Origin of the sequence: Vibrio sp. 779(2023) (genome assembly GCF_033344285.1) — a bacterium.
GTDB lineage: Bacteria > Pseudomonadota > Gammaproteobacteria > Enterobacterales > Vibrionaceae > Vibrio > Vibrio alginolyticus.
Genome location: NZ_JAWPOM010000007.1, coordinates 173014 through 230684, shown reverse-complemented (window position 1 = coordinate 230684; position 57671 = coordinate 173014). Strand labels below are relative to the sequence as shown.

General features: G+C 45.1%; 52 protein-coding genes and 1 pseudogene (2 of these 53 only partly in view). 22 read left to right on the top strand and 31 right to left on the bottom strand.

Annotated elements, in window-relative coordinates; all coding sequences use genetic code 11:
* The 3 genes in view from R8O70_RS11660 to R8O70_RS11650 are tightly spaced (each overlapping or abutting the next) and all read left to right on the top strand, a layout consistent with a single transcriptional unit that may run on beyond the window.
* Nucleotides 1-970, top strand: partial view of a F390 synthetase-related protein gene (locus R8O70_RS11660; protein ID WP_025768240.1) — the 3' portion only. Its footprint begins 299 nt before the window's first position; only the last 970 of its 1269 coding nucleotides appear in the window; its start codon lies beyond the left edge, outside the window; the stop codon is at nucleotides 968-970.
* Nucleotides 958-2067 (top strand): ATP-grasp domain-containing protein, encoded by a 1110-nt coding sequence (locus R8O70_RS11655; RefSeq protein WP_213966882.1) that lies wholly within the window; start codon nucleotides 958-960, stop codon nucleotides 2065-2067. The genes R8O70_RS11660 and R8O70_RS11655 overlap by 13 nt, the downstream gene beginning before the upstream one ends.
* Nucleotides 2067-3140: a hypothetical protein gene (locus R8O70_RS11650; protein WP_258624897.1), complete on the top strand. Its 1074-nt coding sequence runs from the start codon at nucleotides 2067-2069 to the stop codon at nucleotides 3138-3140. The genes R8O70_RS11655 and R8O70_RS11650 overlap by 1 nt, the downstream gene beginning before the upstream one ends.
* 106 nt (nucleotides 3141-3246) lie before the next feature.
* Here the strand turns inward: R8O70_RS11650 and R8O70_RS11645 are convergent, their stop codons facing one another.
* The 3 genes from R8O70_RS11645 to R8O70_RS11635 form a co-directional block, all read right to left on the bottom strand.
* A complete protein-coding gene (locus R8O70_RS11645) occupies nucleotides 3247-4833 on the bottom strand; it encodes an AbgT family transporter (protein ID WP_005380301.1) in 1587 nt (528 codons plus the stop codon).
* Between the two features lie 229 nt (nucleotides 4834-5062).
* The gene (gene ykgO, locus R8O70_RS11640) at nucleotides 5063-5188 is read right to left on the bottom strand and encodes a type B 50S ribosomal protein L36 (RefSeq protein WP_005380299.1); all 126 of its coding nucleotides are present in this window, start codon (nucleotides 5186-5188) and stop codon (nucleotides 5063-5065) included.
* A gap of 3 nt (nucleotides 5189-5191) precedes the next feature.
* Nucleotides 5192-5452 carry a type B 50S ribosomal protein L31 gene (locus R8O70_RS11635; protein WP_017636027.1) on the bottom strand — a complete coding sequence of 87 codons (261 nt, stop codon included), beginning with the start codon at nucleotides 5450-5452 and terminating at the stop codon, nucleotides 5192-5194.
* A gap of 123 nt (nucleotides 5453-5575) precedes the next feature.
* Between R8O70_RS11635 and tsaA the strand changes: the two genes are divergently transcribed.
* The 5 genes from tsaA (at nucleotide 5576) to R8O70_RS11610 (ending at nucleotide 9454) form a co-directional block, all read left to right on the top strand.
* Nucleotides 5576-6271: a tRNA (N6-threonylcarbamoyladenosine(37)-N6)-methyltransferase TrmO gene (gene tsaA / locus R8O70_RS11630; RefSeq protein WP_005380294.1), complete on the top strand. Its 696-nt coding sequence runs from the start codon at nucleotides 5576-5578 to the stop codon at nucleotides 6269-6271.
* 111 nt (nucleotides 6272-6382) lie between these two features.
* A complete protein-coding gene (locus R8O70_RS11625) occupies nucleotides 6383-8098 on the top strand; it encodes a proline--tRNA ligase (protein ID WP_005380292.1) in 1716 nt (571 codons plus the stop codon).
* 178 nt (nucleotides 8099-8276) lie between these two features.
* Nucleotides 8277-8945, top strand: a complete 669-nt coding sequence (locus tag R8O70_RS11620) for a tellurite resistance TerB family protein (protein WP_053306724.1) — start codon at nucleotides 8277-8279, stop codon at nucleotides 8943-8945.
* Nucleotides 8946-9056: 111 nt separating this feature from the next.
* Complete coding sequence (locus R8O70_RS11615; protein ID WP_140317317.1) at nucleotides 9057-9263, top strand: YaeP family protein; 207 nt, start codon at nucleotides 9057-9059, stop codon at nucleotides 9261-9263.
* Nucleotides 9263-9454: a DUF4250 domain-containing protein gene (locus tag R8O70_RS11610; RefSeq protein ID WP_005380289.1), complete on the top strand. Its 192-nt coding sequence runs from the start codon at nucleotides 9263-9265 to the stop codon at nucleotides 9452-9454. Before R8O70_RS11615 ends, R8O70_RS11610 begins: the two co-directional genes overlap by 1 nt.
* 104 nt (nucleotides 9455-9558) lie before the next feature.
* Here the strand turns inward: R8O70_RS11610 and R8O70_RS11605 are convergent, their stop codons facing one another.
* The gene (locus tag R8O70_RS11605) at nucleotides 9559-10923 is read right to left on the bottom strand and encodes a sodium-dependent transporter (RefSeq protein ID WP_005391763.1); all 1365 of its coding nucleotides are present in this window, start codon (nucleotides 10921-10923) and stop codon (nucleotides 9559-9561) included.
* Nucleotides 10924-11301: 378 nt separating this feature from the next.
* On the opposite strand from R8O70_RS11605, the gene R8O70_RS11600 reads away from it, so the two are divergent.
* Complete coding sequence (locus R8O70_RS11600) at nucleotides 11302-13848, top strand: Ig-like domain-containing protein (protein ID WP_258644831.1); 2547 nt, start codon at nucleotides 11302-11304, stop codon at nucleotides 13846-13848.
* A gap of 90 nt (nucleotides 13849-13938) precedes the next feature.
* On the opposite strand, the gene R8O70_RS11595 is transcribed toward R8O70_RS11600, so the two are convergent.
* On the bottom strand, nucleotides 13939-14682 hold the full coding sequence (locus R8O70_RS11595; RefSeq protein ID WP_005385316.1) for a YggN family protein: 744 nt from the start codon (nucleotides 14680-14682) through the stop codon (nucleotides 13939-13941).
* 61 nt (nucleotides 14683-14743) lie between these two features.
* Nucleotides 14744-15223 (bottom strand): GreA/GreB family elongation factor, encoded by a 480-nt coding sequence (locus tag R8O70_RS11590; RefSeq protein WP_053306727.1) that lies wholly within the window; start codon nucleotides 15221-15223, stop codon nucleotides 14744-14746.
* A gap of 76 nt (nucleotides 15224-15299) precedes the next feature.
* On the opposite strand from R8O70_RS11590, the gene R8O70_RS11585 reads away from it, so the two are divergent.
* The gene (locus R8O70_RS11585; protein WP_258624902.1) at nucleotides 15300-17225 is read left to right on the top strand and encodes an ATP-dependent DNA helicase RecQ; all 1926 of its coding nucleotides are present in this window, start codon (nucleotides 15300-15302) and stop codon (nucleotides 17223-17225) included.
* Here the strand turns inward: R8O70_RS11585 and dinB are convergent.
* Together dinB and R8O70_RS11575 are read right to left on the bottom strand one after the other, a co-directional pair.
* Nucleotides 17222-18282 (bottom strand): annotated as a pseudogene (gene dinB, locus R8O70_RS11580) (DNA polymerase IV). The gene R8O70_RS11585 and the pseudogene dinB overlap by 4 nt on opposite strands.
* Before the next feature lie 76 nt (nucleotides 18283-18358).
* On the bottom strand, nucleotides 18359-18592 hold the full coding sequence (locus R8O70_RS11575; protein WP_005380277.1) for a DUF2789 domain-containing protein: 234 nt from the start codon (nucleotides 18590-18592) through the stop codon (nucleotides 18359-18361).
* A 187-nt stretch (nucleotides 18593-18779) separates the two neighbouring features.
* On the opposite strand from R8O70_RS11575, the gene R8O70_RS11570 reads away from it, so the two are divergent.
* On the top strand, nucleotides 18780-19997 hold the full coding sequence (locus tag R8O70_RS11570; RefSeq protein ID WP_005380276.1) for a response regulator: 1218 nt from the start codon (nucleotides 18780-18782) through the stop codon (nucleotides 19995-19997).
* A gap of 158 nt (nucleotides 19998-20155) precedes the next feature.
* On the opposite strand, the gene nqrM is transcribed toward R8O70_RS11570, so the two are convergent.
* From nqrM to bolA, 9 genes are all read right to left on the bottom strand, one after another.
* Complete coding sequence (gene nqrM, locus R8O70_RS11565) at nucleotides 20156-20389, bottom strand: (Na+)-NQR maturation NqrM (protein WP_005380273.1); 234 nt, start codon at nucleotides 20387-20389, stop codon at nucleotides 20156-20158.
* A 22-nt stretch (nucleotides 20390-20411) separates the two neighbouring features.
* Nucleotides 20412-21416: an FAD:protein FMN transferase gene (locus R8O70_RS11560; protein WP_005380272.1), complete on the bottom strand. Its 1005-nt coding sequence runs from the start codon at nucleotides 21414-21416 to the stop codon at nucleotides 20412-20414.
* A 157-nt stretch (nucleotides 21417-21573) separates the two neighbouring features.
* Nucleotides 21574-22797: an NADH:ubiquinone reductase (Na(+)-transporting) subunit F gene (gene nqrF / locus R8O70_RS11555; RefSeq protein WP_005380271.1), complete on the bottom strand. Its 1224-nt coding sequence runs from the start codon at nucleotides 22795-22797 to the stop codon at nucleotides 21574-21576.
* Between the two features lie 33 nt (nucleotides 22798-22830).
* Entirely contained in the window at nucleotides 22831-23427 is a 597-nt protein-coding gene (gene nqrE / locus R8O70_RS11550) for an NADH:ubiquinone reductase (Na(+)-transporting) subunit E (RefSeq protein WP_005380270.1), read from the bottom strand.
* A gap of 7 nt (nucleotides 23428-23434) precedes the next feature.
* Entirely contained in the window at nucleotides 23435-24067 is a 633-nt protein-coding gene (locus R8O70_RS11545) for an NADH:ubiquinone reductase (Na(+)-transporting) subunit D (protein WP_005380269.1), read from the bottom strand.
* Nucleotides 24067-24837 (bottom strand): Na(+)-translocating NADH-quinone reductase subunit C, encoded by a 771-nt coding sequence (locus R8O70_RS11540; RefSeq protein ID WP_005380267.1) that lies wholly within the window; start codon nucleotides 24835-24837, stop codon nucleotides 24067-24069. The genes R8O70_RS11545 and R8O70_RS11540 overlap by 1 nt, the downstream gene beginning before the upstream one ends.
* The gene (locus tag R8O70_RS11535; protein ID WP_005380265.1) at nucleotides 24827-26071 is read right to left on the bottom strand and encodes an NADH:ubiquinone reductase (Na(+)-transporting) subunit B; all 1245 of its coding nucleotides are present in this window, start codon (nucleotides 26069-26071) and stop codon (nucleotides 24827-24829) included. The genes R8O70_RS11540 and R8O70_RS11535 overlap by 11 nt, the downstream gene beginning before the upstream one ends.
* A gap of 5 nt (nucleotides 26072-26076) precedes the next feature.
* The gene (locus R8O70_RS11530; protein WP_005380264.1) at nucleotides 26077-27417 is read right to left on the bottom strand and encodes a Na(+)-translocating NADH-quinone reductase subunit A; all 1341 of its coding nucleotides are present in this window, start codon (nucleotides 27415-27417) and stop codon (nucleotides 26077-26079) included.
* A gap of 473 nt (nucleotides 27418-27890) precedes the next feature.
* On the bottom strand, nucleotides 27891-28199 hold the full coding sequence (bolA, locus tag R8O70_RS11525; RefSeq protein ID WP_005380262.1) for a transcriptional regulator BolA: 309 nt from the start codon (nucleotides 28197-28199) through the stop codon (nucleotides 27891-27893).
* A gap of 243 nt (nucleotides 28200-28442) precedes the next feature.
* Between bolA and R8O70_RS11520 the strand changes: the two genes are divergently transcribed.
* The 4 genes from R8O70_RS11520 (at nucleotide 28443) to R8O70_RS11505 (ending at nucleotide 32168) form a co-directional block, all read left to right on the top strand.
* Complete coding sequence (locus R8O70_RS11520; protein WP_005385302.1) at nucleotides 28443-29597, top strand: methyltransferase; 1155 nt, start codon at nucleotides 28443-28445, stop codon at nucleotides 29595-29597.
* A gap of 32 nt (nucleotides 29598-29629) precedes the next feature.
* Complete coding sequence (locus R8O70_RS11515) at nucleotides 29630-30199, top strand: YajG family lipoprotein (RefSeq protein ID WP_005380259.1); 570 nt, start codon at nucleotides 29630-29632, stop codon at nucleotides 30197-30199.
* Nucleotides 30199-30744, top strand: a complete 546-nt coding sequence (locus tag R8O70_RS11510; RefSeq protein ID WP_186584710.1) for a peptidylprolyl isomerase — start codon at nucleotides 30199-30201, stop codon at nucleotides 30742-30744. Before R8O70_RS11515 ends, R8O70_RS11510 begins: the two co-directional genes overlap by 1 nt.
* Before the next feature lie 71 nt (nucleotides 30745-30815).
* The gene (locus R8O70_RS11505) at nucleotides 30816-32168 is read left to right on the top strand and encodes an AmpG family muropeptide MFS transporter (RefSeq protein ID WP_005380257.1); all 1353 of its coding nucleotides are present in this window, start codon (nucleotides 30816-30818) and stop codon (nucleotides 32166-32168) included.
* Nucleotides 32169-32231: 63 nt separating this feature from the next.
* On the opposite strand, the gene R8O70_RS11500 is transcribed toward R8O70_RS11505, so the two are convergent.
* From R8O70_RS11500 to R8O70_RS11485, 4 genes are read right to left on the bottom strand one after another with little or no spacing between them, the layout of a single operon-like run.
* Nucleotides 32232-32891, bottom strand: a complete 660-nt coding sequence (locus R8O70_RS11500; RefSeq protein ID WP_053306733.1) for a ChrR family anti-sigma-E factor — start codon at nucleotides 32889-32891, stop codon at nucleotides 32232-32234.
* Nucleotides 32888-33472 (bottom strand): RNA polymerase sigma factor, encoded by a 585-nt coding sequence (locus R8O70_RS11495; protein ID WP_017636022.1) that lies wholly within the window; start codon nucleotides 33470-33472, stop codon nucleotides 32888-32890. The genes R8O70_RS11500 and R8O70_RS11495 overlap by 4 nt, the downstream gene beginning before the upstream one ends.
* 44 nt (nucleotides 33473-33516) lie before the next feature.
* A complete protein-coding gene (locus R8O70_RS11490) occupies nucleotides 33517-34875 on the bottom strand; it encodes a DUF4397 domain-containing protein (protein ID WP_318184188.1) in 1359 nt (452 codons plus the stop codon).
* On the bottom strand, nucleotides 34872-35468 hold the full coding sequence (locus tag R8O70_RS11485; RefSeq protein ID WP_017636020.1) for an LON peptidase substrate-binding domain-containing protein: 597 nt from the start codon (nucleotides 35466-35468) through the stop codon (nucleotides 34872-34874). Before R8O70_RS11485 ends, R8O70_RS11490 begins: the two co-directional genes overlap by 4 nt.
* A gap of 323 nt (nucleotides 35469-35791) precedes the next feature.
* On the opposite strand from R8O70_RS11485, the gene R8O70_RS11480 reads away from it, so the two are divergent.
* From R8O70_RS11480 to csdA, 4 genes are all read left to right on the top strand, one after another.
* A complete protein-coding gene (locus R8O70_RS11480; RefSeq protein WP_005391741.1) occupies nucleotides 35792-36637 on the top strand; it encodes an outer membrane protein OmpK in 846 nt (281 codons plus the stop codon).
* 108 nt (nucleotides 36638-36745) lie between these two features.
* Complete coding sequence (gene panE / locus R8O70_RS11475; protein ID WP_085569840.1) at nucleotides 36746-37636, top strand: 2-dehydropantoate 2-reductase; 891 nt, start codon at nucleotides 36746-36748, stop codon at nucleotides 37634-37636.
* Nucleotides 37633-38232: a DJ-1 family glyoxalase III gene (locus tag R8O70_RS11470; protein WP_006742560.1), complete on the top strand. Its 600-nt coding sequence runs from the start codon at nucleotides 37633-37635 to the stop codon at nucleotides 38230-38232. Before panE ends, R8O70_RS11470 begins: the two co-directional genes overlap by 4 nt.
* Nucleotides 38232-39443 (top strand): cysteine desulfurase CsdA, encoded by a 1212-nt coding sequence (gene csdA, locus R8O70_RS11465; protein WP_258624909.1) that lies wholly within the window; start codon nucleotides 38232-38234, stop codon nucleotides 39441-39443. The genes R8O70_RS11470 and csdA overlap by 1 nt, the downstream gene beginning before the upstream one ends.
* Before the next feature lie 42 nt (nucleotides 39444-39485).
* On the opposite strand, the gene R8O70_RS11460 is transcribed toward csdA, so the two are convergent.
* From R8O70_RS11460 to R8O70_RS11440, 5 genes are all read right to left on the bottom strand, one after another.
* Nucleotides 39486-40397, bottom strand: coding sequence for a GGDEF domain-containing protein (locus tag R8O70_RS11460; protein WP_154205086.1), 912 nt, complete (start codon nucleotides 40395-40397; stop codon nucleotides 39486-39488).
* A gap of 309 nt (nucleotides 40398-40706) precedes the next feature.
* Entirely contained in the window at nucleotides 40707-41135 is a 429-nt protein-coding gene (gene csdE, locus R8O70_RS11455) for a cysteine desulfurase sulfur acceptor subunit CsdE (RefSeq protein WP_053809816.1), read from the bottom strand.
* Between the two features lie 19 nt (nucleotides 41136-41154).
* Nucleotides 41155-41964, bottom strand: a complete 810-nt coding sequence (gene tcdA / locus R8O70_RS11450) for a tRNA cyclic N6-threonylcarbamoyladenosine(37) synthase TcdA (RefSeq protein WP_005380241.1) — start codon at nucleotides 41962-41964, stop codon at nucleotides 41155-41157.
* A 99-nt stretch (nucleotides 41965-42063) separates the two neighbouring features.
* Nucleotides 42064-43167, bottom strand: a complete 1104-nt coding sequence (gene mltA / locus R8O70_RS11445; RefSeq protein ID WP_258624912.1) for a murein transglycosylase A — start codon at nucleotides 43165-43167, stop codon at nucleotides 42064-42066.
* A gap of 273 nt (nucleotides 43168-43440) precedes the next feature.
* Nucleotides 43441-43896: a DUF2850 domain-containing protein gene (locus tag R8O70_RS11440; protein ID WP_250654377.1), complete on the bottom strand. Its 456-nt coding sequence runs from the start codon at nucleotides 43894-43896 to the stop codon at nucleotides 43441-43443.
* Nucleotides 43897-44058: 162 nt separating this feature from the next.
* Here R8O70_RS11440 and argA point away from each other — a divergent pair, with 162 nt between their 5' ends.
* Both argA and R8O70_RS11430 read left to right on the top strand, forming a co-directional pair.
* A complete protein-coding gene (gene argA, locus R8O70_RS11435) occupies nucleotides 44059-45396 on the top strand; it encodes an amino-acid N-acetyltransferase (protein ID WP_012841478.1) in 1338 nt (445 codons plus the stop codon).
* 417 nt (nucleotides 45397-45813) lie between these two features.
* A complete protein-coding gene (locus R8O70_RS11430) occupies nucleotides 45814-46002 on the top strand; it encodes a hypothetical protein (protein ID WP_005380230.1) in 189 nt (62 codons plus the stop codon).
* Between the two features lie 48 nt (nucleotides 46003-46050).
* On the opposite strand, the gene R8O70_RS11425 is transcribed toward R8O70_RS11430, so the two are convergent.
* The 5 genes from R8O70_RS11425 to recC form a co-directional block, all read right to left on the bottom strand.
* Nucleotides 46051-46422: a hypothetical protein gene (locus R8O70_RS11425; protein ID WP_031780957.1), complete on the bottom strand. Its 372-nt coding sequence runs from the start codon at nucleotides 46420-46422 to the stop codon at nucleotides 46051-46053.
* A 3-nt stretch (nucleotides 46423-46425) separates the two neighbouring features.
* On the bottom strand, nucleotides 46426-46821 hold the full coding sequence (locus R8O70_RS11420) for a hypothetical protein (RefSeq protein WP_238966866.1): 396 nt from the start codon (nucleotides 46819-46821) through the stop codon (nucleotides 46426-46428).
* Nucleotides 46822-46977: 156 nt separating this feature from the next.
* Nucleotides 46978-49125, bottom strand: a complete 2148-nt coding sequence (gene recD, locus R8O70_RS11415) for an exodeoxyribonuclease V subunit alpha (RefSeq protein WP_213912248.1) — start codon at nucleotides 49123-49125, stop codon at nucleotides 46978-46980.
* Nucleotides 49125-52799 (bottom strand): exodeoxyribonuclease V subunit beta, encoded by a 3675-nt coding sequence (gene recB, locus R8O70_RS11410; protein WP_085569852.1) that lies wholly within the window; start codon nucleotides 52797-52799, stop codon nucleotides 49125-49127. The genes recD and recB overlap by 1 nt, the downstream gene beginning before the upstream one ends.
* Before the next feature lie 327 nt (nucleotides 52800-53126).
* A complete protein-coding gene (recC, locus tag R8O70_RS11405; RefSeq protein WP_318184187.1) occupies nucleotides 53127-56618 on the bottom strand; it encodes an exodeoxyribonuclease V subunit gamma in 3492 nt (1163 codons plus the stop codon).
* Nucleotides 56619-56870: 252 nt separating this feature from the next.
* Here recC and R8O70_RS11400 point away from each other — a divergent pair, with 252 nt between their 5' ends.
* Nucleotides 56871-57671, top strand: partial view of a DUF3413 domain-containing protein gene (locus R8O70_RS11400; protein WP_085569833.1) — the 5' end (the start) only. Its footprint extends 1023 nt past the window's final position; 801 of the gene's 1824 nt are visible here — the first part of the coding sequence; the start codon lies at nucleotides 56871-56873; its stop codon lies beyond the right edge, outside the window.

Below are 57671 nucleotides of genomic sequence, written 5' to 3'. Positions count from 1 at the left end.
AGTTGGCGATGTTACTGTTGGGCTTTCTTCGGGCACATCAGGCATGCGCGGGTTGTTTCTTGCTGACAAACAGGAAACGCAACTATGGGCTGGCAATATATTGGCTCGCCTGTTGCCCAACCTATGGCAAAAACACCGAATTGCTCTAGCCTTGCGCGCCAACAGCCCACTGTATAAATCCGTCGCGAAAGGGCCTGTAACATTTTTTTATGCCGATTTAACCAAACCTTACCAAGAATGGATAAAAGAGCTGGATGAGTTCCAACCCACGCTTTTGGTTGGTAGTGCGCAAGCTCTTCAGCTCTGCGCCCAGTTCAGCGGTCAATTTGGTCAACCCGCAATTCAACCACAGCGGATCATTTCTGGTGCAGAAGTCCTAACCGAGAGTGACCGTCACTTTATTTCTCAACGGTTCGACAGCGAACTCCATGAAGTCTATCAATGTACTGAAGGTTTTCTTGCATGTACGGATCAGCATGGACAAATGCGCTGGAATCAAGATGTTGTTTACATCGAAAAACATTGGCTGAATACCGAACGTACTCATTACAGCCCAATCATTACCGATTTTCGTCGTAAAACTCAGCCAATTATTCGTTATCAGCTCGACGATATTATTGAGAATAAACAGGATAATGGCGTATTTGAACCTCTTGGCGCAATTGCCGGACGATGTGGTGATCGCCTCACGCTAAACGCAAACCACGTCCCAGTGACGGTGTTACCAGATCTCATCTACCGCGCTATAACACTATCTGCCAAAGGTCGCGTGGATTACCGAATCACCCAAACAGGGTCACAAGCCATTCAAATTGAAGCGGATGTTCACCACCATCGGGTTATACACCAAGCCTTGATAAAGTTGTTTGACCAATTGCGGCTTGATCCTGTCAGATTTAGTTACCGCCCTGCGCCTATTTGGACGCCAATGAATAAACAACGACGTGTGGTGAACATATGCGGGTCTTAATCACCGGAGCCCGAGCACCAGTTGCACTAGAGTGGGCAACCATGTGTATGCATCATGAGCATGAAGTAATTCTCACCGATTCGCTAAAAAAGCCTCTGGGATCATTTTTGCGAGGTATCGAGTCTTATATACCCACCGCTTCACCTCGATTTACGTTTCCCACCTATCAACAGCAGATCCTAAAAATCATTACTCAGATGCGTATTGATATAGTGATACCCACTTGTGAAGAAGTTTATTACTTGGCTCATGTTGCCAAACAATGCCCAGAAGTAGATTTTTTTCTGCCCAATGTGGGACTACTCAATGCCCTGCACAACAAGTTGACCGTCTTTGAACAGCTTCAAGGTTTGCCAGAAATCACACTTCCAAAAACTCGTTTGGTCGCTGATAAAAGTGAGATTGAAATTAATAAGAGAACCGTTCTAAAGCCCGTTTACTCTCGGTTTGGCGGGCAAGTCATAAGAGATGTGACGACTCAGTCTATTTCTGCCGCCACGATATCGCCCCTTTTCCCTTGGGTTCAGCAACAAAAAATCCATGGGACTCCGGTGTGTAACTATGCCATTTTTGAACATGGTGACCTTAAAGCACACCAAGCTTATGTGCCGAAATACTGTGTAAACGGCTCGGCCGCCAGTGCTTTTCAGCCGATCTCGTGCGAACGACTAGATAGATTTATCGCAGCTTTTGGTAAACGTCATACTTATCATGGGCAAGTGTCGTTTGACTTCATCAAATCACAAGATGAACTCTACGTGATTGAATGTAACCCAAGAGCCACCAGTGGTTTGCACCTACTCTCGTCTCGATGCAACCAACTGCTTCCTAATATGGAGTTTACCAGTCCTTCCAAGCAGCGATTGCATCATTTAGGTCCAATAACACTCATCGCGGAAGGTGGATTATCCCTGTTCAAGGCTCGAACTTGGCAAGATTGGTGGTCTGGAGTGAATGTGATGCAACAGCATAACTTACCGGCCGGGAGCCAAATCCGGAGTATGTTTGAATTACTCCGGTTAGCTAGGCAGAACAAGACGAAGTGGAGCGACGCTTCTACCGTTGATATTGAGTGGAATGGAGAGGCATTGAACTAATGACGCTTTCCTCTCAAGAATGGCATAAAACTTTTTTCACTCTTATGCAGTCGAATCCCATTGATGAATGCACAGCAAGCTTTGGTTGCTACTATATCGATGATGTTGCCATTCCCTACTCCGTAACACCAAAAATACCAAACAACTGTTATGCCGTGTCCCCTATGACACTGCTTAGTGGCTACGCCGAAGAAGAGCTTCACAAAGTCAAAAATGTGGCTGTTCGATGGGTATGTAAGTTACTTATTAATATGACTAAACCAATCTTATCACTGGCTGGATTGGATCAAGTCCAAACGCTCAACAATCAGTGCTTGTCCACCAATATGTATAGCGAACAATGGGCAGCCTTAAATCTCGATGAACTGCGTCGCGTCGCACTCGATCAATACCCCACCTTTCCCTTGGTGCTTCGCTCCCTCAACCAGCGTCAGCATTTACACTTAATTCAGCGATTGAAGCAGCCAAAATGGCAAAGCTTGGTAACACGACAAGTGTATTTACTTGATGATTGGCAAGCGTTCAGCTTCAACCGAGATTTAACGAAAGACTTCAAACTGCTTAATGATAAAGATTGGCAGTTTAGGCCACTGACCACTGATGAAGAATTTCAGCGTGCCAAAGAGTTATATGACATGCTTTACCTTGATAAATACAGCATCAATAACATCCAGTTTTCAAGCCAATATTTAAAACAGGCGAGCCAGAACAAATTAGTACATTTAGTGGGACTGTTTTATCAAGAAGAGATGCTGGCTACGTTAGGCATTGTAGAAATTGATAATGATATGACTTGCCCAATTTTTGGCTACGATACCAATAAGCCACAACGCCTCGCATTGTATCGTCGAATATCGGCCTATACCATCCACCATGCCATGATATACCAGCGTCGCTTTAATATGAGCTCAGGCGCTCCGGCTTTTAAACGCAACAGAAAAGCCCGGCCAGAAATTGAATTTAGCTATGTTTATATTGCGCACTTACCTTGGTACAAACGCATAATTTGGAAAAGCTTGTGCTGGCTCACTCAGCATTTTTATCGCCCTTTGTTGATACGTTTTCAGCTATAAACCGACATCTATAATCAGGTAAGCCTGCGTACACAGTCTCAATCGATAAAAAAGCCTGCGACGTTCGCAGGCTTTTTATAATGGAGCTGTGTGAGGTAACCGTTTTCTACGGTGTGTAGTATGTTGCTGCGCCAGGGCCTACTGGTAAACCAAATACGAATACCCATAGGTAGAAGAGCACACTCCAACCTACAATGAAGCAGATTGAGTAAGGTAGCATGGTCGCGATCAGCGTACCGATACCTAAGTTCTTCATGTAACGAGTCGCTACGGCAAGAATCAAACCAAAGTAGCTCATCATTGGAGTAATGATGTTTGTCGTCGAGTCACCAATTCGGTAAGCAGCCTGAATCGTTTCCGGTGCATAACCAACAAGCATCAACATAGGAACAAAAATCGGAGCCGTTACTGCCCACTGTGCCGATGCCGAACCAATCATTAGGTTGATAAAGCCACACATCAGGATGAAGGCAAAGAACAACATTGGACCAGTTAAGCCAATTTCTTGCAAGAAGCTAGCGCCAGCAACCGCGAATACCTGACCGAAGTTAGTCCATTTAAAGAAAGCAACGAACTGAGCCGCAAAGAAAACTAATACAATGTACATGCCCATAGAAGACATAGATTTCGCCATTGCATCAATTACATCGCGATCCGTCTTCATCGTGCCAACAACTTTACCAAACACAAAGCCTGGAATAGCAAAGAACACAAAGATGAATGCCACGATACTTTTCAGGAATGGTGAACCTGCAATTGTACCTGCATCAGAACGTAGAATGCCGTCTTCTGGAACAACCGTCCAAGCAAGCAGCGCTGAAACAACCAGTACAGCAACACCTGCTAGTTTTAGGCCTTTCTTCTCAATGTCTGTTAAGCCACCCATTTTGTCGTTCGACAAATCTTCTGAGGCTTCTTCTTCACTGTATTTGCCAAGCTTTGGCTCAACAATTTTTTCAGTAACAAACGCACCTGTGATTGCAATGAAGAATGTCGACACAAACATGAAGTACCAGTTAACTTCTGGACCAACAGTGTAAGTTGGGTCAATCATTTGCGCCGCCGTTTCAGTAATGCCTGACAACAGCGGGTCAACCGTACCAATAAGTAGGTTTGCTGAGTAACCACCAGATACACCAGCGAACGCCGCAGCAAGACCGGCAAGTGGATGACGACCTAAAGAATGGAACAGCATTGCAGCCAGTGGAATAAGTACCACATAGCCAAGCTCTGATGCCGTATTTGAAATGATACCCGCGAAAACGACCGTCACTGTTACCATGCGTTGAGATGCACCCATGACTAAGCCACGCATTGCTGCAGATAGCAAGCCTGAGTATTCAGCAATAGCAACACCCAACATCGCAACCAATACCGTACCCAAAGGTGCAAAGCCGACAAAGTTTTTCACTAGATTGGTAACGATTAGTTCAAGGCCATCAGCGTTAAGCAAGCTAACGACATGAATCATGCCATCCGCGGCACGACCTTTTGCACCCTCAGGACGAGGATCAACTACGGAAACTTCGAAGTATCCTGCAATACCCGACATCACCAGAATGGCTAAACAGAAAATGGCAAATAGTGTGATCGGGTGGGGTAATAAGTTCCCCAAATATTCGACAGTATCCAAAAAGCGCGTAAACAGCGGCTTCTTAGGCGAGTTTTGTTTAATTGAATCAGATGAACTCATCTGTTCCCTCCTTGTTTTTATTCCTATGCAAATGTGACAAAAATGTCAAAAAGCGTGCGAAGGGTACTTGAGTAGAAGGTCAAATAAAAGCCCTAAATGTTACAAACTGTGACGAACAGAGGCATTTATAACCAACATTGAATAAAAATGTAGATATTTCATCCATGTAAGATAATTAACTCAACATTATCAATTAAACAAAACCATAAGTTAGATATATGCAGGCTGATTACTTTTGCACAGCTTTGAATCTCGGGTTCGTTTTACAAATGACATAAAGACGCCCTCTCCGTTTTACAATCTGACAATCCGGATGACGACTTTTTGCACTTTTTAATGATTTTACTACCTTCATGATTTATTCCTTTTCGCTCTTAAATTGACCAAAACGACGGTTGAAGTTCGCAATGCGACCTTCGGTTTGTACAACGCGCTGTTTACCGGTGTAGTACGGGTGAGAAGCTGACGACACATCTAACGTAAAGTAAGGGTAAGCTTTGCCATCTTTCCATTCGATGGTTCTCTCCGTTTTCAACGTAGAACCAACGACAAAGTACTTATCTACACTGGTGTCGTGGAACACCACAGGACGATATTCAGGGTGGATTCCTGGTTTCATAATACTTTTCCTTTTAATTAAATTGTTATGTTATAACATTTTAATTAATAATCATTATCAACAAGAAAAGCAAGAGAAATTTGTGATACTTTTCATCTCAATGAATTCTTAAAGATGTCCACCATGTATTCCATCGAACCCATCGGCGTCATTGAGACACCGTACAAAGAAAAGTTTGCAGTTCCGCGCCAACCACGCTTAGTACCAGAGGCTAAAGCACGCGTAAAACTGTTAGGTGCAGCAAATAGCCCTGAAGCAGTGCGTGGGCTAGAACAGTTCTCTCACGTTTGGTTGTTGTTTCTATTTGATCAGAATCTGGAAGCTGGTTGGAAACCAACTGTACGTCCGCCACGATTAGGCGGCAATGAACGAATTGGTGTCTTTGCCTCGCGCTCGACTTTCCGTCCAAACGGAATCGGAATGTCAGCCGTTGAAGTGAAAGGAGTCACTAAGCAAGGCGATCAAATCTATCTTGATTTAGGCAGTGTAGATCTCGTGGATGGGACACCGATTGTGGATATTAAGCCTTATATCCCCTATTCGGATTCTATTTCGGAAGCACAAGGCGGATACGCAGACCAAGAGCCAGAAAAGTCACAAGTCACCTTTTCTGCTCAAGCATTAGCAACGATAGAAAATCGATCCGATACTGACTATGTAAGATCAGTCATTGAACAAGTTCTGGCACAAGATCCTCGCCCTGCATATAAGAAAAACAAACCGGACGACAAAGAATATGCGGTAAATTTGTTCGACTTGAACGTAAAGTTCACAGCAACAAGCAACTTAATAACGGTTACCGCTATTGAAAGCTTTTGACAAACGCAATTGGCTGATATTATAGGCGGCTAACAAATTTCCCTTTCGGGAACTCCCATACTCCTGCTTATTCAAGCTTGAGTATCTAACTTAAATAAACGGATAAATTTAATGCGTACCAGTAATTATCTTCTTTCTACTCTGAAGGAGACTCCAAACGACGCAGAAGTAGTGAGCCACCAGCTCATGCTACGTGCAGGTATGATCCGTAAGCTGGCTTCAGGTTTATACACCTGGCTACCTACTGGTCTACGTGTACTGCGTAAAGTCGAAAACATCGTTCGTCAAGAAATCGACAATGCAGGCGCAGTCGAAACTTTGATGCCCGTTGTTCAGCCGTTTGAACTATGGGAAGAGACAGGCCGCAGCGAAAAGATGGGTCCTGAGCTACTTCGCTTTACTGACCGTCATGTTCGTCCGTTTGTACTTAGCCCAACCGCTGAAGAAGTGATCACTAGCCTTGTTCGCAATGAAGTGAGCTCTTACAAACAGCTTCCGCTAAACCTGTACCAAATCCAAACTAAATTCCGTGACGAACGACGCCCACGTTTTGGCGTAATGCGTTCACGTGAATTCTCAATGATGGATGCGTACAGCTTTGACATTGATAAAGACGGACTACAAAAATCATACGACGCAATGCACGATGCTTACTGTAAAGCATTCGATCGCATGGGTCTGGATTACCGTCCTGTACTTGCAGATAGCGGTGCTATCGGTGGTAGCGGCTCTCAAGAGTTCCACGTACTGGCTGAAAGCGGCGAGGATATCATCGCATTCTCTAGCGAGTCAGATTACGCGGCAAACATTGAAAAAGCAGAAGCACTAGCTCCAGCCTCTGAGGCTGCGGCACCAACACAAGAAATGACGTTGGTTGATACGCCAAACGCGAAAACAATCGCTGAATTGGTTGAGCAGTTCGAACTACCAATTGAAAAAACAGTGAAAACACTGTTTGTGAAAGCATCTGACGAAGTTGATGCGCCAATCATCGCGCTTATTATTCGTGGTGATCATGAACTGAACGAAGTGAAAGCAGAAAACCTTCCTCAGGTTGCAGCTCCACTGGAAATGGCATCTGAAGAAGAAATTCGTGCGCTTATCGGTGCAGGCCCAGGTTCACTTGGCCCTGTTGGCCTTAAACTGCCGTTCATTGTTGACCGCAGCGTTGCGGTAATGAGCGACTTCGGTGCGGGCGCGAACATCGATGGCAAACACTACTTCGGTATTAACTGGGGTCGTGATGTAGAGCTTGGCCAAGTTGAAGACCTACGTAACGTTGTGGAAGGTGACCCAAGCCCATGTGGCAAGGGCATTATCCAGCTTAAGCGTGGTATCGAAGTTGGCCATATCTTCCAACTAGGTAACGCTTACTCCGCAGCGATGAACTGTGGTGTACTGGGTCCTGATGGTAAGAACGTCATCCTAGAAATGGGTTGTTACGGTATCGGTATCACTCGCGTAGTAGCGGCTGCTATTGAACAAAACCACGACAAATACGGCATCATCTGGCCAGATGCAATCGCACCATTCCAGGTAGCGATCGTTCCAATGAACATGCACAAGTCAGAAGAAGTGAAAGAAGCCGCTGAGAAATTGTACGCTGAGCTAACGGCAATGGGCATCGAAGTGCTATTTGACGACCGTAAAGAACGCCCAGGCGTAATGTTCTCTGACATGGAGCTTATTGGTGTACCGCATACCATTATTATCGGTGACCGCTCAATGAAAGAAGGCAACTTCGAATACAAGAACCGTGCTACTGGTGAGAAAACAGCAGTCGCAATGACTGACATTGTTGAGCACGTAAAAGCTCAACTAAAGTAAGCACTCGACGAGTTCGCATTTGAAGTAGTTTCAAATAGTTAAAAAGGGTTGGCTTCGGTCAGCCCTTTTTATTACAGCTCAACATCCTCCCTCCACCTTTTTCGAACTATTCACTTTGTTAATCTTTGGTTCAGCTTCTTGCTATTAAACTGATTTCATCATCTAAAGGAGGTCAGTTATGGATTTAAAAAGTCTTCTAAACCAAGCACTCAAATCAGACTTACTTAAGCAAGGTGCAGATGCATTGGGCAAACAAACCAACAACATCAAATCCTCATCAAATTCAAGTAGTCTAAAAACGCTAGGAGCAGGTGCTGTAGGCGGAGGCCTCATCGGTATGCTGATGGGCTCAAAGAAAAGTAAAAAAATGACTAAAAAAATAGGGTCAAACGCATTAAAAGTCGGTGGCGCAGCTGCGCTTGGAGCCTTGGCCTACAAAGTGTATAACGACTGGCAAGCCAAGCAATCCGGTCAAGGTGTTCAAGAAACCTTTGACCCCGATGACAGTAAACACAGTGTCTTAATTTTAAAAGCAATGATTGGAGCTGCAAAAGCAGATGGTCACGTTGATGAAGAGGAAATGGCGCGCATTGAACAAGCTCTCGCGGATATGGGCGCAGATGAGCACGTTCGTCACCTCGTTCAGCAAGAGTTAAACAAACCGCTTGATCCTGCTGAAATTGCTAATCAGGCGACCTCTCCTCAACAAGCGTCAGAAATTTACCTGGCGTCTTTGATCGTCGCTGATGAACAAAACTTTATGGAAAAAGCGTATCTGCAAGAACTAGCAAAACAACTTCAACTTTCACCAGAAGTCACCCAGCAGTTAGAAGCACAAATGCAGTGATTAAATCTCGCTCAAGCAAACCTTCAACTTGAGCCAAAACAACTCTGTACTTTGAGTTTCAAATCCGCTGTGTGTATATTGAGATAAGTTATCATTTAGTGGAAAGAAAACATGCAAGTATACGGCTGTTGTGAACTGGTTCGTGAGCTTTATGCTCAGATTGGTAGTGGCGATCAAGCTTATATTCCCCAAGCAATTTCATGTGCAGTTAAAGCACTGAACGATGTTGCAGAGGATGAGTCCCTGCCTAAAGAAGTGCGTGAAAAAGCGGCATTTGCTGCGGCAAACCTACTGATTTCAGATTTTGAGGATAAGTAATGAATCTAGCGAACTTTGAATCCATGGATCCTGTCATGCTGATGAGCATTGTGAATATGAAGCTACGCGACGACTTCGGTGGTGACTTAGATAAACTGGTGGCTTTCTTCGATATCGAACGCACAGCACTGGAGACAAAACTGGCTTCTGCTGGTTTTGACTTTCTTCCAGAAGCAGGACAATTCCGTTAATCAACACCATTCTTGGCGGATAACCGAAACGAGAATAACCAATATCAAAAAGGGCTTGATGAGTTACCATCAAGCCCTTTTCTTTTATTCGATAGGCGTCTCGGTTAGCCAAATGAAGCCCAGATGACTGTCGCCACAAGAATTGGACATACAAACTTCACATACGCAGGCCATAACTTACCAAACCAACCTTGCGTAAACTCCGGGCAACCTTGCTCAAGTTCTTTGATTTTTGAGTTGCGATTCCATACCCAACCACCAAATAAGCAGAATAAGAGCGCAGCGGTTGGTTGTAGATACTGAGTAGCAACCGTCGCGACCATACCAAATAGAGCACCAAAATTATAAACAATCACCACACTGAACAAAGCAATGAGACCACCTAAAACCCAGCTCGTTGCGCTGCGCTTAGTATTGAAGCGCTCACTCACTAAAGCCACTGGACACTCTAACATTGAAATGGAAGACGTTAGCGCCGCAATCGTCAGCAATAAGAAGAACACAATAGAGAATAATTGACCAAGCAAACCTAAACTATCAAACATTAGTGGCAATACCGTAAACACTAACGTATCTGAGCTTAAGAGAGAGCCATCTTCTGCATAGATTTGAACGCCCTTTTGCATTGCTACAAACATCGCTGGCATCACCACTAACCCTGCAATGAAAGCAACGGCAGTATCTACCATGGTCACGTTCATCGCCATCTTTGGTAGGTTTTCTTTCTTACTCAAGTAAGATCCGTAAATCAACATTGAGCAGCCACCGATCGTAAGCGAGAAGAAGCCCTGTCCCATTGCAGCAAGAATCAACTTGCGGTCCCATACCTTTTCAAAATCCGGCACTAGGTAATGTTTCAGACCTTCCATCGCACCGTTTTGCGTCATGATGTAAGCAAATAGCAGAGCAAACAGAACAAACAATGCTGGCATCAAACGTGTGGACCACTTCTCAATACCTTGTTTTACGCCACCTTGTACGATGAGAATCGTCAGTACATAAAAAGTAATGGTTCCGAACAAGTTACGTTCAACACTAAAGCCCTTTAGCCATTGAGTTGCAGCTTCTAACCCCATTAGATCTGTGATTGCACCCAGTAAAAAGCAGATCAACCAACCACCAACAATTGAATAAAACGCTAAGACAGCGCTTGGTACGCTTAAACCAATCCAACCCACAATGCCGCCGAGCTTTTTACCGGCAGGGTTATCTGTGATTGCACGCATACTGTCTACAGGGTTGGCTTGACCATGGCGACCAATCGCCATTTCAACCACCAGCATCGGAAATGCGACGATAAGAATCATCACCAAATAAACTAACAGGAAAGCACCGCCACCATTACTGGCTGCTTGAGTTGGGAAGCCCCAAATATTGCCAAGGCCAACTGCGGCACCTGCGGCAGCTAAGATGAACCCGAGACGAGAGCCAAAATGCTCGCGAGGCTGAGAAGAGGTTTGCTGTGTCATACTACTCACACAAAAATATCATTGAACTAGCTAACTAGTACACTATAGCAATATTCACTATTCAACAAGAGCACCTCGGTTAAATCCTCGACAGTTGAAACAATTTGTAGTCATTCAGCTTGTAAATTTTAACGTACATCTCATATTCATCGCTCAAAAGCCTCGCGACTGTTGTTCGTTTTACGTGGCTGAATTTTGCCAATCCTTCTGCCGTGAAGTGAGCCGAAAAATAATGAGCTCTGGTGTAAGGGACGAACTGTTCCTCGTGATACTGTGTCGAAAAGCAGAATATTGTGCTTCGCTTTTTCCCCCTAATGTCTATTTATCAGCTAGTTATTACTCTGTTCTCATTTATACCCATGATTCAAGGAGAGGAAAATGAAGGTCACCCTACTTCACGGAGCGATGGTTGTAGCACTCAGCGCCAGCTACCAAGCTCAAGCCTATAACTGTCAAAGTCTACCCGACTGGGACAGCACTGCGACTTATACATCGGGCGCTTTAGTAAAAACGCAAGGAGCCGCTTATGAGGCTGCATATTGGACGCAAGGCAATGATCCCGTGACCAACTCAGGATCTTGGGAAGCATGGAAAGCGTTAGGGCAATGTGATGGTGGAAGCAACAATTTATCACCAACGGTGTCGTTCTCCTCTCCAATAAACAACGCACAAATTCCCGAAGGCAGTGCGATCACTTTGTTAGCCAACGCAGCTGACGAAGATGGCCAAATCACACAAATTGAGTTTGTTGCAGGCAACCAAACCGTTGCTGTGGTAACTCAAGCACCATTCGAAGCTTCTTGGACAGCTATTGAAGGGATCTCGCAATTGACCGCAATTGCGACAGATAATGAGGGAGCTGTTAGCACCACGACGATTTCTATCCAAGTTCAACCACAAGTCGAATTACCGCCACCAAGCATTTCATTGACAAGCCCAGTAGGCACAGAAGTGCTTAATGTAGGCGATAACCTAACCGTAGCCGCTCAAGCTGACGATATTGATGGTGTGGTCACACAAGTTGAGTTCTTCGTAAACAATCAATCTGTCGCCATTGATACTAGCGCACCTTACGAATATCAATGGATCGCTAGTCCAGGTACATACTCGTTCAAAGCACAAGCGACTGATGATACAAACCTCGCAACGATGAGCCAAGAAGTAGCGCTGGTTATTAGTAATTCAGAAACCGGAACGGGCGGATGTGCAGATGCAGTACCTTATGTGGCAGGCACAAGTTATCAAGCTGGCGACCTGGTTTCTCACTTCAACCAAAAATATCGTTGTGATGTTGCTGGTTGGTGCTCCTCGGATGCGACATGGGCTTACGAGCCTGGTGAAGGGCTATACTGGCAAGATGCTTGGAGTGGCCTAGGTGCTTGTTCGACACCACCGCAAGTTACCATTACGGCACCAACGGATGGACAAGTCGTGCTCGCTGGCAGCAATAACGAAATCACGGCAAACGCAAGCGATGCTGATGGCACAGTCACGCAAGTTGAGTTTTTTGCGAACAACACCAGCTTAGGGGTCACCACTCAAGCGCCATATTCCGTTACTTGGAACGCCACACTTATTGGCGCTAACCAGCTTAAAGCCGTCGCAACCGATAATGATAACAACACGTCAGAGTCCCTGGTTGGTGTGGAAGTCAGCGATAAAGATTTGGTCGTCTCTCTGACTTCACCAAGCAGCGGTCAGACCACCGGATTAGGCAAAAGCCTCTCATTAAGCGCCGATGCAACGTCTTTAACTTCAGGCATTAAACACGTTGATTTCATGATCAACGGCTCTATTGTTGCAACCGATACCACCGCACCTTACACAGCCAACTGGACACCAACTGCAATTGGTAACTTTACAGTTAGCGCCCAAGCTGTGGATTTGTCAGGAAGCAATGCATTGTCTGACGCCGCAGCAATAACGGTGGTTGAGCAAGTAGATAAACGCCATAAACTCATCGGTTACTGGCACAATTTTGTAAATGGAGCGGGCTGTCCAATTCGTCTAGCAGATATGGCAGATGCTTGGGATGTGATTGATATTGCCTTTGCTGAAAATGATCGCAACAGTGATGGCACCGTGCACTTTAATCTATATTCAGGCGATATTTACAGCGATTGTCCAGCACTCGATCCAACACAATTCAAGCAGGACATGGCAGCGCTTCAAGCTAAAGGTAAGAAGTTTGTTCTCTCTCTTGGCGGCGCAGAAGGCACGATTACGCTGAATACCGACCAAGATGAAGCCAACTTTGTCTCTAGCCTAACAGGTCTTATCGCTGAGTGGGGCTTTGATGGTCTAGATGTGGATTTAGAGAGTGGTTCTAACTTAGTTCATGGCTCGCAAATTCAAGCTCGCCTTGGTCGTGCTTTGCTTCAAATAGAGCAAAACATGGGTGGCGATATGTACCTAACCATGGCGCCTGAGCACCCTTATGTTCAAGGTGGTTATGTGGCTTACAGCGGTATTTGGGGGGCGTACATCCCTGTGATTAACGAGACACGCAGCACGCTCGACTTGCTTCACGTCCAGTTATATAACAACGGTGGTTTGCCAAACCCATACTTGCCAAGCAGTGCACCAGAAGGCTCTGTGGATATGATGGTAGCGCAATCTAAAATGCTTATCGAAGGCTTTGAATTGGCCGACGGCACTCAGTTTGCACCACTACGTGATGATCAAGTCGCAATCGGCTTACCTTCAGGTCCTAGCTCGGCAAATTCAGGGCAGGCTCCGACACAGAATATTATCAGCGCACTAGATTGTTTAACCAAAGGCACTTCATGTGGCACCGTCAAGCCAGCGTTCAATTACCCGAATTATGCAGGAGTAATGACATGGTCTATCAACTGGGATCAGCATGATGGTTTTAACTTCTCAAAACCTGTCGGCGATAAGCTCACCGAGATGAACGCGCAATAAGCAACCAAAGAACAAGCGAGTAAAACGCAAAGAGAGCACAATAGTGCTCTCTTTCTTTATCTCATCGAGTTTTTACTTTTTAATGAGTAATTAAATCGTAAATACTCGGTAATCTTTTAGCTCAGGGATTTTCTTCAACAAATCGTCTTCTTGCCCTGCCATGTCATCCAACGAGTCACACAAGTCTTCTGCTTGTTGCTCTACCTCTTTCGAATGCTCAGCTAAACGCTCTTCTACTTTCGCGCTGAGTTCAGCCATACTCTCCGATAATGCAGTGAGGTTTATTCCCCCCTCTTCCTTCATTTTTTTCGATAAAGCATCCAACGAACTCGCTAAAAACTCTTTATTGAAGATCTCTTGTGCTTTTGCAAAGTCTTCAGTCCACCCTTGTGTCATGGACTCAAAACTTTCCGCTGGTAGAATGAAATCGCCATCTTTGTAGTAACGTGATTCAACATCAGCGAAAAAGTCCTGTACTGCGACTTTGACGTTATCAAACGCGCCAGGTGCGTCTAGGCTTTCCGCGACATCATCGATGATGTCATTTGCAAGCGCTAAACCATCACTCGCCAACTGCTTTGCTTGTGGAATATACGCGTTCATTTTTTCGCGATAGTCTTCAATTGCCGCTTTTTGGTCGGCATTGAGTTCAATTAACTCACCTTTGATGAATAGATTGTTATCTTCATCCACGACAGCTTTATCACCTGTCGTTTGGCGAATTTCCAAGCTTTGCCCATCCATACGGACTTCATTATTGATGTCCACACGACACTGCGCTGCATAACCAGTAGCACTGACCATCAGCAATGAGAGTGTAAAAAGCTTTTTCATGTCATTCTCTTTTATTTAACATTACTCGTGTTAAACATAACACTGAGTGATACATGAGATGTCAGCAAATCGTCACGACTTCGTAACAAGTTGTTTTATCTCCTATTTTCACGTCAACCTCATCACCTTCTTCTTTTCCGAACAACGCTCGACCCAGAGGAGATTTAGCTGTTAAGACAAAGACTTCCTGAGCCTGATATTGAACAGTCAAACCACCAGAGCAAGGGCCTACAAAGAAGTGCTTTTCGATCAAATTCTCATCTGCGAGAACAACGTAAGCACCAACACCAACAGGCGCATTCTTAAAGTCGCGAGTCACTAAAGAACGATATTGACGCAATTCCTCTTCACTATCTTGGATTCGCATGGCTTGTCCATGAGCAAGATACGCGGCTTCAAGTGCCAATGTATCGTACTTGTGCTCGGGAACAGTTTCTTCATCTGTCGCGGCATCGATAGCTCGCTGAGCCGATGCATGGGCAACTTGAAGTTTTTCTTCCAGATGTTGGATGATAATTTGGACTAAGTCGGCTTTGTTCATACTTTTAGGACGCGCGTTTAGTATTCGGGGTGTGTTAATGTAGCCAAGTTTACCATCAAAGAAAGGTTTCCCTATTATGCAAAGTGACTCGCTGCATCAAACACTTCAATCTGTATTTGGTTTTGACTCATTACGCCCAGGTCAGCAACCCGTTATTGAAGCCGTTATGAATGGTTACTCTGCTGCGGCAATCTTTCCTACAGGCTCGGGGAAGTCACTCTGTTATCAACTACCTGCAACCATATTACCCAACCTTACGTTGGTGATCTCTCCGTTGTTGGCGTTAATGAAGGATCAACTGAGCTTTTTACAAAGTAAAGGAATCGCTGCCGCTTCTATCGATAGCAGTCAAAGTAGAGAAGAAGCACAACAGGTCATGGCTGGCGTGAAGAATGGACAAATCAAAATCTTGATGATTTCTGTTGAGCGACTAAAAAACGAGCGTTTTCGTGAATTCATTCGCCAAGTACCGATTTCTTTGATGGTCATTGATGAAGCGCACTGTATTTCCGAATGGGGGCATAACTTTCGTCCAGATTATCTCAAACTACCGCAATATCAACGTGAACTGAACATCCCACAGTCTTTACTTCTCACCGCAACGGCAACGCCTGCAGTTATTGAAGACATGCAAAAAAAGTTCGATATTGCCAGTGAACATATTACCGTTACAGGCTTCTACCGCTCTAATCTGGATATTTCGGTGATCCCGTGTGAGGAAACAAAGAAACAAGAACAGCTCAGTGAGATCATCGCCTCTTCACCTAAGCTTCCGACCATCGTATACGTGACGCAGCAGCAAACAGCAGAACAAGTAGCAAAGTCATTAATCCATATTGGCATTAACGCTCACGCATACCACGCTGGCATGAAAAGCGACGTTCGTGAACAAATCCAACAGCAGTTCATGGATGGCCAAATTGACAGTATTGTTGCAACGATTGCATTTGGTATGGGAGTCGATAAATCTGATATTCGCCGCGTCATTCACTTCGACTTACCCAAATCAATCGAGAACTACGCACAAGAGATTGGACGTGCAGGCAGGGACGGGCAACGCTCTGAGTGTATTCTGCTAGGCAATACGTCCGGCTTAACGGTGTTGGAGAATTTTGTCTATGGTGACACACCAGAATTTACGTCAATTAACTATGTAGTCGAGCAAGCGAAAGAACATGCTCCACAATGGGAGGTAGTGCCACTGCGTTTGTCGCGTGAAAGTAATATCCGCCAATTGCCACTCAAAACCTTGTTGGTTTATTTGGAGCTACATAACGTCATTGAAGCAAAGTACAGTTACTTTGCGGAATATCGGTTTAAGTTTTTGCACGATCAGCAATTTATTGTGAATCAATTTCAAGGCGAGCGACGTCAATTTGTGGAGGCTATTTTTTCCTGCTCACAAAAAGCCAAAGTGTGGTGCCAAGTTGATCTAGAAGCGCTATGGATGAACTATCAATCGGAACGCAGCCGAGTTGTCGCAGCGCTCGACTATTTTCACCAGAACGGCTGGATAGAACTAGAGAGCAAACAACTGACGGACGTGTACTCAGTTATGCCAACCAAACAGAGCTCGGATGTTTTAATCCAACAACTGTATGAACTGTTCCAATCCAAAGAAAGCAAAGATATCGAAAGAATCCACACCATGCTGCACTTGTTCCAGTCCGAGCACTGTTTGAGCTCACAATTGGCGAACTACTTTGCGGATCACGATGCACCAAAGCAATGTGGTCACTGCTCCGTGTGTCGTGGTCACGTCGCCACATTCACAGCACCAGAACCTGAAGATATTGAACAATCTCAAGTATCGATATGGGCGCGGGAGTTTATTCAGCTTTCCCCATCGGCCATCAGTAATGATGCCGTTGCTCGCTTCTTGTGCGGAATCAGCACTCCTTTGATTAGCCAGCTAAAAGCCTCAAAGCTAGCAGGTTATGGTGCAATGGCAAATGTAAGTTTTGAGCAGGTATTAACGCAGGTAGAAACGGTAAGGGCCTAAAAAAAGCTCAATTGACGCGTTTGGTCTTCGGGCTTGAGCATCACGTTCAAGCCTAAAAGGCGAATTTCCCGTCCATTTTGGCGTTTAAGAATATCTCTTAGCAAGATCTTGAAGTCCTCAAGCTCTAATTGCGGATGGATGTGCTCAATTGTTGTCAGTTGAAAGTCGGCAAATTTGACTTTAATACCTTGTTTAATAATCGACTTATCTGGGCTTGCACGCTCTAAACGTTTCTCGAGTTCAGGATAAAGTTTCTCCTCAATCACTTGCCAACATTCATCATAGGTTGCGATGTTCTGGCTGAATGTCCTTTCCACACCGACGGACTTTCTCTCGCGCTCAACAACGACTTCTCGATTATCAATTCCATGGCTTCGCTGCCATAAGGAGGCACCCTGACGACCAAACTGCCTCAACAACTCTCGATAGTCACTGTTTTTAATGTCCTCACATCGATAAAAACCGGCTTGGTGGAGCTTCTCAAGACTCACCTTCCCCACACCAGGAATGTTCTCTAGCGGAAGACTATCGATAACCTCTTGGACTTTCTCTGGCGGAATCACAAACTGACCGTTGGGCTTGTTCATGTCTGACGCGACCTTGGCAAGAAACTTTATCGGAGCAATGCCCGCCGATGCCGTCAACCCAAGTTCACTCCAGATATCGCGGCGAATTGACTCTGCGATCAACGTAGCGGAGCCACGGCAAGCTGTCGAGTCCGTGACATCGAGGTATGCTTCATCCAATGAGAGAGGTTCAATGATAGGCGTATAACGCTCAAAAATAGCACGAATCTGCTGAGAGACTTGCTTATATACATGCATTCTACCGGGCACAACCAACAAATGAGGACAGAGTTGCAGCGCGCGCGCCGTTGACATTGCACTGCGAACACCATATTTACGCGCATCATAATTACAGGTGCTAATCACTCCACGCTGCTTTTCATGTCCGCCAACAGCGAGTGCAATGCCACGGTAACTGGGGTTATCTCTCATCTCTACGGCAGCATACGTAAACTATCGACATGAATAATTTTTCTAATTCGATCTGACATAGCCATCAAAGCACTGTTCAAAAAAACAGTATAAATCAAATCTACCTGAAGAGAAATGGGCGTGTTTAAGCGAACGTCAATCTCGAAGCATTACGTCCAATTGATCGACTAATTCGGCCCAATCTGCATCTTCTTCGATGGCTTGTTTTAGAAAGTTCGCCTGTGACATCGTCCAAAAGCTAGCTTCATGTAAAGGCGCAGAATCTCTTTTGTGTCGATGTTGATTAATAAAATCTTTCATTTCTTGAGGAGAGCTACCGAGGCCCAGTTGTTGAAATAGCTCAGCCATACCATGTTGATGCATTTCCATACTACTTTCTCCCTACGTTAGCTAAACATAATTATATAACTAAGACAGGAATAATGATGTGATGTTAACGGATGCGTGTCAAACATTTGAGTAGTTGTTCTACTTTTGGTTGACATGTGTTTTTTGATGGCGATAAGTTTAATTTTAGTTATCATTGATTTTAAACAATTAATTTTGGGGACTGCGCTTGAGTAATAAGATTCTGGTTGTTGAAGATAGTCGTGCATTTAAAAACTTTCTTTGCCAAACAATAAGCCAAGCTGGTTATGAGGTCATCGCAGCGGAAAGCTACGCGGAGGCAAAGAACTTGTTATCTTCAGCACAGGACCTCTTCTGTGCGGTTTTAGACTATTGTTTACCGGATGCTCAAGATGGCGAGATTATTGACCTCGTTTTGGAACATGGTCATCGTGTCATTGTTTTAACGGCTCGATTTCAAGAAGACACTCGCGAAAAGATGCTTGCAAAAGGTGTCCTCGACTATATTTTGAAAGACAGCATGGCGTCCGTTTCCTATCTATTACCACTCCTCAAGCGACTAACCAACAATCAACAACACAAATGTTTAGTCGTTGATGATTCACACACCGTAAGAAGACACATTGCCCAACTTTTGGAGCATCAATATATTCAGACGTTGGAAGCTGACAATGGGCAAAAAGCCCTAGAGCTTGTCGAGCAAAATCCAGATATCACTCTCGTTTTAACCGACCATGATATGCCCGTTAAAGATGGCATTACTATGGTGCGTGAATTACGTCGGAAGTGGGATAAAAATCAATTAGCCATTCTCGGCTTGTCGGGTAGTAACTCTAAGACCATGACGGCTAGGTTTCTAAAAGCAGGGGCCAATGACTTTTTATACAAGCCATTTAATCAAGAAGAATTTTTTTGCCGTATTCACCAACTGTTAGATATCAAAGACGCAACATCTGAACTGTTTAAAATGGCAAATCAAGATGCGCTAACGGGCTTATGGAACCGCCGCTTTCTGTTTGAGCAACCCCATGTAGAAAACGCTCAAAGAAACATCGCGATGCTTGATATCGATTTCTTTAAGCAAGTAAATGATACACACGGACATGAGGGCGGCGATGCAGTGTTAGTCATGATAGCGAATATTCTAAAAATCTATTTTCCAAATGATATTGTCGCTAGGCTTGGTGGCGAGGAGTTTTGTATTCAAGCCAGTGGCGACTATGACGGCTTTCTAACACGCTTAGAACAAATGAGACAGCGCATAGAAAAAACGCCAATAACTTATTTGGACAAAAACATTCTTGTGACCGCGAGTATTGGTGTAAGCAACATCGAGGGGGAGCTGGAACAACAAATAAAAGTGGCGGATGAGCGACTTTACATGGCCAAAGAGAACGGACGTAACCAAATCATTTCTTCGTCCTAATGACTATCAGTGTGGTCTTGCTCTGTAACATGAGAGAAAGAAACAACAAAACACGGTATTGGGCTCTTTCTCGGACATCTGAGCTTTGGTTAGCTGCCTAAAAATAAAGCTCAGCAGAACGCTGAGCTTTATCACTTTCTTAGTACGATTAACCAATACTAAGCAATTCTATCTTTTTCCCACGCCGCCAATTTCTCAGCACGCGCAGCCTCGCGCGCTTCACGTTTTTTACGCGCATCGCAGGGTTCTGGACAATTACACACTTTTTCGATGCCAACTGCCCCTAAGCCACCACAGCTACCTTTCACGACTTTCTTTTGGAAAATGTATCCGACAGCCATTGCAGTGATTACCGCGACAAACACAGCAAAGGTAATTAGAAATGTATTCATAAAAACATGCTCACTTCTGTTGTTATTTCTTCATGAATGGCTTGTATGCTTCCGAAGCCAACTCTTTAAAACCATCTTCCGTTTTCACAATCATGAAAACAGGAATATTATTTTCGTTCGCAATTGCCATGCCTTTGTCTTCACCTAGCACCATAAGACCAGTTGCAAGACCATCAGCAGTCATCGACGATTTATCTAATACCGTTACAGACACCACTTTATGATGAATTGGTTTGCCTGTTCGTGGATTAATAATATGAGAGTATCTCACACCATTACTCTCAAAGTAATTACGATAGTCACCACTTGTTGCAATTGCCATGTCGCCTGGTTCAATAATTTCTTGAATTGAACGTTCATCAACGGTCGGTTTTTCAATTGCGATACGCCAAGGCACACCTTCACGATTGACACCTTTGAGACGCATTTCACCGCCAACTTCGACCATAAAGTTCTGTACCCCTTCAGATTGAAGGTAGTCAGCAACCACGTCAACCCCCCAACCTTTCGCAATCGTCGATAGGTCGACGTACAAGTTAGGAAGATCTTTGGACAGTGTATTACCATCAACAGATAGGTGGTGAATACCGGTATTTGCTTTGCGAGCAGCGAGTTCTTCATCGGTTGGAACTACATCTGGACGAGCTTCTGGACCAAACCCCCACAGGTTAACTAGAGGGCCGACCGTCACATCCAATGCACCTAAAGTAAGACCGTTAAGGCGAATTGCTTCTTTCACTACCGTCGCAGTTTGTGTCGAAACTGTAAATGGCTCGCTCGTTTGATGCTGATTAAAACGACTTAACTCTGAGTCGTCACGATAGGTCGACATTTGGTCATTAACCTCTTCCAATAAGCGATCAATTTCTGTCTGCATCGCTTTTGGCGTTGGAATACCATCTTGCTCGATATACTTGATGTTGTAAGAAGTCCCCATGGTAGGGCCACTTAAATGAATTTGATCTGCAGGCTGCTCACAGCCAGCCAAAATCAATAGAGAAGCGAATGCAACAAGCCACTTTTTCACTTGTTAACTCCCAATGTTGTTGAATTGATATGGGAAATAGGACCAATCCTTTCAATCCGATTACCTATATCAACTGTTGAGTATCAGTTTTATGTCTATAAAAAATAATGGCTAGCTCTCTTGGAGAGCTAGCCATAGATTCAATCACTTGGAGGAATTAACCACCGAAGTCATCTAGTAGGATGTTTTCATCCTCTACACCTAGATCTTTTAGCATGCCGATTACAGCAGCGTTCATCATAGGTGGACCACACATGTAGTATTCACAGTCTTCTGGCGCTTCGTGATCACGTAGGTAGTTCTCGTAAAGAACGTTGTGAATAAAGCCAGTGTAACCATCCCAGTTATCTTCTGGAAGTGGATCAGACAGTGCACAGTGCCATACGAAGTTGTCATTCTCAGCTTGTAGCATATCGAAGTCTTCTACGTAGAACATTTCACGCTTAGAACGTGCGCCGTACCAGAAAGACATCTTACGCTTAGAGTGCAGACGCTTAAGTTGGTCGAAGATGTGTGAGCGCATTGGAGCCATACCAGCACCACCACCAACGAATACCATTTCTGCATCTGTATCTTTCGCAAAGAACTCACCAAATGGACCAGAAATAGTACACTTGTCGCCTTCTTTTAGAGACCAGATGTACGAAGACATGATGCCTGGTGGTACGTCTGGGTTGTTCGGCGGCGGAGTTGCGATACGAACGTTAAGCATGATGATACCGTGCTCTTCTGGGTAGTTAGCCATAGAGTATGCACGAATGGTCTCTTCATTAACTTTAGACTCGTAACGGAAAAGGTTGAACTTCTCCCAGTCTTCACGGTATTCCTCAGGAATATCGTAGTCTGCGTATTTCACGTGGTGAGCAGGAGCTTCAATCTGGATGTAACCACCAGCACGGAAAGGTACTGATTCGCCATCTGGAATTTGTAGCTTAAGCTCTTTGATGAATGTCGCTTTGTTATCGTTAGAGATAACAGTACATTCCCACTTCTTAACGCCGAAGATTTCTTCAGGAAGCTCGATATCCATGTCAGTTTTCATTGCAACCTGACACGCTAGACGCTCACCTTCACGCGCTTCACCTTTAGTAATATGGTCAAGCTCGGTTGGTAGGATGTCGCCACCACCTGATTTAACTTTTACGCGACACTGACCACATGAGCCACCGCCACCACAAGCAGAAGATACGAATACGCCAGCACCTGCTAGAGCACTCAGTAGCTTACCACCTGGTTGTGTAACGATCGCCAGAGAAGGGTCATCGTTCACAGAAATTGTAATGTCACCTGTTGGTACAAGCTTAGACTTAGCGAAAAGAATCACTAGTACTAGTGCAAGTACGATCAGAGTAAACATCACTACACCAAGAATAATGTCCATTGACTATTCCTTAATTGTTGCGGTTTACCCGACTTACAGTTGAACACCAGAGAAAGACATAAAGCCTAACGCCATAAGACCTACAGTGATAAATGTGATACCAAGACCACGTAGACCTGGAGGTACGTCAGAGTACTTCATCTTCTCACGGATACCTGCAAGAGCAACGATTGCTAGCATCCAGCCCACACCAGAGCCGAAACCGTAAACGATCGATTCAGCAAAGTTGTAGTCACGTTGTACCATGAAAGATACACCACCGAAGATTGCACAGTTTACTGTGATCAGCGGTAGGAAGATGCCTAGCGCGTTGTACAAAGGTGGGAAGAAACGGTCTAGGACCATCTCTAGAATCTGTACAAGTGCTGCAATTACACCGATAAAGGTGATGAAGTTTAGGAAGCTAAGGTCCACGCCCTCAACTAACGCGTTCTCTCTCAGAACTAGGTTGTATACCAGGTTATTCACAGGAACAGCGATAGTCAGTACTACCACAACTGCAACACCTAGGCCGAAAGAGGTCTTAACCTTCTTAGATACGGCAAGGAAAGTACACATACCTAGGAAGAAAGACAGAGCCATGTTTTCGATGAAAATCGATTTAACTAACAGACTAATGTAATGTTCCATGACGTCCTTACTCCTTCGCTTCTACTTGTTCTGGTTTCAGAATACGGATTACCCAGATAAGGAAGCCGATTAGGAAGAATGCTGATGGTGCTAGTAGCATTAGGCCGTTAGGCTGGTACCAACCACCGTTGCTCACTAGAGGTAGAACTTCTAGACCAAATAGTTTGCCTGAGCCAAATAGCTCACGGAAGAAACCTACAGTGATAAGAACGAAGCCGTAACCTAGACCATTACCAATACCGTCAATAAGAGATGGTACTGGCGCAGACTTCATTGCGAATGCTTCAGCACGACCCATTACGATACAGTTAGTGATAATCAGACCAACGAATACAGATAGCTGTTTAGAGATATCGTATAGGTAAGCTTTTAGCACTTGGTCTACCACGATTACTAACGATGCGATGATTGCCATCTGAACGATGATACGCACACTGTTAGGAATGTGGTTACGGATCAATGAAACAGAGAAGTTAGACAACGCAGTTACAAATGTTACCGCTAGTGTCATTACAAAAGCTGTTTCTAGTTTAGTTGTTACTGCAAGAGCAGAACATACACCAAGAACTTGTAGCGCGATTGGGTTGTTATCCAATACTGGCGCTAGAATGCTCTTTTTAACGTTTTGTGCACTAGACATTAGTTAAGTTCTCCGTCACGAACTTTTGCTAGGAAAGGACCAAAGCCCATATCACCTAACCAGAAGTCAAATGTGTGTTGAACACCATTACTAGTGAGCGTCGCTCCTGATAAGCCATCAACACCGTGCTCAGAACCTTGCGGTGCGCCGCCTTTCACGACCTTAATCGCTGGCTGGTGATCTTCATTGTACAATTTCTTGCCAATGAATTGATCGCGCCATGAAGGGTTCTCTACTTCACCACCAAGTCCAGGAGTTTCACCTTGCTCGTAGTAAGTAATAGCAGACACAGTGTTACCATCAGTTTCAACGGCTACAAAGGCATACATCATCGACCATAGTCCTTTACCGTGCATAGGCAGGATAACTTTTTGGACTTCATCTTGATCTTTTACAAGGTACACCACTGCTGTATTCGCGCGACGACGGATATCAGCTACGTCTTCTTCTGGTGTCAATGCGATTGAACGTTCTGCATCTTTTGATGCTTCACGTTGATCGTACGTAGATGCATTACCCTCAGTAAAGTTACCTGTTTCAAGGTCTACTAGACGAGGTTCGATGTACTCAGCAAATAGCTCTGGTACTTTCTTACCGTTTGCGTCAATGCCTGCAACTTCAACGATCTTTGATTGCTTATCTAGGACAGCGTTAGCTTTTTGCTTATCACGCAGACCTACTGCTGCTGTTGATACGATGATTGAACAAACAAGGCTCAACCCGATAACAACACCCAGCGTCTTTTTAATGCTGTCGTTATTACTTGCCATAGCGTGCTAGTCTCCGCTTGATGTTCTTCTCAATCACTACATGGTCGAACAGAGGTGCGAATAGGTTCGCGAATAGAATCGCCAGCATCATACCTTCTGGGTACGCTGGGTTAACTACACGGATCATCACACACATTGCACCAATCAGGATGCCGTACCACCATTTACCTTTGCTAGTAAATGACGCTGATACTGGGTCCGTTGCCATGAAGAACATACCGAATGCAAAACCACCTAGAACTAGGTGCCAGTGCCATGGCATATTAAACATTGGATTAGTGTCAGAACCGATCACGTTAAACAGAGTCGATACTGCGATCATACCGATCATCACACCCGCAATGATGCGCCATGAAGCGATTCGCATGTAAACGATCATCGCTGCACCGATCATTAGAGCTAGAGTCGATACTTCACCAATAGAGCCAGGGATGTTACCGATGAACGCGTCCATCCAAGTGATAGGAGCGCCAGTTACTGTGTTAACTAGAGCACCGTTACCACCTTGAGCCCATTGGCTAAGAGCAGTTGCACCAGAGAAGCCGTCAGCTGCAGTCCATACTACGTCACCCGAAATTTGTGCTGGGTAAGCGAAGAATAGAAATGCACGACCTGCAAGTGCAGGGTTAAGGAAGTTACGACCTGTACCACCGAAGATCTCTTTTGCTACAACAACACCAAATGTGATACCTAGTGCCGCTTGCCATAGAGGTAGCGTTGGTGGAACGATAAGTGCGAATAAGATAGAAGTTACAAAGAAACCTTCGTTAACTTCGTGTTTACGCACCATACAGAACAACACTTCCCAGAAGCCACCAACAATAAATACTGTTGCGTAGATTGGCAGGAAGTAAGTCGCACCTAGTAGCATCTTACTGCCAACACCCGCTTCCGCACCGATAGTGCCGCCAAGCATTTCTGTTAGCCAGTAGTGCCAGTTACCTGCGATAACTGTCGCTAGTTGGTCACCAGCGTACATGTGGTTAAGTGCTGCAATAGCTTGGCCACCTGCGTTGTACATACCCCAGAACATTGCTGGGAATACCGCAAACCAAACCATGATCATGATACGTTTTAGGTCAACGCTATCACGAACGTGCGAGCTTTTATTTGTTACGATACCTGGGGTGTAAAAAACTGTTGCTACAGCTTCGTACAGGGCAAACCATTTTTCGTGTTTGCCACCAGGCTCAAAATGATGCTCGATGTCTTCAAGAAACTTTTTAAGAGCCATGAAAATTACCCTTCCTTCTCGATAGTATCTAGGCATTCACGAAGTAACGTACCGTACTCGTACTTACCTGGACATACAAAGGTACACAATGCTAGATCTTCTTCATCCAGTTCAAGCGCACCCAGTGCTTGAGCACTGTCTGTGTCGCCGGCACATAGATCACGAAGCAGCAAAGTAGGCTCCATATCTAGAGGCATTACGCGTTCGTAGTTGCCAATTGGAACCATTGAACGATCACTACCATTGGTCGTCGTTGTCATATTGAACAACTGACCTTTGAATACGTGACCAAGGAAAGAGCGAGTTACCGAGAACTTATTCTTACCAGGCATTGCCCAGCCAAATAGTTCTTTTTCACGGCCTTCACGTAATACAGAAACCTGTTGATGGTAACGGCCAAGGTATGCGTGTGGACCAGTTGCATGTGTACCTGTTAGTACTGAACCAGAGATCACACGAACTTCGCCAGGCATCAGCTCGTTATCTGTTAGGTCATCTAAGCTTGCACCCATTACGGTACGAACTAGACGAGGGTTATTCACAACTGGGCCAGCTAGAGACACAACACGATCTGTGCATAGCTCACCAGTTAGGAACAGCTTACCGAACGCGATAACGTCTTGGTAGTTGATGCTCCATGCCACATTCTCTGCATTTACTGGGTATAGGAAATGCATGTGGGTGCCAGCAAGACCTGCTGGGTGAGGGCCATCGAAGACGTGTTCTTCTACGTTAGACTGTGAAGAGCGTGGCAAGCTAGTGCCAGATTTACATACGTAAACCTTGCCTTCTGTCAGGGCTGAAAGAATGTCTAGACCAGCAATGAATGCTTCTTGTTGCTCATTAATGATCAACTCAGGCTTAGCTGCTAGTGGATTAGTATCCATTGCAGTTACGAAAATAGCCTTAGTAGAAGACTCGATTGCAGGAACCTTGCTAAACGGACGAGTACGTAAAGCGGTCCATAAGCCAGAGTCAACCAACTGAGTCTTGATCACTTCACGATCTAGACCTGAAAGTTGAGCGGCTTCGAACTTATCAAATGTCACCTGCTCTTCACCTGCCACTTCAATCACTACAGATTGAAGGACACGTTTAGCGCCACGGTTAACTTCGATCACTTTACCGGCTGCTGGTGCAGTAAATTTCACGCCTGGGTTCTTTTTATCTTCAAAAAGAACTTGCGCTTTTTTCACTTCATCACCAACGCGGACATGCATGGTAGGTCGCATGCCAACGTACTCTTCGCCAAGCAAGGCGACTTTTTTGATGGTCTTACCATCATTAATCACCTGGGATGGAGTTCCTGCGATAGGAAGATCCAAGCCCTTCTTTATTGTAATCATACGCACTTGCACTACTTTTATCGGGAAAAAGATTCTTTTGATTGCGTAACTTTTAGACACGACATCAGTGTCCGGTTTTGATGTTGTTTTAAACATCAAAATCGCAACATCCTATTAAAAATCTCGTCACAAGGAATACGCGAGATTTATCAGGTGCCGTAGTCTAGCATTTTTTAGGAACTTGATGCCATGATCAATCATTAGAATAGAGGGGTTATTTCGGTAGAATCAGGTCTAAAAGGTCAAAGAATAGTCATAACTTTGACCCATCGCACAAATGCCATATTCCATACATATCTTATGGAAAAGTGATATTCATCGCCTGAAATATTCTGCAATTTCCATTCATTTGTTGAAACACTGTTAACACATTTTTTAACCAGAATTTGTGCCACGTTAACGTCCCTAAAGAATGTAAAACGAAAAAAGATGGCCTTAAGCCACCTTTCTCTGCACCTTTATATCTTGCGTTTTTAGTGACCGCCACCCATACACATCGGGCTATCAGGGGCGCCATCTTGTTCACGCTTCCACTCTTCATCAGTGTATGTATGAATAGCTAATGCATGAATGTGGTTATCCAGTTCATCTGCCAAAATTTGATGAACTTGACGATGGCGCCCAATCAAACGCTGTCCCGCGAACGAATCACTCACAACAATCACTTTGAAATGACTCTCTGAGCCTGGTGGCACATTATGCATGTAGCTCTCATTAATGACTTTGAGATAGCTGGGTTGCAGCTCACTGTGTAGTTTCTTCTCTATGATTTCTTGGATCATATTCGTTCCTCATTGATGCGAATTCCATAAGTATATACCTAAGTAAAGCAGACATGCATCACTCAAACGTCACTCTCATTATTGACGCACTTTGTAGACATATTGTCTCAAGGCGCTCGACTCCATGAACATGCCTAGAGAGCAGCCATCACTGAACTCGTAAAATTTGACAGCTTTTTGTATCTCGACACGTCATCATTTGCGACAATAACACTTAATTTCTAAATCAACTTACATTTAGCTATGAAAACCGAACTGAACCTTCACGAGCGAAGCTTAACACTTCATCGTTTCCCAAAACGTAGTAACGAAACGCTACAAGCGTGGGATGCCGGTGATGAGTATCTTATTAATCATGTTGAAGAGCTTGCTTTGCCAGACAATCAAAACATCCTCGTGATTAATGACAGCTTTGGTGCCCTCTCCTGCTGGTTTTCGGAAAAGCACCATGTAACGCTAATGAGTGATTCATTCATCTCACATAAAGGTGCACAGCAAAATCTCGAGCAAAACCAGTGCAATAAAGTAGCGTTTGCCACCACGATGGACCTCGTTCCTGCCAATATTGATCTCGTCTTGCTGCAACTGCCCAAAAGTAACCGCCATCTAGTGTGGATACTAAGCCAATTAAGAAAGGCGCTACCGGCTTCCTGCCCCGTCATTGCAGTCAATAAAGCGAAAGACATTCATACTTCGACGCTAAAACTGTTTGAAAAATACTTAGGCGAAACAAAAACATCTTTGGCCTGGAAAAAGCACAGATTGGTGTTTTCTCAAGCAACAGTTGAGCCTCCGATTGAAGTAATGCCTTTCACGACTTGGCGCGTTGATGGCGAAGATATCGAACTCAAGAACATGCCAAATGTCTATTCAGGAGAAAGTTTAGATTTAGGTGCACGCTTTATGCTGCAGCACCTGCCTCAAGACCCTTCGATAGACAATGTCATCGATCTTGGCTGCGGCAATGGTGTTCTGTCTGTTAAATTTGGTCAGTTGAATCCAAATGCTCGGCTAACATGTGTTGATGAAAGTTTTATGGCGCTTGAATCAGCAAAACAGAACCTACGCGACAACCTTGGTGAAAATAGAGACATACAGTGCATAGCGAACAATTGCTTGGACGGTTTTAAACACAGCAGCAGCTCTATGGTTATGTGTAATCCACCGTTTCATCAACAACAGGCAATCACCGATCATATTGCTTGGCAAATGTTCTGCGATGCTAAACAAGTATTAAGTGAAAATGGCCGTTTACTGGTTATCGGAAATCGTCACCTCGGGTACGACGCAAAACTCAAACGTCTGTTTGGCGATAAAAATGTGAAACTTATCGCTTCCAACAATAAGTTTGTGATTTTACAGGCTACAAAAAATCCTGCTAAATTAAGCGCAAAATAAGCTTTAGCAAAATAGTTAAAAGGAATAATAAAATGAGAAAATTGGTACTTGCGGCTTCGGTTGCGTTGCTTGCTGCGTGTTCAGCCCCTCAACAACCTCAGCTGAACCTGATGCCAGAAAGCACATTGAGCACCAATCCAATTGTTCAAGGCAAGACTTACAGTTTGACCAGCAAAGATGTACGTGCAGCGCAGTACGTGGCGTTGGTGGATAACGGCCGTTCGAACATTCTTCCTCTTCATGCTAAACAGAATTTACGTATTGCGTTAGAAGAAGCATTAGAGAAGCAATTCTCATCTCAAGGTTTCCATGCGGATCTAAACAGCAACAACGCGATTGAATTGAGCGTTCAAGAAGCGTTGGTCAACGTGAAGCATTCGGTGATGGAAAATGAGATGGATGCTAAAGTTGTGCTGGAAATCACAGCAGAGACACCTGAGGGCAAGCTAGTCAAAACTTATACAGGTACAGCAAAGCGATCTGGCACATTGAGTGCTTCTGATGCCGATATTGAAGAGACATTGAATGATGTGGTGACATTGACGCTTAAAGAGATTGCCAATGACCCTGAGCTTCGTCAATACATGCAGGAGCGTTTCTAATGTTACGCAAAGCGATTCTGTCTTTAGCATTACTCAGCTGCAGCGTTTGGGCTGGACCAAAAGTAGCGTTTGAAACGACACTTGGCTCATTTACGGTTGAGTTAAACGAAGAGAAAGCACCTATCACTGTCGCTAATTTTCTGAAATATGTAGAAGATGGGAGCTACGAAGGTACTATTTTTCATCGTATTATCCCAGGCTTCATGGCACAAGGTGGCGGCTTTAACCAAGATATGCAGATGGTGAAAACATACGCGCCAATCAAAAACGAAGGAAATAATGGTCTAAACAATAACCGTGCTACCATCGCCATGGCACGAACCAATGCACCAAACTCTGCAACTCGTCAGTTTTTCGTCAACTTAGTCGACAATGACTTTCTCAACTATGGCGCTCGACCACCAGGTTATGCTGTATTTGGTGAGGTTACTGAGGGGTTCGACGTTATCCAGAAAATGGCTCAGCAGCCGACCACGACGGTAGGCCGAATGCGTGATGTACCAGAGACGCAAATCGTCATCACCAAAGCTACACTACTTAAATAGCCAAAACGATAAGCCCTTTGAATAATCGAAGGGCTTTCTCTTTCAACGGCTTCATTTTATTGGATTGATTTATGTCTTCATTACCTTCCATCACTTGGTTGGAAACGGTAAAAAGTTACCTCGATAAACGACTCATGTGGGTTTTCATGCTGGGCTGCTCTAGCGGCTTTCCGTGGGTTCTTATCGGCTCAAACATGTCAGGTTGGCTAAAAGATGCCGGCTTGACCCTCTCCGCAATTGGCTATTTTGGTAGCGTTTTTGCGGTCTATGCGATCAACTTTCTGTGGGCACCTCTGGTTGACCGCGTGAAGCTGCCAGTCCTCTTTAGACTGCTGGGGCAAAGACGTAGCTGGATTTTCTTTTGTCAAAGTATCGTACTCGTCGCTACCCTATTTATTGCCGGCGTAAATCCAGCGGAAAACTTGGTGTTTGCGTCACTACTCGCCTTGTGTATTGCAACGGCTTCAGCGACACAAGACATCGCAATTGATGCTTTTCGTATTGATACTTTCCCAAAATCAGAAGAATCTAAGCTGCCACAAGCTTCTGCAATGGCGGTCATTGGCTGGTGGACAGGTTATTCACTACCGGGTTATTTAGCGTTTGTTAATGCTGATAGCGTCGGTTGGAATGGCGTGTATTACGGGATGGCGGTGATAGTCGGCATTCTAATGGTCTTTACGATTTTAGTCGGAGAACCGAAGACTCAACGCGAACAACTTCAGTCTGCCGCTGAACAACGCCACAAAGAAGTGGTTGGTTCAAAAGTCGTAGCTTGGTTTACCGTGACTGTTGTAGAACCTTTCCTTGATTTCTTTAATCGCAATGGCGTCCGTGTCGCGATTACTCTGTTGCTGTTCGTTTTCCTATTTAAAATTGGCGAAGCGTTTTTGGGCAGGATGTCGATCGCGTTCTATAAAGATATTGGTTTTAGCAATGAACAGATTGGCTATTACTCCAAACTAATCGGTTGGGGAGCCACCATCTTCTTTACTTTTGTCGGAAGCATGTTCAACGTTAGGTTTGGTATTGTACGTGGATTAATGATCGGCGGTATTGCTATGTCTGCCAGTAACTTGATGTTTGCTTGGATTGCTTCGGTAGGCCCAAACGAGCACTTGTACTTAGCCACGATTATTGTCGATAACTTTACGACTGCTTTCTCAACTGTCGCTTTTGTTTCATTTTTGACGATTCTAACCGGGCAAGCATTTTCGGCAACTCAGTATGCGTTGCTTGCCTCTCTAGGAAACTTCGGACGGACGACTCTTGCTTCTTTCAGTGGCGAGCTAGTGGATTATCTTAATGATTGGAGCACATTCTTCGTGCTTACCGCTGTCATGGTCGTGCCAAGCTTGATTATGTTGTACTCGCTACGACATTACTTTGATGCTCTATTGGAAAAAGCACGTCACAAACATTAACGAAACATATAAAAAACCACCGAATTCGGTGGTTTTTGTTTTGCGAGATATAAGATAAGAGGTCTATGGGTATAACCCTTTACCAAACATATTAAATATACGTGCCACGCCTTGAGTAAAGATCATCGGCTCAGTCAATACGGTTAAACACAAGCAGTCTTCTCCGGTCTTAGTGTAAGGGCTGTGCTTCACTGATGCGTCTCTAATCATCAAATCGCCTTCTTCATATTGGCCATCCTCGTCACTAAATCCACCATGTAGGATCAATGTAGACTCCAGGCCTTTGTGCGTATGTTGAGGAATTTGCACATCTTCCCCGATGTACATTAAGCTGACACGAGCGTCTTCCCCTAGGTCAATCTGAGCACTGAAAACCTTGCCTCCGTAACTTCTCCATGACCCTACGAGGTCAGAGAAACGCGCTAGAGTTTTAGGAAGAGCGAAACTTTTTCCTGCCACATTAACAGCAGCAGAGTCACGGATCACGATGTTATCAGTCGCTGGCTCCGCATTGATGATGTCATTAAACATGTCGTCAAATTCAGAAACATACTCAGAAGGTATGTCACTTACGATGTTCGCTTGACTTGCTTCGACTTGGTTCACATAAGCTCGGCACTTGGTGCATGTTTCTAAATGGGTTGCGACCACAAGACCAGAAACTGCATCAATGCTTCCCGAAGCGTATGCTTCTAACAAGCTGTTATCTGGGTGTTTGTTCATAGTTGCTCCGTATGCATTGAATGCCTTAGCTTTTCTACTGCAAGCCTCAGCCTGGATTTTACGGTACCGAGGGGTATATCAAATAATTCCGCGACCTGTTGATGAGGTAACTCTTCAAGATATACCGCTTGTAAAACATCTCTCTGGTTTTTCGGTAATATATCTAAAAACTTAACCACCTGTTCTTTCAACATATCTTGTTCTGGTGAATAGTGATCAACAAGATCAGGTGGATAATACTCTGACGGCCAAATGTCATCAGAATGAATGTGTAATTCCTTACCTTTCTGTTTTCTCAGCAGATCAAAACAAAGGTTTCGGATTATGGTATATATCCAAGTCGATAACGCGCTCTTTTCACCATCATAGAGGTGCGCTTTCTGCCAAACTGTCGCCATGGTCTCTTGCACCATCTCCATAGCAACTTGCTCATTACCAACATGTTTGTAAGCGAATTGCTTCAGCTTGGGTGCGTAAAAACGGAATACAAAAGCGAACGCATCTTTGTCTCGATCCTTCACTTTATCCATGTAATCGTTCCAATCACTGCGCCCCAGTTTTTTCGGGCTATCACTCATCATAATCGGCCTTAATTTGTGGGAGGAGTCTCCTCCTCCCATTCGTCCTAATCGGTCACGTCATCGACCAACAAGTTGAAACCACCGTTGTTCCCATCATCAATGGCAACGACTTGGTACACAACACCGTTCATTACATTGACTGGTGCTGAGTCAACCGCAACAATACTTGGGTTACCAGCCACTGTTACCGTTACATAATATGTACCTTCAGCGACATATAATCCTTGTACGCTATTTTTATACGCAAAATTAGCAATAGTTGGATCACTTCCATCTATTCCTGCACTCGTAGTGAGGTAGATATCCACCATTTCCGCTATAGGATTAGCCGCCGCGTGTGTCACATTCAATGTCGCGCTAGTCGCCACAGCGCGTCTCATATCTTCAACAACCAGAGCTTCGATATCAATCGCTGGGCTGACAACACCGACTGCATAAACACTGTAATCCATTCCACCTGCAACCATTAACCCGTCAACATCTATTATCGGATTGGTTGTTGTGCCATCCACGTAAACGTCAATATCGTAATCGCCAGCAGCAAGATCCAAATAACCACGAATCTCTTTGAACGCTAAGTCGGCAAGAGGAGCGAAGGCCGCCCCGTTAACGTTGACATCGACGACTGGCGCTCCATCGACAAGGTGTCCGACTCTTACTTCAGCTTGTCTGCCCATATCTTCAATTATAGAAGAGCCCGAACCGTCCAACACCAAGAGTTTGACAGGTGACGTGCTATTCGAATCTCCTGTGCCGATAGCGGCAATCGTCAAGTTGGAGTTAGCCGCAAGAGATACTTTGCCCGAGTCAAAAGCAACGCTGTCTCCTACGGCAAGTCGAACTTGATACTCACCAGCTGGGATGTTCAATACGTCGGTAGAAGCTTTGTAAGCAAGGTTAGTTATTGGAGTCGCGCTAGCAAGAGCAACACCTGGCTCAGTGACATAAAGATCAACAGCAGGAACGCCTGAAGCTGCATGAACAACTTGAACATCTAGACTATTGGCATCAGCCATTGAATCGGCGCTGCGAGTCACAACTAAAGGCTCAACTGGGTTTGGCGAACCATCGGCATCGCCAACAACGAACACGTTATAATTGAGGTCGGAATCAAGATCTAGTTCTGTTTTAGGTACTACGGTCGCGGTTTCATTACCTGGGAGCTGTACATCGACCTGAATCGAATTCATCCCCTCTCGCAATTTAACGTAGCCAGATCCCACACCATAATCAACATTCGTTAATGATGGTTTATCGTTGATCCACACATTTGCAAGCGGCGCATCAGAAGAAGCGTGCACTGCTTGTAAATTGGAATACTCGATAGTGTCACTGTCGGAGCCACACGCCGCCAGTCCTAATGTCGCAACAATAGTTAGCGCAGCTTTATTAAATCCTTTCATATCCTTGCCTCTTTGTTAGTCGGGGCTTCTATGGCTTCTGTCAGAAATTGCAACGCAGGAATACAGTCCTCTGCGCCGACTAGCTGTTCGAACAGATTGCAGTCTAGGGGTAGTAACTCAAGCCAACGCTGAGTAACCCAAGCAGAGTCATCGTAAAAACGATGCTGGTAGAGGCTTCCAAGTTGAGGAAACTCTTCATAAACATGGGATAACTGCTGGCTTAAAAAGAAGAAATCTGGTGAGTTGTCTAGATGTTGCCAATTGTCTAACCATTCAACCTCTGCATGACGTAAGCCATCCGCATCTGCACGGACGCGTTTGACAACAAAGCGTTGCTCACCAGCAACTGTAATACCAAGAAGGCCATCACTGAGTGTTTCAAAATCAACGATCCTGACCAAAGTTCCGATAGATGAAACGTTACCCACGTCTTTAGGGTCACCTTCACTTCCTACTAGGCAAACTCCAAAGCCCACATTTTGTAGGCTGCATTCCTTTACCATTCGCTTATATCGTGGCTCAAAAATGCGCAGATTCATTTTACCTTCAGGGAGTACAACTGAAGTGAGTGGGAATAACATGACTTCTTTCATTCAAACGTCCTCTTTGATTCACGGATACATACGAATCCCTTATCACTCCGATCACTAACGATTTATGTTGGTTAATCGACTGGCTTAAAAAGTCATAAAATCGCTTACGCAAACGATCCAAATCACATATTTATTGCAATCAAATGCAACAAACAAAAAGTTCCGTAAATAAAGATAATTTCGTGACACAACTCACCAAAAACGTTCAATTTTGCACCCTTTATCACTTTCATTTGGGATTTTTATCGCTATTATTCCCGCCAATTGGAAAGCGCAGCATAGATTGCGTGTTCTGAATCATTACAAACATAGAGAGTCCCCTTATGCGTAAATCACTTTTAGCTCTTAGCCTTCTAGCGGCTACTTCAGCTCCAGTTATGGCGGCAGATTACTCTGACGGCGATATCCACAAAAACGATTACAAGTGGATGCAGTTCAACTACATGTACTCAATTGATGAAATGCCACGAGTTAAAGGCGCTGACGACAACGCTCACGATTACCTAGAAATGGAATTTGGCGGTCGCTCTGGTATTTTCGACCTATACGGTTACGTAGACGTATTTAACCTAGCGACTAAAGATAACCAAGATAAGTCAATTGAGAATGGCGCTCCTGACAAGATGTTCATGAAATTTGCACCACGTATGTCTCTAGATGCCGTAACTGGTAAAGACCTATCTTTCGGTCCAGTTCAAGAGCTATACATTGCATCTCTAATGGAATGGGGCGGTAACAACGGTGGTGTAAACAACCAGAAAATCGGTTTAGGTTCTGATGTAATGGTTCCTTGGTTAGGTAAAATCGGCCTAAACCTGTACAGCACTTACGATGGCAACAACAAAGGTTGGAACGGTTTCCAAATCTCGACTAACTGGTTCAAACCATTCTACTTCTTCGACAATGGTTCATTCATTTCTTACCAAGGTTACATTGATTACCAATTCGGTATGGATGATGATGCTGGTAACAAATTTGGTACTACCGCGTCAAACGGTGGTGCAATGTTCAACGGCATTTACTGGCACTCAGATCGCTTCGCGGTTGGTTACGGCCTGAAAGCATACAAAGAAGTATATGGCGTAAAAGACGGTCTACAAGTCGCTCCAGGTGTTGAGCTAGAATCGACTGGTGTAAGCCACTACCTAGCTGTAACTTACAAGTTCTAATTGAACCACTAAGTTTGCTCAAAAATGGCGCCTTTCGGCGCCATTTTTATTTGCTTTCCTTTTTTCCCTCATTATCCTTGCAGCAAACCTTTTTAATGAGAGCGTTTGGTGAATATCCTTATCCTCGGTCCAGGTGCGGTGGGCTCACTCTGGGCAACAAAATTTAAGCTTGCCGGGCACAATGTTTCATTGTGGGGAAGAAGTTCTGAAAGCCAACAATCACTTCAGTTGGATGACACACCCGCAATCGTATTCAGTAATCAAGATATTTCCTCCGTAAATAAAGCAGATCTCATTTTGATCACGGTAAAAGCTTGGCAAATGGAAGACGCCATTCAGCCTTTACTGCCTCATATCAACGCAGACACGATTATCATGCTGATGCACAATGGTATGGGTACCGCCTCTGGCGTGGAGAAGGCTCTGCCAAACAATCCTATCGTGCTCGCCACAACGACGCACGGCGCATACAAACCAGATAACCAACACGTACTGCATACCGGTCACGGAACAACGCAAGTGGGTGGTTATAATGACAAAGGAATGCAGTGCGCTTTTCTGCAAGATGTTATGCATCATGCTCTTCCAGAGGCCATTTGGAATCCACACATCCAATCTGCGTTATGGACTAAGTTAGCAATTAACTGCGCGATTAACCCGCTGACTGCGATTCAGCAGTGTAAGAATGGTGAGCTTGCGCAGCCCGAGTTTAAGATACAACTCGAAAGCATCACTCAAGAACTGGTTGAAGTAATGAGTAAAGAAGGTATTGCTATCGAGTTTCGCTCTCTTTTCGATACGGTAATGCAAGTGGTGAACGCCACAGCTGAGAACTATTCTTCAATGAGACAAGACGTATTCCATCAGCGTCGAACGGAAATTGATTTTATAACCGGATACTTGTTAAAGGCTGCCGAGAAACATCGCATCAATACGCCTGAGAATTTAAAACTTTACCAACGCATCAAACAAATAGAACAAAGCTGGACAGAACAATGAGTAAGAAAATCTTAGTGCCAATCGCTCCAGGCACCGAAGAAATGGAAGCCGTCACCGTTATCGACATGATGGTTCGCGCGGGTTATGACGTTACGGTAGCGAGTGCTGCTTTTGATGGCTCATTGACGATGAAAGCTTCTCGCGGAGTCACACTAACAGCCGATTGTAAACTGGTCGATATCGCTGATGATGAGTTTGACGCCATAGCGCTTTCTGGTGGTGTTGGTGGTGCAGAAATTTTTCGTGATAGTACGGTGATGATAGAAATCCTTAAGCAGCACATCTATGAGGGAAAATTGGTCGCAGCTATCTGCGCAGCACCGGCGTTGGTATTGCAACACCATGATCTTTTCCCACAATCACTGATGACCTGTCACCCGAGCTTTCAGTCACATATCCCGGAAGAGAAGTGGCGCAGCAAACGCGTGACCTTTGATATCAACCACAACCTGATCACTAGTCAAGGTCCGGGTACAGCTTTAGAGTTCGCGATGGAAGTAATCATTCAACTCTCAGGTAAAAAACACGCATGGTCAGTTGCTGAACCAATGATCCCTCTGCCTACTCTGCACTACCACAAGCTTGGTGAAGAATAATGTTTGACGTAAATGCTGTACGCGAGCAATTTCCTGCTCTAAACCAATCCGTCAACGATACGCCCTTAGTGTATTTAGATAGCGCAGCGACAACGCAAAAACCGCAATGTGTGATTGATGTCATCAGTCATTACTACAGTGCGCAAAATGCCAATGTTCACCGTGGCAGCCATAGTTTAACGGCTAATGCCACCAGCCAATTTGAAGCGGCACGAGAACGAGTGGCAAGCTTTATTGGTGCAAACAGCTCTAAGGAAATCATTTGGACACGGGGCGCAACCGAAGCACTGAACTTAATTTCTCAAACCTACGCCCGTAGCACGTTACAACCAGGTGATGAGATCTTAATTAGCGAGATGGAGCACCACGCCAACATCGTGCCCTGGCAAATCGTGGCAGAGCAAACGGGTGCTAAAGTCATTAAAGTTCCGATGACATCAGATTGTCAGTTCGACATCAGTGCATTTGAGGCGCTTCTGTCTGACCGCTGTAAAATTGTTGCTTGCGCACAAATAACCAACGTAACAGGCACACGCCAACCTATCGAAAAAATCACTGAACTGGCGCACAACGTTGGCGCGGTTGTTGTAGTTGATGGCGCGCAAGGCATCGTACATGAGCAACTTGATTTATCGACATCAGATATCGATTTCTACGTTTTCTCAGGTCACAAACTTTATGCACCAGCAGGCATTGGGGTTTTATACGGCAAGCTTGAACTTTTGGAAGCCATGCCACCATGGCACGGCGGCGGTAAAATGGTTGAACGCGTTTCTTTCGAAAAAACGACGTTTTCTGCACTTCCTGGAAAATTTGAAGCGGGCACACCAAACGTTGCGGGCGCGATTGCTCTAGCGAAAGCCATTGAGTGGTACCAAGGTTTTGACCATCATGAAGTAGAGACTCATCTCCATGCGCTTCAGGATAAGGCCTACCAAGCACTAAGCGCTTTGGATGACATTCATATTCTAGGCTATCAGCTGAATGCCTCTGTACTGACGTTCGTCATGGACGGCGTTCATCACCAAGACATGGCGACACTGCTCGATCAACAAGGCATTGCGGTACGAGCAGGACACCACTGCGCTCACCCATTGATGGATGCGCTAAACGTTAAAGGCACGGTACGCGTTTCTTTTGGTATTTATAACACGGCTGAAGATGTGGATAGACTCATCGCCGCCGTAGAAAAAGCCGTCGACATGCTATAACGCCAACGGTTTGATTTGGAGTAACCAACAAGGTTACTCCATCTACCTATCCAGAGTCGCCACGCTATTTCTGCCATTTCTTTTCGCAGCATAAAGCGCTTTATCTGCATGCGCATACAAACGTTTGGTGGTTTCATTTCTGCCTATTTCCACCACGCCTACACTCACCGTGACCGGAATTTCAATCTTTTCAAATTCGAACTGACAATTTTGAATGTGGGAACGTACTTCCTCTCCTACCTCTTTCGCCGCCGACAGAGAAGTTTCTGGCAAAATAATCGCAAACTCCTCCCCTCCGACTCTTGCAAAAATTTCGTCTTTGACGAGTAAGTGAGAAACCAAATCAGCTAAGGTCTCTAAGACATAATCCCCCGCATCATGACCACGTTTATCATTGATGACTTTAAAAAAGTCCAAATCAAACAATAACAACGCGGAGTGATAGTTCGGCTCTTGAGCTTTAATGACCTCTTCTGTGAGCTTTTCGAAAAAGACACGTCGATTGTAGATGTTGGTAAGAGCATCAATTTGGCTTTGATGGCGAAGAAGGGTTTCAACTCGGTGGCGATTGGAGATGTTGCGTGTAAGAATAAGGACAACGCGACGACCTCGGTATTTTATAGCGAGTGGGCAGATCTTGCCTTCGTAGTATAGGTCGCCTCTTGGCCCACTGTTAGCATCTATTCCCTGAATGCTGTCGGCGCACATCTTGTACTCGATCGTCACAATACTGTCTTGTTTCAGTGACCGATTTATCTGTTCGATAAACCAGTCGGCTTTATCTTTTTCAAGTACGCCGTGAAGTGTCTTACCTATCAAATTGCTTCCATCGTGATAGGCTTTTTTATCTGTTCCTCCAAAAACATCAATATAGATACCATCTTCACTCAGAATAAAAGTGGGGTCTGGCATTCCGGATAACACGTCTTGCGCATGTTCCAAGGTGAATTGCATATAGGGAGGTTCCTAGCGTTTGTACCTAAATATCCCAATCGCCTCCAAATGCGTGTCAGCATTGGGGAACAGGAGCGAATGAGGCATATGTCTACTATCTAATATAGACAAATTTTAAATACAATTGAGTTTATAAAAACCAAGTGGGCAATATAATGAACCAGGATCAATAGAATGGTTAATTAACGCTAAAATAGTCGACCATTTGCATATTTTTTATCCATATGCAAAAAATATCTCAACTCAGATACAAAAAACGCCAAACAGCTAGGCTATTCAGCGTTTTTTAAGAATTGGGAAAATGACTCGTTACACGGCGGTTTGCTTAATCTGCTCTACAATAGCTTTCAAGCCATTACCACGTGACGGGCTTAAATGGGAGACAAGCCCCAGCTGATCAAAATAAGCATCAATATCAAATGCTTGAATTTGATCGGCCGTTTTTCCGTCATAAGCCGCCATCACCAAGGCAATCAATCCACGGACGATACGCGCATCGGAGTCCGCACAAAAATGCCAAACGCCATCTTGCTCTTGGCTCACTAACCACACCAAGCTTTCACAACCCGAAACGGTAACTTGTTCTGATTTCAGCTCTTCTGGCATTTGTGGCAGCTTTTTACCCCACTGAATAACCTGACGGTAACGATCTTCCCAGCCTTTAAATTGCTGCATAGTCGCTACAATGTCTTCGCTGGTGATATCTGTACCAAATGGAGAAACGGGAAAATCTGTCATGATGCGCTCTTCTTCTAGTTTACTTCTTATATTTTGAAATCAACTTCTCAACGATTCGCGATACCGCGACAAAGCCAAACGTTGCAGTTACAACAGTCGCCGCACCAAAACCGCTAGCACAATCCATACGTTTTGGGCCTTCCGCTGTCGACTTCACACCACACACTGAACCGTCTGCTTGAGGATACTTCAGCTGCTCGGTTGAAAACACGCAATCAATACCAAACTTACGAGCCGGATTCTTAGGGAAGTTATGATGACGACGCAAAGTGTCTTTGATTTTCTTCGCTAGAGGATCTTGGATCGTTTTCGTTAAATCAGCGACCATGATCTGCGTTGGGTCAACCTGACCACCAGCGCCCCCCGTAGTGATCACTTTGATCTTGTTGCTGCGGCAATACGCCAACAAAGACGCCTTCGCTTTTACGCTGTCAATCGCATCTAGCACGTAATCAAACTCTTTGCTTAAGTACTCATGTTGATTGTCTGGCGTGATGAAATCATCAATCAGATTGACTTTACACTCTGGGTTGATCAATTTGACACGCTCGGCCATCACTTCAATTTTGCTTTGGCCAACGGTGCCCGTCATCGCATGAATTTGGCGGTTAATATTCGTGACACAAACATCATCCATATCAATCAGAGTCAACTCACCGATCCCCGTACGAGCCAGCGCTTCCACCGCCCATGAACCTACGCCACCAATACCAATCACACAAACGTGTGCAGCGCGAAGAATGTCTACTTCGCTGTTGCCATAAAGACGACGAGTGCCGCCAAAGCGTTGATTGTAGCTGTCAGATGCTGGGGTATCGAGTTCACGCATATTGAAGTCCAGATGATCGATAGAAAAACAAAGAGTGCGATTTATACGCACTCTTTGATGAAATGTCTAGATAAGAGGGGGTTCCTCTTTCTTGGATGGCTATTGTAGCTTTTCTGGCGGTAAAGCCCAAGGCGCTTGAGTTGGTGAGTTTTCCAGCCCAAGTTTCCACACTCGACCAAAATGCTTGTAATGCCCAGCTTCTGTCCCTGCTCTAGCACCAATGCCATGATACAGATCCAAATGGTTTTGTTTTACCGCACCACCTGTGTCCAACACGATCAGCATGCGCAGTTGGTGAGCACCGCTCCAAGTACCATCGGCATTCAACAACGGCACTTCCGCCAAGATTGGCGTGCCCATTGGTAAGATTGAACGATCGCCCGCGACAGCGGCCATTGGCAACAACGGAATACCAGCCGAGCCTGTTACAGGCGCTTCCGCTTTTGGTGCAAAGAAAACGTAAGAAGGATTTTGCTCCAACAACTCGCGCACTGTCGCATCGTCGTTGTCCATCACCCACTCTTTAATAGCTTTGAGGGACATTTTTTCACGCGGCACTTCACCACGTTCAATCAAAATGCGGCCAATGCTGACGTAAGCTTTGTTGTTTTTCCCTGCGTACGCAAAGTACTCCAACGTATCATCATCTTCAAAATGCACATAGCCACTGCCCTGCACTTCCATCATAAACGGGTCAATACGATTTGGCGCATAACCAAGCACTAAACCTTGACCATCTAATGCCCCGTTGTAGATCTCCGCGCGAGTCGGACAATCTGATGTGCAGTTCGGCTTACCGTAAACTGGGTACTTAAAAATGTCGTTTGGTGTATGACGAAGCTCCATCACGGGAGAAAAGTATCCGGTAAACAACACATTACCTTTTTTATCACCACCACCCAATTGCGCAGCTTGAATGCCAAACGCACTCAACGCGCTGGTGTCTCCGCTTTGCTGCGCCCACTCACTCAGTCTTTGGTAAAGTGGTTGGTAAATCTTCGCCATGGATGGTGACTTTATCACCACTTGCTCAGCTTGCTTGTTAAATTCAGTAAAATCGCGTGGTTTGTTAGACTCAACCACATCCACTTGATTGAGGATCTGAGGAAACTCACCATCAAGATATTGCTGAGCACGATCATTTTGTTGAGCACAGCCAAAGAGTAGGCTCAAAGAGATAATAGGAAGGAGTTTTTTTAACACGTGTCTTTTCCGTAAAAGAGAATAGCAAAAGGATGGCAAACAAATGCATACGGTGCAATTGAAAAGCAACGACAAAATGTTTCAACGCTAAGCCAATCCGTTTACTCGTTGTGAATTCATTCAGTTAATGCAACATGATAGCAGCGGAAGAATTACGGAATTGTCCGGATTATGTTTGAAAGTAAGATTTACTGATTGAGAGATGAAATTGTGATCATCCATGTGACTCACAGACGCAAGAGATCTCTGCTTAACAGACAAAGATAAAAACGACTATCTTACCGCAATCCTTGCACGCCCCTCTAAACGGAATACAGGTAGATAATGTGCATTGGCATTCAGCTTCATTTCTGCATGCTGCTTACCAACAAAATTGAAGTGCCGCTCATTTGAACCCACTCGATACGAAAACGAATCCCCATCGAATTCAAAACTGGTCGCCACTGTAGAACCATTTACGGTAACACCGCGCTCACTCAACACAAATTCTTCACGAGCATAAGGCGCAACATCTTGCTCAACCCAGCGACCATAAATTGTCGATTTGGGAATGGGCGGATTAATGGTTCGAGTAATCAAATCACTATACAGCATGCACACGACAACGGTTCCAACTATCGCTATAAGCATGAGAGAACGCTCTAGCCACTTACGAAGCATTGATTTAGATGACGTTTTTGACAGATTGGAAGCAGTGATCGCAGCATTCTTATTAACAGCAGAAGACATGAGGTTCACGTATTGAGGAAAGACGCACCCATTGTAACCTTCCCTTTTAACGGGACCAAGAACCTACCTCAATATGTTTGTGCTTTATTCCAAAATTTCGCCTTGCCACTCAATGAATAAAAAGGCATTATTTTAACATAATTAGACAAAAGGATGACTGTAGTGAAAATTCGTAGTACTGCTCTCGTAAAAGGATTCCGTCAATCAACACCTTATGTCAATGCTCACCGCGGAAAAACCATGGTGATCATGCTGGGCGGAGAAGCCGTCGCACACAAAAATTTTGGCAATATTATTAATGATATCGCACTCATGCACAGCCTCGGAATCAAAGTCGTGGTGGTGTATGGTGCACGTCCTCAAATTAATCAGCTGCTAGAAAAACAAGACCTCACTACGCCTTACCACAAAAATATCCGCATTACGGATGAATCGGCTTTATCTGTTGTTATGCAAGCTGCCGGACAACTTCAGCTTGCGATTACTGCGCGCCTATCAATGAGCCTCAACAATACTCCGATGGCAGGTACCCAGCTCAATGTCGTTAGCGGAAACTACATCATTGCCCAACCACTCGGCGTTGATGATGGTGTGGACTATTGCCATAGTGGACGTATTCGCCGCATTGACACCGACGCGATTAATCGCACTCTTGATCAAGGTTCAATTGTTCTGCTAGGTCCCATTGCTAGCTCTGTGACTGGCGAGTGCTTCAATTTATTATCGGAAGAAGTCGCCACCCAACTAGCGATAAAGCTGGGTGCGGATAAGCTGATTGGTTTTTGCTCCGAACAAGGTGTCATTGATGACAACGGCAATGCTGTCGCCGAGTTACTACCAATTGAGGCGGAGCATGTCATCAAAACGCTTTCTGAAAATACGTCTCCTGACCTAGATTACAACACTGGGACACTGCGCTTTCTTAAAGGCTCTATTGCCGCTTGCCGTGCCGGAGTACCTCGTAGCCACTTGATCAGTTATAAAGTAGATGGCGCCTTAATTCAGGAGTTGTTCTCTTTCGACGGTATCGGTACCCAAGTTGTTATGGCGAGTGCTGAACAAGTGAGGCAAGCTAATATTGACGATATTGGCGGTATCTTAGACCTCATTCGCCCTTTAGAAGAACAAGGTGTACTCGTTAGGCGCTCTCGAGAGCAGCTAGAGCAAGAGATAGGAAAATTTACCATCATCGAAAAAGACGGCTTGATTATTGGCTGTGCTGCCCTTTATCCATACCCAGAGGAACGTAAAGCTGAGATGGCTTGCGTAGCGATTCACCCTGACTATCGTGATGGAAACCGAGGTTTGTTACTGCTCAACTACATGAAACATCGTTCTAAATCCGAAACCATTGATCAGATTTTTGTCCTCACGACACACAGTTTGCATTGGTTTAGAGAGCAAGGTTTTTACGAAGTCAGTGTCGACTATTTGCCTGGAGCCAAACAAGGGTTATATAACTTCCAGCGTAAGTCCAAAATCTTAGCGTTAGATTTATAGCTTAACCTTAAATCAGGGAGCGAAACTTAACGTTCCACTATACCAACTAACCTCAAAGGGCAGGATTTAGTTCATTAACGCTCAACCCTGCACATCGAGCTTGTTTAGGAACGAGTTTGTTTAGGAGTAAGGCCACACATAACCCCTACTCCGGACTAGCGGGTCATCATGTAAACCCAACTTAGATATGCGCAAACCATTGCTTGATTTTTGTTCCAATTTTATCTTTTAAATATACATTTGGTTGGCTATACTCTGCTCGCTAGTGATTGGTTTTTAACCAATACGAATGGATCTAGGTGATGTAATGTAGCCTTCACCCTAAAATACTGGGCAATTGAAAAACTAGTTAGCTCCGTATTGCACACCAAGGACAGTTGTTAATCTGACTTTAAATAAGCCGAGACGAGCACTGTTATGAGAACAATCATTTGTAATTCGCTTCAAAGCTTCTGGGATATGGCTGACAATCAGTTTTTAGAAGGCCTAGACGTCCACTGTGTTTTCCCCGTAAATGACGCTATCCGAGATTTTATTCTTGCTTATCAACAGCAATACAAAATACGCAGCGTGTCTTTTACCAATGCGTTTGCAAAACATGCATAAAAGAAGACCGAGCCATAAGCTCGGTCTTCTTTTACGTACGTAATCAATTCAAAACAAAATCATAGCTAACAAAGATGCAAAAATAGTGACTACGATAAAGATTAAAATAGTCCAGTACACTAGCCCAATACTTATGAACCACTTTGGGCAAACTCTACGAATATCTGTTAGCTTTCTTTTTTTGGCCAACTTAGGAAATGCAACTGCGGCAACAAGAGCTAATCCATGTATTAAGGCCCCAAAGTGAAATCCAGAAACTAAAGCAAGCTCAATATCTGTATAGTGCTCACTAGTATACGCATAGTGCTTTACTTTTTGCGGCGTGATAACAATAAGCAAAATACCTACTATCAGGTACCAAAAAACTAACAAAGCACCTGCAACAAAAAATGTAATAAAAGAAACTTCTAATAACTGCAAACTTCACCGACCTTCTATTCCAGCTCTCAAGTAATAGACATCCAAACCACCATTGAGCCTAAAGTGATCATAGCTAGAAGCAATAAAACGCTTATAAATACGGCAAATTCCGATGAATAGACCGGAGCAAACTTGATGAATATCAGCAAAGCCCCTTCTCCTCGCTAAAGTTGGTAAAGCGACCGCCGCAACTAAGCCTACACCATGTACTAAAGCACCAAAGTGAAAACCCGAGACTAAAGCTAACTCTACTTCTGAATAATGTTTCGGATTAAAAGCAAACCGCTTCACCTTTAGTGGTATAAAAAATATAAAAATTGCTCCGATAATAACGAACCATAAAAACGTGCCTCCTCCGGCGATAAAGAAGGTTAGAAAAGACGAGTCGAGCAATCCCATATTCAGCTGCCTTTGATATGTGAATGAGAAAGGAGAAATATATCGCTAAGAAAGAGCCTTACTCAATAACAATCCATTTTGCATGAAAACGAAATGGCAAATATAAGACCCGCCACAAAGAACCATCTTCGAAAATGTCACAATCACAAGTAAAAATTAATTAGTAAGCCGCTTTACTAACCCACTCGCACGAGTCGTTTTCACCTTAATGCCTCGCTTCAGGACATTGAGTTCGGCATAAAGAGCTAAACGCTTTTTCGCGCGGGTAATGCCTGTGTAAATCAACTCACGGGTTAATATCGGGCTAAAGTCTGGTGGCAAAATCATCAGAGTGTAATCAAATTCACTGCCTTGCGATTTATGGATGGTCATAGCGTAAGCCGTTTCATGTTCAGGTACTCGGCTTGGCAAGACCGATTTCACACTGCCGTCAGGTAACTCAAAAAAGACTTTCAAACGCGGTTCTTCTTCACTGTCATCTCGCATGCAAATACCAATATCACCGTTATACAAACCTAAACCATGATCATTACGCGTAACCATGACGGGTCTGCCGTGATACCAAATTTCATCCTGAACTTGAATGAACTTGCGCGCCGCGAGCGCTTTCTCGATGCGTTGGTTTAGCCCAGCCACACCGAAGTCACCTTCACGGATCGCGCACAGCAATCGGCATTGGTTGAAGGTATCTAACACCGCTTTGGCTTTGTGCGTTAGCGACTCTAGCTCTCCGGTTTTAGGATCAGTTTCCTGTTGTCCAATGCGTTTGAGGTAACGACCGTATTCCTGCACCAACGTCTGCATCATTTGGTTGTAATGTTGACTACTTAGTGCGAAATGTTCGATATCGGAAAAGTCACGCGCCCAGACGTTATCTACGCTCGCAGCAGAACCTGAGTTAACCGCTTTTGCCAACTGACCAATGCCTGAGCGAGCGTCAAATCGGTAGCTCTTTTGCAGCATACATAAGCTATCGGCAATGCTGGAGGCACTGTTACCCGTATGGGCTAAAGTATCGAAGCCCGTCAGTTTTGCGATGGCTGACGCCTGCTCTTTGCCATAACCCAACGCATGGAACGAACAGATATCACCCAACACTGCCCCTGCTTCAACTGAGGCAAGTTGATCTTTATCACCTAGCAAAATCAGCCGCGCATGTTTCGGTAAGGCATCGACCACTTTGTACATCATTGGTAAATCAACCATCGACGCTTCGTCGATAACCAAAATATCCAAATGCAGTGGATTTTGCTTGTTGTGACGAAATTCTGCGCTATTAGGAATCGCGCCCAGCAACCTATGTAAGGTACTCGATTCAGTCGGAATTTTGGCTTTTAGCTCCGGAGAAACTGGCAGTTCTTGCACTGCTTTACCAATGGACTCGGTTAATCGCGCCGCCGCTTTCCCCGTTGGGGCCACCAGCTTGATGGTTAGATTTTTCTCGTGCGTCGCCTGTTCAATTAAAGCAGCAAGCAATTTGGTTACTGTCGTCGTTTTACCCGTACCTGGGCCACCAGAAATCACAGCAAATCGACGGGTTAACGCAACTGCCGCCGCGACTTTTTGCCAGTTCACGCAAGCCGAGAGTGGCACGAGTTCATCCAGTGTTTGTAAATCCTGAACCTTGCGCGCATTGCTAAGTACGGAATCAATGGCGTGCCAATCCAACGATTCGCTTGCGACCACATCAAGGTGGTCACACACCAGTTGCTGACGCAACACTTGGTTACTGTTTCCCGCTTCTACTGCTTTACCTAACGCGTTAAACAGAAAATGGTATTGGCGTGCAAACAAATGGTTGAGCAACTCGGATAATCGCGCAAACTCTTGTGGTTGCAAGTTAACTGCGGCGCCCAACTGATTGAGCTTTTCCGCCAGTGTCACTTCATAATGCCAATAGCGATGCAGATACAGACGCTCACCATCGAACATTAAAGGCAAGGCTTCTCCTTGCGCGCCGACCACGCTGGAATTTTGTAATACTTGAATCCAGTCTATGCCTTGCAACTGTGTGTTGAGCGCCAATGCCGACTCACCAAACAGCCCTAACTTACTGGCTAAATCCGCAGATTGCCCTTGTGCATCGAACAGAGACAGACAGATATGTCCTTTGCCGAGCTCACTACTGACAACACCAGCGATAAACGCCAATGCTTGGCTGTCCGACGATTCATCATGCGCTTGAGAATCAATAAAGCAGGCGAATTGGTAGTCGAGCTGACGAATAGCACCTTTGTGCGCCAAGCGTTCCAGCACTACCAATAGACTATCTTGGCCAGAATGAAGATTGCGATTTGTCGTCATTAAAGTAGCTCCATCTGCCCGGCTTGAGTTGAGCGCGTTTCAAGTGCTTGACCATCAATCAAACGATCCATCTCTTGTAAGAAGTCTAAGGTTGGTTTCGCGGCAAAAATGCCGTGGTCACTCTGCCCATCCATGCCGCGCAAGAACAAGTAATACACGCCACCGAAGTGCTGCTCATATTGATAATTCGCCAATCGGCTGCGTAGGAAACGATGCAGTGCTAACGCATAAATCTGGTACTGCAAATCGTAGCGGTGATCCGCCATCGCCGATTTCAGAGCCTCACCATGGTAGCTCGTCACATCGTCGCCAAGATGATTCGATTTCCAGTCAAGCACGTAGTATTTACCTTGATGTTCAAACACCAAGTCGATAAAACCTTTGAGCATGCCTTGCACGGTTTGGAAACCTAAATCCCCCGCTTTCGCCGACAACGGATCGTGACGTTGAATGACTCGGTTTAACGCCGGTGCAGACAAAACTTCAATCGGCAGCAAAAACTCCATCTCCACCAAACGTTGCGACGGTGCTTTTTGATTCAGCAGCAAAGATTTACCATCCAACGGCGTTGCGAGTACGGTATCAATCAATTGCTGTAAAATGGGCAACCACTCTTCATCGAGCTGTTCGCTTTCCATCAAGCCAAGGATGATTTGTGTATTCTCTTCCGTCGTGGCTGGCTGAGTAAATTCAATTTCCTCAAACAGGCTGTGCAGGAACGTACCCGGACGCGCACCACGAGGGAAGGTAAAAATCGAACGCTCTGGCTCCACCAAATCCGCTTCGTCTTGTTCTTCAGATGAGTCGATATCGAAACCTGTAATCTCAATCGTGGCATCATGCTCGGCGTGATGAGAGCCTTGCTTGACCAAGCCAGAGTAACTGGTGATGCGCCAGTTTCTGTCGATAGGGTTTTGCAGTTCTTTCGCACTAAGATCGTGTACTTCTTCTTGTGGCGCTACGTACTTCTCTTCGAGTTTCTGCGGCGGATCGGCCACGACGACACAATCAAGCTCGTCTTGTTGCTTTGTTAAACCTTGGTGCAAATCGTTAATGCCACCTTCTTGACCATTCTGAATCAAATAGCCAATCGCACTGCGGTGTACGCCAGTTGGCTCTTTGGTCGAACGACCATTGCGCAAAGGCGAGGCTCCAATAAAACACGCATACACAGCACGCGTTAGTGCCACGTATATCAAGCGTAAGTCTTCCGCCAAACGCTCTTTATCCGCTTGCTTCATGGACGCATCGTTGCCAGTGATATCCAGTACCGTGCGGTCATTGGCTGCATCGTAATATTTGGCTTCGCTGGCTTCTCGATAGCTGAACACAAACGGCAGAAATACGAGGTCATACTCCAAGCCTTTTGATTTGTGAATAGTTACGATCTGCACTAAGTTACGTTCCGATTCTAAACGTTGGATTTGGTCATCACTGCCACCCAAACCGTTTTCCGCATCACTGATAGACTGAGCGAGCCAACGCAGCAGACCGTGGTCGCTATCCAGTTCATTACTGGCTTGTTGAAGCAGTTCACCGATGTGCATTAAATCGGTAAGTACTCGCTCACCATTCTCACCCTGTGAACTCGCACCTTCTTCTAGTAATCGCTCGGCAATATGGCGTTTGCTGATCACCGCGCGCAACATCGGCAGCACACCACGCTGAACCCAAAATTTGCGATATTCTTTGAATTCGTTTACGACATTTTCCCACACTACTTCATCGTTATTAAGCGCATCCAAACTTGCTGCATCGAGGGCAAATAGCTCAGAGGCAAGACTTGCACGCAGCGCACGATCATTTTCTGGAGTCAGCACCGCTTGCAGCAAACGCTGTAAATCCTGCGCCACTGAACTGGTAAACACACTGTCTCGGTTAGACAGGTACACGCTGGCAATGCCTTGATCAGCCAACGCTTGTTTGATCATGCGACCTTCGCTACCTGTTCGAACCAACACCGCAATATCGCCCGCTTGAACCGCTTTCTGTTTTTCGCCATTCACCAGACACGCTTGCCCCTGTTGAGCCTGCGTCAAAATAGTTTGGATTTGGCTTGCGGTCGCCTCTGCCATTCGAGTCAAATACTCGCCTTTTGGTAGCGGTTTATCGTCCGCTTCTTGCAACCAATAAGTCAGCGCCGGTTGCTTTTGGCCACCCATAGTCCAAATGCGTTTTTCGGCATTGGGACTGTACCTAACGGGTAAGAACGGAATATCCGAATCATAGATAAATGGACTGTCTGGCAAAGCAAATACTTGGTTTACCGCCTGCACCATATCTGCGCTAGAACGCCAGTTGGTTCCTAACGTGTAGTGGGCACTTACTTGGTTACGCGCTTTGATATAAGTGAAAATGTCTGCGCCACGAAAGCCATAAATCGCCTGCTTGGGGTCCCCGATCATAAACAAACCACATTCCGGGTTGTTCAGATAAATACGGCTGAAAATACTGTATTGAAGCGGGTCGGTATCTTGGAATTCGTCAATCATTGCGACGGGATACAAAGTACGAATACGCGCCGCTAAAAGCTCGCTTTCGTCCGTATCGATAGAAGCAGAAAGTTGCGTTAGCAAATCATCGAAAGAGAGCCACTGTTTTTGATTTTTCGCGTTAGCCAGCATCACTCGACAATGTTCAATTGCATGAGCAAGCAGTGGCGCTTTTAAGCTGATTGGGTTGGCAAGAAATGTTTCAATGACTTCAAATACTGCATGCTGCGGCGCACTGCCTTTCGGTGTTTTTTCCAACAAGACGTTTTGCGCGAATTTCTCCAGCTTGTCTGGATAATCGTAACCTGTAGTTTCCGTTGCCGCCCAAGCGTTTACCGCCTCCAACCACGTCGGCAGAGACTTTTTGGTATAGCTACGTTTGTTAATATCTGAATCTGAAATTAGCGTTAAGAAGTCATCTTGGCTTTCTCGCCACTGTGCTTTTAATCCATCAATTTTTTTCAGATTTTCAGTATGAAGATCAGCCAAACTGCCTTTCATTGCTGGAACAGAAAGGCTTAACGGCGCACCGGTTAAGTAATTGCTGATGTCAGACAACAACGCAGATGGAGAGCCCCATAGCTGGCGGATTTCTCCCGCCAAAGTAAATGGCAATGGGTAGAAATTGCGGCGCCAGTAATCGGCTACAACTTGCGCTTTTAGGTGACTTTCATCGGTCACAAACTCGTTATTAAATCGGCTGCCAGATTCAAACGCATTTTGCGTTAGCATACGTTGGCAAAAACCGTGAATGGTGTAGACTGCCGCCTCGTCCATCTGACGCTCTGCCTGCAATAAAATTTCTGCGGCTTGCTTGTGATCGTCAAACTCATTAAGCAAAGGTTGGATCACCGGATCGGAACTCTGTCCACGCGCAAACGCGATTCGCGCATCATGGATTCTTGCCCTGATACGATCGCGTAATTCCGCAGTTGCCGCTTCGGTAAAGGTTACGACCAGAATTTGGTCGACCGTAAGCGGTACGCGATGTCGAGTTTCCGCGCTGCCGTGACCAAGCAAAAGACGCAGATATAAACCTGCAATAGTGAAGGTTTTGCCTGTACCTGCTGATGCCTCGATTAACCTCGCACCGTGCAGAGGAAATGTCATCGGTTCTAGTGGCGTTGGTTGAGGCTGCTCTGTGCGGTCTAACGTATGTAGAGGGCACTCTGCACCTGACATTTGATCCATAACGCTGAATCTCTCCGGATTATTTACTAGGACGTATCACCTAATAAATGTGATCTATAGTTAAAAATTCTATTAATAAGTTTAACAAGTTGGATAATTTAGAGCTTTGTGAGATCTTTCTCACGGTTATCCATAAGACGTACCGTTAGTATGCGCCCCACGAGATAAGCCAAACCCTTTTGGCGGCACAACTCAAATGAATTAAACAAAAGTATCATGGTCCCTCTGACCTTGTGGCCGTACAGCGAACGCCCTACAAAAAATAATGATTTTCTGGCGGCCACCCTACTCTTCCTTCTCTTTATCCAGCTGTCTTTATTACGCTTTTACATCATCAGCGTCTTGAACCGCTAAGCGCGCACCTTGCAGTACTAATGCTGTCAGCAAACGAACTTCTGAGGCCAACTCATCATTCCAAGCAGGCCAAATTCGAGAGATGTACGCATTACTGCCTTCGCCCGGGCTCATGAAGCCATCATTGAATGCGTCAGCCATTTTCTTCAAAGATTTCTCTTCGTCATCTACCCACTGACCGCGGCTAAAGCCCGCTTCAACACAAGCCAACGCCGTTTTCGGGAAATAAGGCAAAGGCTTAGTCATGCCTTCGAAAAATAAGCGAACTAATTCAGTCAGTAGCTGTTTGGCATACTGCGCATCGGCAATTTCTGGGTAGATCAAATGCAGTGCGCCTTCTTTACGATCGTAACCAATGATGTGGGTTTTCTTAGCATGACCCGACGCCGACATGGCAAGGTGATCGACCCACGCTGCAAGGTAATCCTGCGATCGAATCTTACCGCTTCGGTAGCGAATCAAACCGGATTGGTAGCATTGAGTCAGCCAACCTGTTAGGCGAACGTTTTTCTCTTCACCTTCATTTCGCTCAAACAAGGAATCAAACGTCAGGTCGATTTCCAAATCGTCTTGAGGCGCACCAGATAAAAACGCCAGTTTATCCACCAGCTCTTCCGCCTGAACTCGGTTAGTTTCAAATTCGATATCACCAAACGCCCCCACCGGCAGTTTGCCTTGCGCGCGCTGTTGACTCATAAAGTGTTTAAGTACCTCTGTTTTTTTCTCTGGCTGCATCAATGTCGTTTCAAGCAAGGTTTCTAACAGCTCATCACGCATTTGATAGCTCTCCAAACCACCTAAAACAAAGGGTTCGTCGTCTTCCATCACCGGTAGCGGCGGTTCAAAGATTACTTTTAAACGACGATTGAAAAAATACTGCACAGGTAAGCGCCAGAAACGTTGCAACTCGACTAAGTCGAGCTCAAGTGGGAACGTCGCTCCTAACAGATAGTCGTCTAATGCCCGATTAAAATCACGACGAACATAGCCTTGCGATTGACTACTTTGAGTCAATGCCGCTGGAATCCACTCTTTCGCGTAGCTGGCGTGCATGCCTTGGAACGCCCTTGGGCTAAACGGCACTATGGCGTGGGTATTCACCAACGCATTTAATAAGTTGTCGCCAGACTCATCAACGGGCAACGCTTCATCACCACTTAAACAATAGTTTTGGTGACAGTATTCCATCAGCTCAGAAACCAGAACCGAAGGCACTCGCTCGGTGTTGTCTTGGATTGAACGGCCAACATAACTGATGTAGAGCGTTTGCTGTGCAGACAACATCGCTTCGAGGAATAGGTAACGGTCATCATCTCGGCGCGAACGGTCGCCCGGCTTGGTTCTTCCCGTCATCAAGTCAAAGCCTTCTGGTGGCATGGAGCGTGGGTACACGCCGTCATTCATCCCCAGTAGACAAACGGTTCTAAACGGAATAGAGCGCATCGGCATCAGGGTACAAAAGTTCACTTGACCAGCAAGGAAGCGCTGGCTGACTCGTGTGCCAGATAATTTGTTTTGAAGGTATTGGCTGATGATCGACGGCGATAACGCATCATCAAATGCGGCATCAGCTAATTGCTCTTTGAGTTGGCTGAGCGTATCGCGAATGGATTTGAGCGCCATTTCGCCTTCTAACTCAACCGAGAAGAAGTCATCCAGCAGTGAAACCAAAGTCTCTCGCCAACCATCGATAGTTTGAACATGAGAAAGTTTGCTTCGATAAGTGCTAATTTGTTGGATAAAGTGTGCCAACTTGCCCGCCAGCTCTGCGCCCATGCCTTGCACTTCGTTGTACGGAGACAAACTGCCTTGCTCGGTTTCAAACAAGCCTGCGGATTCTGGCATCGCGTAGCCAAGCAACATGCGTTGAATACCAAATTGCCATGTGTTTTGACGGGTTTCCGGCAGTTCAAATTCGCGTCCGGTATTGGCGTCCAACCCCCAGCGAATTCCCGATTCCTCAACCCATTGTTTAGCTTGTAAGAAATCACCTTCGCTGAGTTCAAAACGCTTTAATATCGCCGGAGTTTCCAGAAGTTCGAGTAGTTCTGATGCCAAACAGCGCGTATTGGGTAAGTTCACCAACTGCATAAATGCGGCCAGAATTGGGCTCTCTTGATCGGCGGTTCGGTCAGAAATCGAATATGGAATAAAACGCTCACCCGGCGCGTTACCAAAGACCGCCTGAATCGCAGGGCTGTAAGCGTTGATGTCCGCGACCATCACGATAATATCGCGCGGTTTTAACGTTGGGTCAGCATCGAACATCGCCAACAGTTGATCATGCAGCACTTCCACTTCACGCATCGGGCTGTGACAAGCGTGTAGGCTCAGTGATTTATCACCCAAGCTAACCACTTGTTTGTGATGACTGTTTTCAATCTGTTGGTCATCTTGATGTTCTTCAAGATTGAGAATATCCGCTTGCAATTGATGGAGCAGACTGTCGCGCTCAACATCAACAAAGGCTTCAATTTCATGAGATTCCAGCTGAGACAACAGATACATATTGTCGCGCCCGAGTTTACCCATGGATGCCAACAGACTGTTTCCGACCACATCGGTGTGCAGCTCATCGATCACATTATCTTCCAGTGATCCTTTCAGTTGCTCAGTTTCACCTTGCACTTCCGAGTGATCGTCCTGCCACACAACGTGCTGACGATGTTTCGCCGCCAAACGAGCCAGATATTTGCGATCTCGAACTTCACCCCAGTAATAACGACACGGGTTGGTGAACATCAGATGCACGTCGATGTGTTCACCAATTGCTTTTAGCGCATCCATATAGCGAGGCGGCAACGAAGAAATGCCAAAAACAAACAAACGCTTGGGTAAATGGTCAAAATTGCCGTTAAAACTCTCTAACGTGTCGATAAAGTGCTCATAAAGGTTGGCACGGTGATATGGAGACTGTCCTAATGACACAGTGTGATCATACAACGCTTGCCATAAGATCGGCTGCCACGGATGCTCATCTTCCAGCTCTGGCACACTCTGCCCTGCTTCCCAACTTGCGATCCACTCCGGACGATACACCAAGTAACCATCGAAAATATCGGCAATTTTCTCAGCCAGTTGATACAGCTTAGAGTGATCACTGTCATCTTTGAGGTACTGCGCTAACGGCGAAAACACGTCTTGGTTGAGAAGCCCCGGCAGCAGATGCATCAACTTCCAAGTCATCGCTTCTTTGTTAAACGCACTGCGTTTTGGCACGTCTGGCAACACCTGCGTAAACATTTCCCAAATGAAGGTAGCAGGAAGCGGAAAATCAATGTTCGCGGCAACACCAAACTCTTTGGCCAATTCCATTTTTAGCCACTGGGACATGCCCGGACTTTGAACCAGAATTTGTTCTTTTTCGAACGGGTTTTCCAGCGGACTGATTCGAATCAGTTCGACAAGGAGTGATTTAAGAACGTCAACTTGGTTGGAGTGATAAACAGTAAACAAATTGGGAATACCGAGCGCCGATTGAAACTGTTAGCTAGCTTAGCACAGCCCCATTTAAACCCGCAGTGATCTCGCGTTCGGAAAAAACAAAAGGTTATATATCACTCAAATAGAGTATGAATCTTCTGAATTTTCACATGTCAATCAAGTCTGACACCTCCATACAAAATGTGACATTCGTCGCAACTATTCCATAATAAAAAACACTGTTTTATACTCCCTCTACCCATAATTTATAAACAAACAAAAAGTATGTTTCGCAAACTGTCTTCCAACAGCGCTTGGCTGATTGCTTTTTTTGCTTGCTTTGCAGTGTACCTGTCGATCGCTTGTTATCCTTTTGTGTTGTCTAACAATCAGAATGAACCGCTAACCTTGTTGCAAGGTTACTATTTGGTTTCGACTCAATATGGCTGGCTGGGCTTGATCGCTCTTCCATTTATGTTGTTGAGTTTATTGCTCTCTTTTCTACCGACTCGAGTATTCAAAGGCATCGTGATCGCTATCGCGATCTGTCTATTGATCATGTTTAAAGTCGATATCCTCGTTTTTCAGCAATACAAACTTCACATCAACGCTCTATTAATCCGTATGTTTTTCGAAGGTGGCGGTGATGTCTTCGATATTTCTTGGATGAGTTGGCTTATCTTCGTCAGTGAAGTTGCCGTTCTGGTGATCGGGCTCGCCTGTACCGTTTGGGTAAGTAATAAACTGGCACAAAGCCGAGCTAAGTTCGTTTTGATCAGCGTTTGGTTTGCTGTATTGCTTAGCACGCAGATGATTCATGCGTACAAAAACGCACTTTACGACGATGAAGTCAGTCAGTTTTCGAATAACTGGCCACTTTACTACCCGCTGACGGCTCGTAAATTTATTTACAAACACGACCTAGTGGATGAGAACATTGCATCGAAGAACCGCGTAGAGTTAACCAACATTGAACGTAGCTCACTCAACTACCCGCTTGCGCCGATTCAAGTGCAAAGCAAAGAGAAACAGCCCAATGTCTTGTTTATCTTGGTTGATGCGTGGCGCTACAGTGATGCGACGCCG

Excerpts from the sequence above, each read along its gene's own strand:
- R8O70_RS11655 (WP_213966882.1), top strand. The coding sequence starts at position 958 with ATGCGGGTCTTAATCACCGGAGCCCGAGCACCAGTTGCACTAGAGTGG.
- R8O70_RS11650 (WP_258624897.1), top strand. The coding sequence starts at position 2,067 with ATGACGCTTTCCTCTCAAGAATGGCATAAAACTTTTTTCACTCTTATG.
- R8O70_RS11645 (WP_005380301.1), bottom strand. The coding sequence starts at position 4,833 with ATGAGTTCATCTGATTCAATTAAACAAAACTCGCCTAAGAAGCCGCTG.
- ykgO (WP_005380299.1), bottom strand. The coding sequence starts at position 5,188 with ATGAAGGTAGTAAAATCATTAAAAAGTGCAAAAAGTCGTCATCCGGAT.
- R8O70_RS11635 (WP_017636027.1), bottom strand. The coding sequence starts at position 5,452 with ATGAAACCAGGAATCCACCCTGAATATCGTCCTGTGGTGTTCCACGAC.
- tsaA (WP_005380294.1), top strand. The coding sequence starts at position 5,576 with ATGTATTCCATCGAACCCATCGGCGTCATTGAGACACCGTACAAAGAA.
- R8O70_RS11625 (WP_005380292.1), top strand. The coding sequence starts at position 6,383 with ATGCGTACCAGTAATTATCTTCTTTCTACTCTGAAGGAGACTCCAAAC.
- R8O70_RS11620 (WP_053306724.1), top strand. The coding sequence starts at position 8,277 with ATGGATTTAAAAAGTCTTCTAAACCAAGCACTCAAATCAGACTTACTT.
- R8O70_RS11615 (WP_140317317.1), top strand. The coding sequence starts at position 9,057 with ATGCAAGTATACGGCTGTTGTGAACTGGTTCGTGAGCTTTATGCTCAG.
- R8O70_RS11610 (WP_005380289.1), top strand. The coding sequence starts at position 9,263 with ATGAATCTAGCGAACTTTGAATCCATGGATCCTGTCATGCTGATGAGC.
- R8O70_RS11605 (WP_005391763.1), bottom strand. The coding sequence starts at position 10,923 with ATGACACAGCAAACCTCTTCTCAGCCTCGCGAGCATTTTGGCTCTCGT.
- R8O70_RS11600 (WP_258644831.1), top strand. The coding sequence starts at position 11,302 with ATGAAGGTCACCCTACTTCACGGAGCGATGGTTGTAGCACTCAGCGCC.
- R8O70_RS11595 (WP_005385316.1), bottom strand. The coding sequence starts at position 14,682 with ATGAAAAAGCTTTTTACACTCTCATTGCTGATGGTCAGTGCTACTGGT.
- R8O70_RS11590 (WP_053306727.1), bottom strand. The coding sequence starts at position 15,223 with ATGAACAAAGCCGACTTAGTCCAAATTATCATCCAACATCTGGAAGAA.
- R8O70_RS11585 (WP_258624902.1), top strand. The coding sequence starts at position 15,300 with ATGCAAAGTGACTCGCTGCATCAAACACTTCAATCTGTATTTGGTTTT.
- R8O70_RS11575 (WP_005380277.1), bottom strand. The coding sequence starts at position 18,592 with ATGGAAATGCATCAACATGGTATGGCTGAGCTATTTCAACAACTGGGC.
- nqrM (WP_005380273.1), bottom strand. The coding sequence starts at position 20,389 with ATGAATACATTTCTAATTACCTTTGCTGTGTTTGTCGCGGTAATCACT.
- nqrF (WP_005380271.1), bottom strand. The coding sequence starts at position 22,797 with ATGGACATTATTCTTGGTGTAGTGATGTTTACTCTGATCGTACTTGCA.
- nqrE (WP_005380270.1), bottom strand. The coding sequence starts at position 23,427 with ATGGAACATTACATTAGTCTGTTAGTTAAATCGATTTTCATCGAAAAC.
- R8O70_RS11545 (WP_005380269.1), bottom strand. The coding sequence starts at position 24,067 with ATGTCTAGTGCACAAAACGTTAAAAAGAGCATTCTAGCGCCAGTATTG.
- R8O70_RS11540 (WP_005380267.1), bottom strand. The coding sequence starts at position 24,837 with ATGGCAAGTAATAACGACAGCATTAAAAAGACGCTGGGTGTTGTTATC.
- R8O70_RS11535 (WP_005380265.1), bottom strand. The coding sequence starts at position 26,071 with ATGGCTCTTAAAAAGTTTCTTGAAGACATCGAGCATCATTTTGAGCCT.
- R8O70_RS11530 (WP_005380264.1), bottom strand. The coding sequence starts at position 27,417 with ATGATTACAATAAAGAAGGGCTTGGATCTTCCTATCGCAGGAACTCCA.
- bolA (WP_005380262.1), bottom strand. The coding sequence starts at position 28,199 with ATGATCCAAGAAATCATAGAGAAGAAACTACACAGTGAGCTGCAACCC.
- R8O70_RS11520 (WP_005385302.1), top strand. The coding sequence starts at position 28,443 with ATGAAAACCGAACTGAACCTTCACGAGCGAAGCTTAACACTTCATCGT.
- R8O70_RS11515 (WP_005380259.1), top strand. The coding sequence starts at position 29,630 with ATGAGAAAATTGGTACTTGCGGCTTCGGTTGCGTTGCTTGCTGCGTGT.
- R8O70_RS11510 (WP_186584710.1), top strand. The coding sequence starts at position 30,199 with ATGTTACGCAAAGCGATTCTGTCTTTAGCATTACTCAGCTGCAGCGTT.
- R8O70_RS11505 (WP_005380257.1), top strand. The coding sequence starts at position 30,816 with ATGTCTTCATTACCTTCCATCACTTGGTTGGAAACGGTAAAAAGTTAC.
- R8O70_RS11500 (WP_053306733.1), bottom strand. The coding sequence starts at position 32,891 with ATGAACAAACACCCAGATAACAGCTTGTTAGAAGCATACGCTTCGGGA.
- R8O70_RS11495 (WP_017636022.1), bottom strand. The coding sequence starts at position 33,472 with ATGATGAGTGATAGCCCGAAAAAACTGGGGCGCAGTGATTGGAACGAT.
- R8O70_RS11490 (WP_318184188.1), bottom strand. The coding sequence starts at position 34,875 with ATGAAAGGATTTAATAAAGCTGCGCTAACTATTGTTGCGACATTAGGA.
- R8O70_RS11485 (WP_017636020.1), bottom strand. The coding sequence starts at position 35,468 with ATGAAAGAAGTCATGTTATTCCCACTCACTTCAGTTGTACTCCCTGAA.
- R8O70_RS11480 (WP_005391741.1), top strand. The coding sequence starts at position 35,792 with ATGCGTAAATCACTTTTAGCTCTTAGCCTTCTAGCGGCTACTTCAGCT.
- R8O70_RS11470 (WP_006742560.1), top strand. The coding sequence starts at position 37,633 with ATGAGTAAGAAAATCTTAGTGCCAATCGCTCCAGGCACCGAAGAAATG.
- csdA (WP_258624909.1), top strand. The coding sequence starts at position 38,232 with ATGTTTGACGTAAATGCTGTACGCGAGCAATTTCCTGCTCTAAACCAA.
- R8O70_RS11460 (WP_154205086.1), bottom strand. The coding sequence starts at position 40,397 with ATGCAATTCACCTTGGAACATGCGCAAGACGTGTTATCCGGAATGCCA.
- csdE (WP_053809816.1), bottom strand. The coding sequence starts at position 41,135 with ATGACAGATTTTCCCGTTTCTCCATTTGGTACAGATATCACCAGCGAA.
- tcdA (WP_005380241.1), bottom strand. The coding sequence starts at position 41,964 with ATGCGTGAACTCGATACCCCAGCATCTGACAGCTACAATCAACGCTTT.
- R8O70_RS11440 (WP_250654377.1), bottom strand. The coding sequence starts at position 43,896 with ATGTCTTCTGCTGTTAATAAGAATGCTGCGATCACTGCTTCCAATCTG.
- R8O70_RS11430 (WP_005380230.1), top strand. The coding sequence starts at position 45,814 with ATGAGAACAATCATTTGTAATTCGCTTCAAAGCTTCTGGGATATGGCT.
- R8O70_RS11420 (WP_238966866.1), bottom strand. The coding sequence starts at position 46,821 with ATGGGATTGCTCGACTCGTCTTTTCTAACCTTCTTTATCGCCGGAGGA.
- recD (WP_213912248.1), bottom strand. The coding sequence starts at position 49,125 with ATGACGACAAATCGCAATCTTCATTCTGGCCAAGATAGTCTATTGGTA.
- recB (WP_085569852.1), bottom strand. The coding sequence starts at position 52,799 with ATGTCAGGTGCAGAGTGCCCTCTACATACGTTAGACCGCACAGAGCAG.